This is a genomic window from Pseudomonas syringae (genome assembly GCF_000737245.1).
GTDB lineage: Bacteria > Pseudomonadota > Gammaproteobacteria > Pseudomonadales > Pseudomonadaceae > Aquipseudomonas > Aquipseudomonas syringae_J.
The window spans coordinates 1-56848 of record NZ_JPQU01000019.1 but is presented as its reverse complement, the minus strand read 5'-3'; the positions used below and the strand labels follow the sequence as shown (position 1 = coordinate 56848).

Sequence of the window (56848 nt, the reverse complement as noted above, 5' to 3'; positions counted from 1 at the left end):
GTTTAGCGTAAAGACGCGCATATTTCCTGTAGACGCTCACCAAAGTGACGAGGCCAGCGATTGCTGTTTGTCTGATACACCAGCCATCGCTCGCCTCGTCACCTCGTCACCTCGTCACCTCGTCACCTCGTCACCTCGTCACCTCGTCACCTCGGTGAGCTCGTAAAGAATCTTGTCATGTAATCCAGCAGTCACAAAAAAAGGGCGCTCAATGAGCGCCTTTCTTTTTTATGCTTTCAACGATCAGCCAATCAACACCAACCGCTCATTGATCGCCGCTTCAATCCCGGCTTCGTCCAGACCACACTCAGCCAGCATCTGCGCAGGTTTGGCGTGTTCGACGTAAGCATCTGGCAAGCCCAGGTGCAGCACGGATTTAAGGATGTTTACCCGTGCGAGGAACTCACTGACGGCCGCACCGGCACCGCCCATGATGGCGTTCTCTTCCAGGGTCACCAGCAGCTCGTAATTGGCAGCTGCGTCGCGGATCAGCTCTTCATCAATCGGTTTGACGAAGCGCATGTCGATCACGGTGGCGTCGAGTTTCTCGGCGACTTTCAGTGCGTCGGCCAGTTGCACACCGAACACCAGAATGGCAACGCCTTGGCCGGTGCGACGGACCACACCCTTGCCGATCTCGACAGGCGCAAGGCCGCTGTCGATCACTGCATTGGGCCCGGTACCTCGTGGGTAGCGCACAGCGGCTGGCCCCGGGTGCTGATAGCCGGTGCTGAGCATCATGCGCAGTTCGTTTTCGTCACTCGGCGTCATCACCACAATGCCGGGGATGCAGCGCAGGTAAGACAGGTCGAAGCTGCCCGCGTGGGTCGGGCCGTCTTCGCCCACCAGACCGGCACGGTCGATGGCGAACAGGACATCAAGGTTCTGCACCGCGACGTCATGAATCAGTTGGTCGTAGCCGCGTTGCAGGAAGGTGGAGTAGATCGCCACCACCGGCTTGGCGCCTTCACAGGCCATGCCAGCCGCCAGCGTGACAGCGTGCTGCTCGGCAATGGCGACGTCGAAGTATCGCTCCGGGAAGCGCTCGCTGAACTCGACCAGATCCGAGCCTTCTTTCATCGCCGGTGTAATGCCCACCAGGCGCGAGTCAGCCTCGGCCATGTCACAAATCCACTGGCCGAAAACGCCGGAGTATTTAGGACCGCTGACTTTTTTCGGCGCGTTGGCCGGAGCATCGATAGGATCGAGTTTGGTGATGGCGTGATAGCCAATCGGATCGACTTCCGCAGGCGCGAAGCCTTTACCTTTTTTGGTCACCACGTGCAGGAACTGCGGGCCTTTGAGGTCCCGCATATTGCGCAGCGTCGCGATCAGGGTCGGCAGGTCGTGACCGTCGATAGGCCCGATGTAATTCCAGCCAAGTTCTTCGAACAACGTGCCAGGGACCAGCATGCCCTTGGCATATTCCTCGGTACGGCGGGCAATTTCCCAGGCGCCCGGCAGGCGTGACAGGACTTTTTTACTGCCCTCGCGCATGCTCGTGTAAGTGCGGCTGGAAAGAATCTTCGCCAGGTAGTTCGACAACCCGCCGACGTTGCGCGAGATCGACATGTCATTGTCGTTGAGGATCACCAGCATGTCGGCGGCAACTTCCGGCGCATGGTTCAGCGCTTCGAAAGCCATGCCCGCAGTCAACGCACCGTCACCGATCACCGCGATGGACTTGCGATCACTGCCTTGCAGACGGGCGGCAATCGCCATCCCCAGCGCAGCGCTGATCGAAGTGCTGGAGTGGCCGACGCCAAAAGTGTCGTACTCACTCTCGCTGCGACGCGGGAAGGCGGCCACACCGTCTTTCTGGCGCAGGGTGTTCATGCGCTGGCGACGGCCGGTGAGAATCTTGTGCGGATACGCCTGATGGCCCACGTCCCAGACCAAGCGGTCGTCCGGGGTATCGAAGACATAATGCAGAGCGATCGTCAGCTCGATGACACCAAGGCCGGCACCGAAATGCCCGCCGGTCTGGCCAACGGAATAGAGCAGCTCCAGGCGCAGTTCATCGGCCAGTGCTTCCAGCTCGGCTTCACCCAGGCGACGCAGGCCGTCCGGCGTTTCAGCGCGGTCGAGCAGCGGCGTGGTCGGGCGCACGCGGGGGATCTCTTTAAACGTCGTGGGCATCAGGCGAATCGTTATAAGTAAAAGAGGCGGCAGTTTACCTGATGCAACGCAGGCTGCCCATGAAGTGCAGTGGCTGATGCGCAGGCAAACCTGTCAAACACAAGTCTGTGACCCGATGAAACGAGCCCGGTTCGGGGTATTTCAGGTGTGCAGCGGTTTAGTTGCGCCGTTCAACGATATACCGCGCCAGGTCACGCAGCGGATCAGCGGATGCGTCGAAAGGCCGCAGCGTTTCTATCGCCTGATCTCGCAACTGCAAGGCATATTGCCGCGCAGGCTCCAGCCCCAGCAGCGCCGGGTAGGTCGGCTTGTCACGGGCGATGTCGGCACCCTGGCGCTTGCCGAGAGTTTCGGTATCGCTTTCTACGTCGAGAATGTCGTCCTGCACCTGAAACGCCAGACCAATGGCCCGGGCATAGGATTGCAGGGCATCAAGCCGGGCTTGATCCGCATGACCGCTGGCCAGTGCGCCAAGTTTGACGCTGGCTTCGATCAACGCGCCGGTCTTGTGCCGGTGCATGAATTCCAGTGCCGCCTGATCCAGCTTGAGGCCCACTGAACCCAGGTCGATGGCCTGGCCGCCCACCATGCCGGCAGGACCTGCCGCCGACGCCAGCGCGCCGACCATCAGCAGGCGCGTACCGGCGTCTTGCGAGGTCAGGTGTGGGTCGAGCAGGGCGGTGAATGCCAGGCTTTGCAGGCCGTCACCGGCCAGAATCGCACAGGCTTCATCAAAGGCTTTATGAGTGGTCGGCTGGCCGCGACGCAAATCGTCGTCGTCCATGGCTGGCAAATCATCGTGCACCAGCGAGTAAGCGTGAATCAGCTCCACCGCGCAGGCTGCGCCGTTGGCGTCCTCGGCTTTACCGCCCAGCGCCTCACAGGCCGCATAGGCGAGCAGCGGACGCACGCGCTTGCCGCCATTCATCACGCTGTAGCGCATCGCGGCATAAAGGCGGGCCAGTTCGGGGGCGGGTGCTGCAAACAGACCTTCCAGCGCCGCATTGACGCGGCTCTGACTCAACGCCTGATAGTTCGCGATCATTCAGGTTGTTCCGCGTCGAATGGCTCTTCAGCCAGCTCGCCGTCGCGCTCCAGCAACACTTGTACCTTCTGCTCAGCCTGCGCCAGTGCGCCCTGGCAGTCGCGGGTCAGGCGAATACCTTGCTCGAAGGCGGTCAACGAGTCTTCCAACGACAACTCGCCATTCTCCAGACGCTCTACCAGCGTTTGCAGATCAGCGAGGGATTGTTCGAAATCCAGTGCAGCTTTCTTGCGGGCCATGAGCGCTATTCCGGTAGAGGTTAAACCGCCGCGACACTAGCAGAGCGTGGGCTCCGGGGCAAATGACCAAGGCTTGAAATGGGCTTCTGGTGTCTATAAAAGCGGCGTTTTTCTTTCCGTTCGTCCGCCCGGCACAGCCTCGTCGTTGAATGGCTCGTAGGAAATATCCTTCAGCCGTTTGCGTAATCAGCTACCCATCCGATAAACGCTCCTGAGAACCGGTCCGATGGCTGACGGATAACTTGCTTTCGGCAATTGCACGATGCTCCGGTCGCCTGTCTGCGCAGGCCGCCCCCGGCATTTGTTGCGTCTTAGATAAGTTTGATTGTTGGAGTTATAGATGCAGCGACTAAAAGAATTACGCACCATTTTGGGAATATCGCTGGCCGAACTGGCCAGGGAATTGAACATGCCTGAGCAGCTTGTCCATTCTTGGGAGCAGGGCAGCAGCGAGCCTGACACCCAGTCAATGCGCGACATCGCCACGCTGCTGGGGACCAGCGTAGATGATTTGATTGATTTCGAAGCCAGCGGCCGAAAAATGTCCTCCCGACACTGGTTTGCCGACGAACATCCGATCCTCGACGGTTTTTGGGGGCATCTTGGGTTGCTGTTACCCGGTAAAAGCAATTGCAACTGGTATCCCATCACCCTGGGCGAGTACTCCAGCATCAGAGAAGCGCTGGCCACCGAACGCGATGAGCCGCAATGGCTGGTGGTCAGCACCTTGAATAATCGGAAACTGCTCATCAATCCTGAGCTGGTCCAGCGCATCAGGCTGGTGGACGACGCCGCCGGCCCTCCAGAAGACGACACGTGGGAGCTGGGCTGGGATTACGAAGCCGCCATGGTGCCCGAGCTGTATCGGGCGTTGGCCGAATACCACTGGGACGGCTTCAGCTTTGAACACTGCAATTCCCTCTCAACCCAGGAACTCATCCAGAAAGTGGTGGAAAAGTTTCAGCTCAAAGACGACCACACCATGGATTTCATGTCCTGCTGCTTAATCTATTCTCGCAGCGGCACCGTGAACAAAATCCGTGCCGCCAACGCCGACCTCTACAACCTCGTCCTCGACGCCCACGCCGGCATGCCCATGGGGATCTGCCTGAGCACCACCGACACCGAAGAAGAAAACCACTACTGGCCGATGCAGGTTGCGCTGTTGGAGATCCCGCTGTTGCAGTATCGGGAGGCTGAGGTGGAGGCTTCGGCGATGATGGGGGTCAATTGATTTGCGGCTGACGCTACCCTCATGGCAGGACGCTTGAGCTCAAAACATCCACATTAATAAGTGCAGGCGAGTTTGCTCGCGAATGTTGGGATACAGCTGCAGGCTGCTGTGCCGATTGTTTGCGAGCAAATTCCCAGGTGAGCGTGATCAATCCACGTATAAGATTGATATGACGGCCAATTGCAGTGCAATAAATGACCTTGTCGCAAATCAGGTCATCCTCCCGCTCGCTCTTGCTGCGGTCACCCCATCGAAAGCTCCGGTGCATAACACTGGATTATCAGGTGAAGTTTTATGGAATAACTGGTTTTTATAGTTCTTGAGACTGCGTGGGATGCAACGATTCGTCCGGTAGCCGGGCGCAATTGTGTGATCTGTGGATTTTTCCTACATAAGCTGAGGAATTGACTGATAGGTTTTTCTCATGAAAAGGAGACATGATTGGGGTTGAGTTCGATGCATACCTCTAGGAACACCATGTTGTCTGTTACGAAGATCAGTAGGGTCGAGCAGGTTGAAATGTTTGCAGCGCCCCAGCTGACAGCTCGAATACAAACTGAATCGACGCGCTCAACTATATGAGTGTACGGATTTAAGGATTTTTAGGTAGAAAATGAAAAACGGCGTTCTGGAAATACTGGCTCTAGGTGACCGCTTTAGTGCGTCCTATAGAAGCATTGAAGAAACCTTGCGCGATATAGGTGATCTTTCCTTTCGCGAAGAGCACTCTTTTGATAACGCCGAAGATGTGATCGATTATGTCAGGAACTCATCTTTCGATTTAGTCGTCATGCCCAACCCCTACGGGAATGAACGTCGACGCTGGATCTATGTTCATCTTAAGAGCCTTGATTTTCCTGTGCTGGTTTTCGACCGTGGTGCACTGCCCGGCTCATGGTTTTTTGATCTTGGTTTTAATGCAGATAGTTTGAGCTATCATCCTTTGGCATGGGATAACGCCCTGCGCGAAGATGAGAATCATGCTGTCGAAGACTATATTCAGAATGCCAAGAAGCAATTGCCGCTCGAGCATCAAGGAGATCGCTTGGGAGGCGAGCAGCTGAAGCAAAAACTGGGGCTTTCTGGAAAGAAAGTTTTATTTATACCGTTTCAACGCCCTTCCGATACCACGGTTAAATTTTTTTGTGGTGGTATTAAAACATTCGACAACTTTATCTGTCTTGTCAATCAGTCAAAGAAATTGTTGGAGCAGCATGCCTCCGAATGGGTGGTCGTTGCAAAGCGTCATCCTTTGGAGCAAGTCCGACCTCATGCAAATGTGTTGTTTGTAGACGACGACACCCATGTTCACGATCTGATCGAGATGTCCGAAGCTGTATTGCTAATCAACAGTGGAGTCGGTGTCATAGCGTCTCTGTTTGATAAGCCGGTATTACATGCTGGCGATGCATTTTACTCCCACCCAGGGATGAACCGTAGTGTGAAAAATCCTGAAGATGTCGTCTATTGGCTGCTGAGGGGCTTTGAAGTATCTAAAAACGCTCGAAACCGCTTTATCCATCATTTGGTCAATAAGGTGTATTCTTTTGGCACGTTCGAAACTGAGCGTGTTCTACACAAAGATGGCGCCTACCGGAACATTACTAGAAAAATCAATTTCGATACTGTAAAAATCCCGGAGGGCCTCGTAAAAAAAAAGCTTTTATTTGTAACGCCTGTCATACCTATTCCCATTAATAGAGGCAGTGCTCACCGCACGGATCAGATGATCCGTGCGCTGCTTGATGCAGGTCTAAAGATCAAATTGCTTGTGTTAAACCAAAGCGAGGAGAAAACGACGTCGGTAGCGTTGAAAAATCGCTTGGAAGCCCATTACGCCAACGCAAATCTTACCGTCGAGGTTCGTCGACACCCGAACTATGGAAAAGCAATATCATCTCTCGGCAGCGTTTCAAAAAAACTGTCGTTTATAAGAAGAAAGTTTGATCGTCTCACCTATAGAGACGCCTTGATCAATAATGTGACAGCCCTTCCAGGAAATTTTGAAAAACTTATCTGCAGTAACTTAGCGTCGTGTCGCTATGATTTCGCATGGTTCAACTACATGAAGGTGCTTCCTCGGGCGCTGCCAAAAACCAGAAGCAAAATAATTGTCGATATGCACGATATGCAATCTACTCGAATAAAGAGTGATATATTGCCTACCCTAGAGGCGAAACGTCGGGCTAAGTATCTTGATATATTTATGAGAAGTGAGAAAGCAGGGCTTGATGCATGTGATGTCGCAATTTCTATTTCGTCAGTGGAAACGGATGCTATCCGGGCGACTTATAACCCCAAGTCTCAAGTGGTTACACTCAATGCCAGTGATGATGCCAAGCTCTTTTGTACTGGGAATTTCGAGCATGACATTGCATTTATAGGGTCTAACTCTGCCCCCAATGTAGATGGCTTGGTGTGGTTCATCAATGAGGTATTTCCGTTGATCGCACAGGCTCATCCTACTGTGAGCTTTCTGATCCAGGGTAATGTAAATAGAAATAAGTTAATAAAATCCGCCGTCCACGAATCTATGTTCAAGAGCAATATCAAACAGCAAGGGTTTGTCGAGAACATCGACGACGTCTATAAGGCTTCCAAGGTAATTGTTTGTCCCATTCGGTACGGCACGGGCATGAAAATTAAAGTCGTCGAAGCTTTAGCCTATGGCAAGGCACTTGTAGGAACACCTGCCGCCCTCGAAGGTATTGATACTTCCTATGGCTTAGCCTGTGAGATGAGTGCCGAAAAATTCGCCAATGCTTCGACAGTTTTGATCAAGCAAAATGCGGCACGACTTGAGGCTGAAGAATGTTCCCGAAATACATTTGAGGCTGGTCACTCGTACTCAGCCTTGAAAGACGGAATCATCAATAAAATTCTGCTGCCTGCATGAATTTTTCGCAGCGCTAAAAAGCAACCCATCAGGCTCGTTGGCTTCAACCAGCCATCGGGACGCACAGTTGAGCTCTCGAATGGCCCCCTAAAACCTGCGTGTGTGTTCTATCGCAGTGGGTGAACACGTCTAGCCGCCTGGCTCTGAGCTGACTTCCTGAATAGCGCATGATTATTTCAGACATTAAAAAGCCGGCTTGTGGCCGGCTTCTCAAGGACGAGCTTGGTTTGTTTTTGGCAAACCGTGCTCGCCTTAACAGGTGCGCTCAGCGAGTGGCGCTAATGAGGATGGCGACGCGATTGCAGCTTCGCGTAACCGTCGACTTCAAGGCGGGGTGTGCCTTGGGTCGGGATGGCGGTGAGGATACTGATGTTCGGCGTGATTGCCCAGTGCTGAAATGTTTTGTCACTAAGCCTGCGGTCAACAGATGCGAACCCTGTGGGAGCGAATTCATTCGCGAAGAGGCCGGTAGATTCCATGCATGTTCATCGGCCGTGCCACCGCCTTCGCGAATAAATTCGCTCCCACAGGGTAGTGCAAACCCCAGCCGCCCCATCACCGAAATGGCAACACTGGCCGCTGAATATTGAGCGTTGACCACCAGAACACCCAGCCCAGGACACGAATGCCTTGTTCCTCGATCTGTTCGGCAGTGAACAGTTCGTCGGGGTATTCGGCGCTGTTGTGGCTGCGCAGTCGCAGGCCATTGCCGGGTAGGCGGTAGAGGTATTTCACGCGCAGCATGCCGCTGTGTTCCAGAGCGTACATTTCCCCATCGATAATGCGGGTCAGGCCGCGGTCGAGGCCGATGAGTGAGCCTGCCTGTATTTTGTCGGCCATGCTATTGCCGATCATGGCCACGCAAATGGCGTTATCAACGCTGATGTTCATGCTCTGCAGGACCTGCAAAGGCAGGCGGATTTTCTTGCCGGGGGCCTCGGCGATGAGTGTCTGACCGGTGTCGGATTCGGTTTCTTTATAGATCGGGACTTCCACGTCGCCCCGGGAAAAGCTTCTTCCGCTCTGCATCTGAATGGAGTCGCCGCCACTGTTTTCGTTGGCAGATTCGCTGGGGTGTTTCGGGCCTTCGCCCGAGCGCAGCCAGCGTGCGTTGACACTCAATAATTCAGCCACCTCTTCCAGACGAGCCATGGGGATACCGCGCTTGAACCAGTTGTTCACGTGCTGAGGCGTGACTTTCCGGTTAGCGGCAAAATCCGTGGCTGAGAGGTGGCACTCCCGAAGGAGGGCGCGTAGTCGATCACCTGATGTATTCATGGCAACAAGTTTACGGCGGTCGTGAGCTTGTTTAAATAAACGAGGTGTTCAATTGAGTGGTAGGTCTGATTGTCTTTTGCCCCATGGATTACGGGGGGTTGGCGGATTTGTAGGCTTATTCTGTAATACGTAATGCGCGTGTAAACGCGACTATTATGTTTAACCCTATATCAACTGCGTAACGGCTTGTTTAGTCAGTTTTTATGGCAGGGCGGATCATTCAACTTGTGTTTAATAAAAAATATTATTGTTGCCTCGTAAGCTTCAATAAAAACGCCGGACAGCGACAATAAAAAGGGGTATCTGCTGGCAGATACCCCTTTTCGAGACAGCGATCGATCAGCCTTTGTAGGCGGCAACCGATTTGGTGATCTCGGCGCGGGCAGCTTCAGCATCACCCCAACCTTCGATCTTCACCCATTTGCCTTTCTCGAGGTCTTTGTAGTTCTCGAAGAAGTGCTTGATCTGCTCCAGCAGCAGGGGAGGCAGATCGGTGTATTCCTTCACGTCGACGTACAGCTGGGACAGCTTGTCGTGTGGGACTGCGATTACTTTGGCATCGCCACCGCCGTCGTCGGTCATGTGCAGAATGCCGACTGGACGAGCGCGGATCACCGAACCTGGGGACACCGGGTAAGGGGTCACAACCAGCACGTCGAGGGGGTCACCGTCGTCTGCCAGGGTGTTAGGGATGAAACCGTAGTTGGCCGGGTAAAACATCGGCGTAGCCATGAAGCGGTCAACGAACAGGCAATCGGAATCTTTGTCGATTTCGTATTTGATCGGCGCGTGGTTGGCCGGAATTTCGATCGCGACGTAGATGTCGTTCGGCAGGTCTTTACCAGCCGGAATCTTGCTGTAGCTCATTGGGCATTGCCCCCCTTGATTGACCAGACGGCTTTGGCTGGTTACGCCAAAAAGTGGCCGGATTATAGGCATATTCTGTTGCTGTTGCCATGCGTGGCAGCCTGCTGGCATTAGTCCCGGTTTTGGTAGGAAGGTTCATCACGCTGCAGGGTTCGCAGGCGGGTGAGCGGGTCCTGACGGTAGAACGCTTTAAGCTGTTCGTACACCGCAGGATAGACCTGATCCAGTAAATCGGGGGCGCAGAAGAAATACTCGCTGGTCACGGCGAAAAACTCGGCGGGGTCTTCGGCAGCGTAAGGGTCGATGACGGTTTCAACGTGGGGGTGTTCATCCAGCTGGCGGTTCATGTGGTCGTAGGCGTGCTGCATGACGCTGGCCCAGTCACTGACCCGCATATCGCTGTGCAGCGGCGGCAGACCGTTGGCATCGCCGTTGAGCATGTCCAGCTTGTGCGCCAACTCGTGGATTACCAGGTTGTAGGCGTCCCAGTCGCCGCTGGAGAGCACGCCGGGCAGTGCGAGGATCACCGGGCCGCGCTCCCAGGCTTCGCCGCTGTGCTCGCCATCCCATTCGTGCTCTACCCCACTGGGATCGCGGTGGCGCTGGGGGCTGACGAAGTCGTCGGGGTAGATCACCAGTTCGTGAAAGCCCTGATACCAGTTCAGATCGCCAAGATTGAGCAGCGGCAATTGCGCCTGGGCGGCCAGATGCAGCCGCTTTTCATCGTCCAACTCCACGCCGGGCAAGCAGGTGATGTGTTTGTCTTGCAAGAACAGCACGCTGTTTTCCCGCAGCAGCGCATCCTGCTCGACGCTCAGGCCATCAATGATCGGCAGGCTGACCCGCACCCGTTGCCAAAGCTCGGGGGCGACCGGGTTCTTCGCGAGTCTGCGTTGCCGACGCCATTGGCTGAACGACCACATCCTTTAGCGCGCGCTTACCGAGCGGGCCATGCGTCCGCGGACCACGCTGATGATCATGGGTAGCAGGGAAATCAGAATGATCGCCAGCACCAGCACCGAGAGGTTCTTCTTGATGAAGGGTACGTTGCCGAAGAAGTAGCCCAAGGTAACCAGACTGCCAACCCACAACACCGAGCCCAGCACGCTGAAGCCCAGGAAGCGTGGGTAATTCATCCGCCCGATGCCGGCGACAAACGGGGCGAAAGTGCGAATGATCGGCAGGAAGCGCGCCAGAGTGACAGTCTTGCCACCATGGCGATCGTAGAACTCGTGAGTCCGCATCAGGTAATCGCGGCGGAAGATTTTCGAGTCCGGATTGCGGAACAGTTTTTCGCCGGCAGTACGGCCGATGATGTAGTTGGTGCTGTCGCCGATGATAGCGGCAGCCATCAATAGACCAGCGAGCAGTACCGGGTCCATGGCGCCGCCAGCCGCGACTGCACCAGCAATAAAGAGTAGCGAGTCGCCCGGCAGGAACGGCATGACCACCAGGCCGGTTTCACAAAAAATGACCAGAAACAGGATCGCGTAAACCCAGGTTCCGTAGTTGGTAACCAGCAAGTCGAGGTAGACATCCAGGTGCAGAATAAGGTCGAGCGGGTTGAAATCCATGTAAGGCACCAATAGCGGCGACCCAGAACCGGGTCGCGTGCGGAATTAACTACTTGAGAGGTTGCGGCGGGATTATAGAAGCAGAATGGCCGGGTGGGGGAATGCTGAACCGGTAGGAGCCACGTGTTGGCGAAGCATCTCGCGAACACGTTCGCTCCTTTCGGTTTGTGAAATTCAGGTCTTCCAAGCCGGACGCACAACCTGTGGGAGCGAATTCATTCGCGAAGAGGCCGGTACATCCGATACAAATTTGTCGCTCACGCTACCGCCTTCGCGAATGAATTCGCTCCCACAAGTGGACGGGCCAAACGTCAGGATTGAGCGGTCGTATTAGTCCTCGTTAATCGGCAAAACATAGTTCTTGAACTGGGTATCTTCCCGGAACCCAATGGATTCATAGACCTTCTGCGCCACTTGGTTGTTGGCGCTGGTGGACACCCGCATGCGCACGGCCTGGGTGTCTTTGGCCATCTTTTTTGCCGCGCGCATCAGGCGGTCGGCTACCAGTTGGCGGCGGGCATCTTCGGCGACATAGATGTCGTTGAGGATCCACACTCGCTTGAGCGACAGCGAGGAATAGCTGGGGTAAAGCTGACAGAAACCCAGCACCTTTTTGTCATCATCAATCGGCATCGCGAGATAGATGACCGATTCGTCCCGGGTCAGGCGTTTTTCCAGAAACTCCCGAGAAGAATCGGGGTAGGGCAGCTCCCCGTAAAACTCCCGGTATTTGATAAACAGCGGTGCCAGCAGGTCCAGGTGTTCCAGTGTGGCTTTGATGATCCGCATGGTTGGGCCTCAACTTCACGATGGCTAGCGACGAACGATACGAGCGGCATTCAAGCGTGCGACCCGATGCTCCCGAATGAGTTTAGAAAGCGCAATCTAATGATCAGTCCGATGGGCCAGCGAGCAGGAAATTACCCTTGGTGTTCAATGGCTCGTCGGTTTCCAGGCTATGCAATTGTGCTTCGTCCTTGAGGTTGACTCCCGACAACTGTCGTTTGCAGGCCTCTCGCATCAAGTAAAGCAGACGATGAGCGGCCATCGCATAACTTAGGCCTTCAAGTCTTACGTTGGAGATACAGTTGCGGTGCGCGTCATTCAGGCCAACTTTTGGCGCGTACGTGAAATACAGCCCGAGGCTATCCGGAGAGCTCAAGCCTGGGCGTTCGCCGATCAGGATCACGGACATTTTTGCGCCCAGCAGCTCACCGATTTCGTCGCCAATCGCGACCCGTCCCTGTTCAACAAGTATCACCGGTGACAGCGTCCAACCCTCAGCCCGGGCCAGTTCTTCCATGCGGTCCAGAAACGGCAGGGTGTGGCGATGCACCGCCAGCGAAGACAAACCGTCGGCTACGATCACGGCAACATCGACGCCGCCGTGATGCGCTGCGGCATAGTCACGCAAGGCTTGAGCCGAAGTATCGTCCAGGCGCCGGCCCTTGTCCGGGCGTTGCAGATAGCTATCACGATCGGGTGCCGCGCTGTGTAGCAGCAGGTTTTCCCGGCCCTTGCTATTGAGTTGCGCGCTCAATGCGGCGTGATCGAACGGCAAGTGCACCGCGTCCCGGGCCTGAGCGTGGGCGAGCTGAAAATCCAGTTGGGCGGCGGTAGGCATGCTGGTGCCGGTACGGCCCAAGGCAATCCGCGCCGGGGTCAGGCGGCGCAATTCCAGCCAGGGATTGGGCGTGTTGTCAGATGCAGGTTGGGCGGTGTCGAGCACCAGCTCGCTCATGGCGTCGTCCTTCATATCAGCTCCGTCATGACAAGTGCGCCAGGGCGTGACGAAAGGCAGGTGGCAGGCTGTCGCCAAAGCGCACATGGCCATCGGCCTGGGTAAAGATGCCCATTTTCTCCAGCCACGCTTCGTACTCCGGTGCCGCCCGCAGACCTAGGGTTTGCCGGGCGTAAAGTGCGTCGTGGAACGAAGTGGTCTGGTAATTGAGCATGATGTCGTCGGAGCCGGGGATGCCCATGATGAAGTTGATCCCCGCCACGCCCAGCAGCGTCAGTAGGGTGTCCATGTCGTCCTGATCGGCTTCGGCGTGGTTGGTGTAGCAAATGTCGCAACCCATGGGCACCCCCAGCAGCTTGCCGCAGAAGTGATCTTCCAGGCCGGCACGGATGATCTGCTTGCCGTTGTACAGGTATTCCGGGCCGATGAAGCCGACCACGGTATTGACCAGAAACGGCTTGAAATGCCGGGCCACGGCGTAAGCACGGGTTTCGCAGGTCTGTTGATCGAGGCCGTGATGGGCGTTGGCCGACAGCGCGCTGCCCTGGCCGGTCTCGAAATACATCAGGTTCTGGCCCAGCGTGCCGCGATTCAGGCTCAAGCCCGCCTCGTAACCTTCCTGCAACAGGTTCAGGTTGATGCCGAAGCTTGAGTTGGCCGCTTCGGTACCGGTGATCGATTGAAACACCAGGTCCACCGGTACGCCGCGGTTGATCACTTCAATCGAGGTGGTGACGTGGGTCAGCACGCAGGCTTGAGTCGGGATGTCGTAGCGCTGAATGATGGCATCGACCATTTCCAGCAACGCGACAATGGACGACGTGCTGTCGGTGGCCGGGTTGATGCCGATCATGGCATCGCCGTTGCCATACAGCAGGCCGTCGAGAATGCTCGCGGCAATGCCGGACGGGTCGTCGGTGGGATGGTTGGGTTGCAGGCGGGTCGACAGACGACCGCGCAGGCCCAGAGTGCCGCGAAATTTAGTCACGACGCGGATTTTCTGCGCCACTAGCACCAGATCCTGCACACGCATGATTTTCGACACGGCGGCGGCCATTTCCGGGGTCAGACCTGGGGCGAGGGCGCGCAGGCTGGTTTCGTCGGCTTTGTCGCTGAGCAACCAGTCACGAAACCCGCCGACGGTCAGGTGGCTGACCGGCGCAAAGGCCAGCTTGTCGTGGGTATCGATAATCAGGCGGGTGACTTCGTCGGCTTCATAGGGGATCAGCGCTTCCTCAAGGAAGTGCTTGAGCGGGATATTGGCCAGCGCCATCTGCGCGGCGACCCGTTCACCATCGTTTTGCGCGGCAACGCCTGCGAGAAAATCCCCGGAGCGTGCCGGACTGGCTTTGGCCATGACGTCCTTGAGGCTGTCAAAGCGGTAAGTCTGTGCGCCGACAGAATGGGAAAAGCTTGCCATACGAAATCTCCATGACGTCCCGAACCAGCTACGGGGCGAGGAAAGTAAAGTAAGCAATTAATACTCCATCATGGCTGAAGTCGCCAATTACGGGGGGGGGTGTGTCGTGAATGCAGTGAGGTGAGGCGTTTTGTGAACTGTTTCGGTGCAAATAACTGTAGGAGCGCGCTTGCCCGCGATTGCGGTGTGTCAGATGGGAAAGATATAGCTGACACGACGCCATCGCGGGCAAGCGCGCTCCTACGGGGATGGTGTTGATCAGATCACCAATGGCATCCGATGAGGCCATTGGTGATTAGCAATAGGGCTTAGAAAAACCCCAACGGATGAGTGTCGTAGCTCACCAGCAGGTTTTTGGTCTGTTGGTAATGTTCCAGCGCGACTTTGTGGGTTTCGCGGCCGACCCCGGATTTTTTGTAGCCCCCGAACGCGGCGTGGGCCGGGTACAGGTGATAGCAGTTGGTCCAGACACGGCCGGCCTTGATCGCCCGGCCAACGCGATAAGCGCGGTTGATATCGCGGGTCCAGACGCCTGCGCCCAGCCCGAACTCGGTGTCGTTGGCGATGGCTACCGCTTCCGCCTCGTCCTTGAACGTGGTGACGCTCACCACGGGGCCGAAGATTTCTTCCTGGAACACCCGCATCTTGTTGTTGCCTTTGAGCAGCGTCGGCTGGATGTAATAACCGGTCGCCATATCGCCCTGCATTTTTTCCACTTTGCCGCCGGTCAGCAGCTCGGCCCCTTCGCTCTGAGCGATTTCCAGATACGAGAGGATTTTGTCGAACTGCTGCTGCGAGGCCTGGGCGCCGATCATGGTGTCAGTGTCCAGCGGGTCGCCGCGTTTGATCTTCAGGACTTTGGCCATCACCGCTTCCATGAACTGCGGATAGATCGATTCCTGTACCAGCGCGCGGGATGGGCAGGTGCAGACTTCGCCCTGATTGAAGAACGCCAGTACAACGCCTTCAGCGGCTTTTTCGATGAACTCCGGTTCGGCGCTCATGATGTCTTCGAAGAAAATGTTCGGCGACTTGCCGCCCAGCTCCACGGTGGACGGGATGATGTTGTCGGCGGCCAGTTTCATGATGTGCGAGCCAACGGGGGTCGAGCCTGTGAAGGCGATCTTGGCAATGCGCTTGCTGCTGGCCAAGGCTTCACCGGCTTCACGACCATAACCTTGCACGACGTTCAGCACGCCAGGCGGCAGCAGGTCGCCAATCAATTCCATTAATACGCTGATGCCCAGCGGTGTTTGCTCGGCGGGTTTGAGTACGACGCAGTTACCGGCAGCCAGCGCCGGGGCGAGTTTCCAGGCCGCCATCAGGATCGGGAAGTTCCACGGGATGATCTGCCCGACCACGCCCAGCGGTTCATGGATGTGATACGCCACGGTGTTGCCGTCGATCTCGGCAGCGCTGCCTTCCTGGGCGCGCAATACACCGGCGAAGTAACGGAAGTGATCCACCGCCAAAGGAATATCGGCATTCAGGGTTTCGCGGATTGCCTTGCCGTTGTCCCAGGTTTCAGTGATCGCCAGAATTTCGAGATTCTGTTCGATACGGTCGGCGATTTTCAGCAGGGTCAGCGAACGGTTTTGTACTGAGGTGGTACCCCAGGCTTCAGCCGCAGCGTGGGCTGCGTCCAGTGCTTTTTCGATGTCTTCGGCAGTGGAGCGCGGAAAGTCAGCAATGGGCTTGCCGGTGATCGGCGAAGTATTGGTGAAGTATTGGCCTTTGACCGGCTCAACGAACTGGCCGCCAATGTAGTTGCCATAGCGCTCTTTGAAATTGACCAGAGCGCCTTCGGTACCGGGATGTGCGTAACGCATGGTGATTTCTCCTGATTTTTGTTGTTGGGAGAGCTGACGTGAACATCGCTCTGGAATAGTGCGCTTGTTCAAGCGTAGAGCAAAGGGGGCGAATTCGCCTTTGTAGGAGCGCGCTTGCCCGCGATGCGATTTCGACAACGACAAATGTGTAGGCTGACCCAACGCCATCGCGGGCAAGGTGGAGCGCCACCCCGGTCGTCCCACAGGTTCAGGCCTGGCGTGCTGGCCAACAAACACTAAGTGCCATTTCACCCTCTGTGAGCTAACCTGCGCGGACGTTTTAAGAGGTGGTCATGCATATTCATATCCTTGGTATTTGCGGCACTTTCATGGGTTCGCTGGCGGTGCTCGCCAAAGAGTTGGGCCATCGGGTGACCGGTTCCGACGCCAACGTCTATCCGCCGATGAGCACTCAATTGCAGGCCCAGGGCATTGAACTGACGCAGGGTTACGACCCGGCGCAGTTGGACCCGGCCCCTGATCTGGTGGTGATAGGCAACGCACTGTCGCGTGGCAATCCGGCTGTGGAATATGTGCTCAACAAGGGCCTGCCGTATGTGTCCGGCCCACAATGGCTGGCTGATCACGTGCTGCAAGGCCGCTGGGTGCTGGCGGTTGCGGGTACTCACGGCAAAACCACCACCAGCAGCATGCTGGCTTGGGTGTTGGAACACGCGGGCATGAGCCCCGGCTTTCTGATCGGTGGCGTGCCGCAGAACTTCGCGGTGTCCGCTCGGCTGGGCGATACACCGTTTTTTGTGGTCGAGGCGGACGAATACGATAGCGCCTTCTTCGACAAGCGCTCCAAGTTCGTCCACTACCGTCCGCGCACTGCGATCCTGAATAATCTTGAGTTCGATCACGCCGACATCTTCCCTGATCTGCCTGCGATCGAGCGGCAGTTCCATCATTTGGTGCGGACTATCCCGAGTGAAGGGCTGGTGATCCATCCGACCACCGAGCCTGCGCTGGCCCGTGTCATTCAGATGGGCTGCTGGACGCCGGTGCAAACCACAGGGCAGGGCGGCCAGTGGCAAGCGCGTTTGCTGAGCGAAGACGGCTCGCAGTTTGAAGTGATTTTCGAAGGCGAAGTCCAAGGCACCGTGGATTGGGACATGACCGGTCAGCACAACGTGGCCAACGCTCTGGCGACCCTGGCCGCTGCGCGTCATGTGGGCGTCGTGCCTGCTTTGGGCGTTGAAGCCTTGAGCGCTTTCAAAAGCGTTAAACGGCGCATGGAGAAAGTCGCGGAAGTCCGTGGCATCACTATTTACGACGACTTCGCTCACCACCCAACGGCTATCGCCACCACGCTTGATGGCTTGCGCAAGAAAATCGGCGACGCTCCGCTGATCGCCATCATCGAACCGCGCTCCAACTCCATGAAGCTCGGCGCTCACCGCGATGGGCTTCCGGAAAGCGTGCAACAGGCTGATCAGGTGGTCTGGTACGCCCCGGCAAATCTGGGCTGGGATCTGGCCGCGACCGCTGCGCTGTGTTCAGTGCCGGCGGTAGTCAGCGATTCGCTGGAAGGAATCATTGCCCGGGTCAAAAGCCAGGCGCAGCCGGGGACTCATGTGGTGATCATGAGCAACGGCGGTTTTGGTGGCCTGCATGGCAAGCTCGCCGAGGCCTTGCAATGAGCGGCCCGGAACGCGTCACAGTCGCGATGACTGGAGCGTCCGGCGCGCAGTATGGTTTGCGTCTGCTCGATTGCCTGGTGCGTGAAGATCGCGAAGTGCACTTCCTGATTTCCAAAGCGGCGCAGTTGGTATTGGCCACCGAGACTGACGTTACGCTGCCGCCCAAGCCGACCATGATGCAGGCGTTTCTGACTGAATATACCGGCGCTGCCGCCGGGCAGATTCGGGTTTACGGCAAGGAAGACTGGATGTCGCCGGTAGCCTCGGGTTCGGGTTCGCCCAGTGCGATGGTGGTGGTGCCGTGTTCGACCGGGACCTTGTCGGCGATTGCCACCGGCGCCTGCAACAACCTGATCGAACGCGCCGCTGATGTGACCCTCAAGGAGCGTCGCCAGTTGATTCTGGTCCCTCGTGAAGCACCTTTTTCCAGCATCCATCTGGAAAACATGCTCAAGCTGTCCAACATGGGGGCTGTGATTCTGCCTGCCTCGCCGGGCTTTTATCATCAGCCGCAAACCATCGACGACTTGATTGATTTCGTCGTGGCGCGGATTCTGAATCTGCTGAACATTCCACAAGACATGCTGCCGCGCTGGGGTGAGCATCATTTGAGTGCTGATGAATAAGCTGCTGCTGGTCGCGCTGGCGCTGATCCTCACGGGCTGCGCCACAGCTCGTACTCTCAATGCCGCAAAACCCGGCGCACCGCTGGTCTATGCCGGGACGCGGCTGGATTTGTATGCGATGCAGGGCGGCTGTTGTGCGATGGATCGGTTTGGCGCGCAGGCACCGAGTTATCCGGGGCTGGATCTGCCCGCGAGTGCATTGCTCGATACCTTGTTACTGCCGTTGTCGTTGATCGCCGCGATGGGCGGATATGTTCAGGCTACAGGTGGGTTGTAGGGATGCTGCAATTAACTGTAGGAGCGAGCTTGCTCGCGATGGCGTTCTGATAGGCAAACATTCTTCTGTCTGGCATATCGTCATCGCGAGCAAGCTCGCTCCTACAGATGTGTGAGGCTTACTTCCCCAACCTTCTCAACTCATCCGACTCGACAATCCGCACGCCATCTTGCTCTTCCAGCGCCAGACGCCACAGCGCCCAACCCAGGGTGCAGGCTTCGATGGCGCCGTATTTGCCGGGAATCAGCTTGGCCAGCGGCGCAGCCAGTTGTTCTGCCAGTCGCTGTTCGGAGCGGTTGCCCACCAGTAGCGAAGGGCGGGCGATGGTCAGTTGTGGCCAGTCCTGAGCAATCAGAGCCTGCTCCATCTCGCCTTTGATGCGGGTATAAAACACGCTGGATGTCGGGTCGGCGTTAATTGCGCTGATCACCAGCAAATGCCGAGCGCCCATTTCCCGGGCGCGTTTGCCGAAGGCCACCACCAGATCCAGATCAATGGCCTTGAAGGCTTCCTGGGAACCAGCTTGCTTGATGGTGGTGCCCAGGCAGCAGAAGGCGATGTCCACCTGGCCGCTCAGGGACGGCAGCAGCGCGTTCAATTCGCCAACCGGGTTTTCCAGGCGTGGATGCTCAGCCAGAGGGCGTCGAGTCGGGGCCAGCACGCGGCTGACCGTAGGTTCATTGAGCAGGCGATCCAGCAAATGTTCGCCCGTGAGACCGGTCGCTCCGGCAAGCAAGATGTGTTGTGGCGTCAAGTACATACAGTTCTCCCTTGATACCGACAGCTTAGTGGCTGGCGGACGACTTCGCTTCCTTGCGTGTCAATGTGGTGTTGAGTGCCCGCTCTGCCTGCTGCTTGCGCAACAGTTGCCAGTGGGTGATGACGCCTTTGGGTGCCCATATCTGCGGCTCGGACGCTTCATAGTTCTCGGCGACTTCACGCTCGGCGACGTAATTTTTTGCATCGTTGAAGGCCTGTTGCAGGTCGTCGGTTTCCACCAGTGCCTTGGCGAAAAGCGCGTCGCCGAAATACGTGAAGTCGGCCTCTTCGGAACAGCCGAAGGACACCCGATCACCTCGCGAGGCGGTCATGATCAGCGTCCTTTCATCCTTGAGCGCAGGGATGAAGCCGCCTGAGTAGCAAGCAGAAATCACCACCACCTTGTCGCGGTTTTTCAGCGGCGCCAACGCCGTCGCCAGTTCATCGGCTGGGAGATCGGCCAATTCCAGGCGAGGTTGGTCCAGGACCAGCTCATGTTCTTGGGTGCCGTGGCTGGTCAGGTAAATGAACACCAGATCTTCCGGGCCAGTGCGTTGCGCCAGGGTTTGCACGGCGCGGGTGATGGTCTCGCGGGTTGCCATCGGACGGTCGATCAGGTGATCGCGATGGTTGACCAGGGTGATCTGCCCAAACGCCCCGAAGCGCGAGGCCAGCAGGTTGCTGACGTAATCGGCTTCACGCAGGAAGACGCTCTGCTTGCCATCACCGCCGACCACCAGGCTGAACAGTTCTACTGCTGGCGTGGAGACCGGCACGCCCGCCAAGGCCTTCTCCAGCAGTGAACCCTGGGCGAGGATGCCGGTTTCCAGCGAGTCAGGCAGCAACTTGCCCTTGGCGTCACGGATCAGTTGGCCGTTGGCCCAGGTGCCGCTCTGCACGGCGCCTTGCGCCGGGGTCAGTGTGCCTTGTCCTTGATAGGTGTCATCGTTGAACTGCCCTACATAGACGCTGCCATCCACCAGGCGCAAACGGCCTTGGCCAGAAAAGCGCCAATTGCTGAACAACCCCTGATAATGGCTGCCGTCGGCGCCGATCAATTCGCCTTTGCCGTTGAGGGCACCGTCCTTGAACTCGCCGACCCAGACGTCGCCATCGCTGTTTTCGTAGCGGCCGCGGCCATTGAGCTGATTGTTGCGAAAGCCGCCCACGTACTGATCGCCGTCCGCGCTGTTGAAGCTGCCATTGCCTTCCAGTTTGCCGTTGACGAATTTACCGCTGAACTGGTTGCCGCTGGCATCGCTGCGCTGGCCTTCTCCGTTGGGTTTGCCTTGGGCGAACTGGCCTTGATACTGGCTACCGTCGTCGAGTTCAATGCGCCCAAGCCCGTCGTATTGGTCGGCCTTGAAGCCGCCCCGGTAGGTCAGCCCTTTCTCTTTGAGTGTGCCTTCGCCGTCCCGGCGGCCCAGCTTGAAGCCGCCGACGTACACGCCGCCGTGGGTGGTCAATATCCCCTGACCCTCGAATAGCCCGTTGGCGAAGCCGCCTTTATAGGTGTCGCCATTGCTGGCGTGCCATTCGCCCAGACCGTGCCACAGGCCGTCGTGAAATTCGCCGGCGTACCAGCTGCCGTTGGGATAATCGATGCGTCCCTGACCCTGCAGCAAGCCATTGACCACGTCTCCGCGATAGCGTCCGCCATCCGGCAGGCGTGCGTCCGGAGGCGACAGCGGTTCGCCGTCACCGCAAGCAGCGAGGAGGAGTGTCAGAGCCAGTGGTACAAGCGCGCGCATGGTCTATCCCGAGAAATATGGTTCCAGGCGTGAGCAGCCGACGTCTGTGAAAGCACGGGTGCGCAGCCGAGGGGAGTATGCCGCAGCGAGTAAGACAGACGAAACAGTCTGTTACGACTGTTTCGTGTTTTAACGGTGTTTTGCGGACGTTACACGAAACACATCGACAGCGGTTCAGCGATGAAGGCCGGTTTTTCCTGGCCATCGATCTCCAGTGTGGCCGTGGCTTTGAGTAGCCATTGTCCGGGCTTTTTCTCGGTCACTTCGGTCAGCTCGACTTTAAGACGAACGCGAGAGTCGACTTTCACGGGTTGAATGAAGCGCACGCTGTCGAGCCCGTAATTCACCACCATCTTCAAGCCTTCTGGCAGTACCAGCAGGTCTTCCATCAGCTTGGGGATCAACGACAGCGACAGAAAGCCGTGGGCAATGGTGCTGCCGAATGGGGTTTGAGCGGCCTTGACCGGGTCGACGTGAATGAACTGATAGTCGCCGGTCGCTTCGGCGAACAGGTTAATGCGTTCCTGATCGATGGTCAGCCATTCGGAACGTCCCAGTTCCTTGCCGACGTAACTCTGGAGCTCTGTAACAGGTACAAATGGCATGTCTACTCTCCTTGTTTTTGACTGGTTGTCTCTTTTTGGTTTTTTTTGCGTAGGATTTTGCCTGCGCAGGAAACCAGATCAGCAGAGAGTGTCGGATTGGTCAAGCAAGCCCAAGTCTACGAATGACGGGTTATAGCCCTTGCCCCAGCGTGCTTATAATGTCGCCGCCAACTTGCTGGAGCTTTTTATGTTGCTACGAGGCCTGACGTGGCTGGTGCTGTTCCAATTGCTCGGCACTGCACTCAACCACCTGTTTTTGTCGATTTTGCCCGGTCCGATCATCGGCCTTATGCTGCTGCTGGCCTTTCTCATGATTCGCGGCGAAGTCAGTGAGCCCATCAGCCTGGCAGCCAGCAGTCTGCTGCGTTACCTGCCACTGTTGCTGGTACCACCTGCGGTTGGCGTGATGGTGTATGCCGCGGCGATTGCTGCCGATTTCTGGGCCATCGTCGGCGCGCTGGTGCTGTCGCTCATCATCAGCCTGACCTTCGCTGGCTGGTTGATGCAAAAGCTGATCGATCGTCAGGCCCGCGGCAGGAGTCACCATGAATCTTGATTGGCATGGTGCCTGGGTCTCTGTGATCCATCATCCACTTTTTGGCATCGCCATTACCTTGGGGGCGTACCAACTGGCTTTGGCTGCCTATGAGAAAACCCGTCTGGTGTTCCTGCAGCCGGTGCTGGTTTCCATGCTGGTGCTGATCGTGGTGTTGCTCAGCAGTGGTGTGGATTACGCGGAGTACCGCAAAAGCACCGAGATCCTCAGCATTCTGCTCGGCCCGGCAACGGTTGCGCTGGCCGTGCCGCTTTATTTGAATCTGCGCCGAATTCGTCTGCTGCTTTGGCCGACGTTAACTACGCTGGTATTGGGCGGCGTGTTCGCAACCGGCTTGTGCCTGACGCTGGGTTGGCTGTTTGGTGCCGAGCACATGATTCTGATGACCATGGCGCCGAAGTCCGTGACATCACCCATTGCCATGTTGGTGGCTGAACAGCTCGGTGGCGTAGCGGCTTTGGCGGCAGTGTTTGTGCTGATTACCGGTGTCCTGGGGGCGATACTCGGGCCGGGTCTATTGAGTCTGGCCAGGGTTGAAAATCCGGCCGCGCGCGGGATGGCGTTGGGGCTGACGGCTCATGCCGTGGGTACCGCGCTAGCCTTGCAGGAAGGTGAAGAGTGCGGCGCTTTTGCGGCGCTGGGCATGAGTTTGATGGGTGTCGCAACGGCGTTGTTCCTGCCGTTGGCGGTGTCGTTGGTCGTTTGAGGGTGATGGGTATGACGTTGCCGTTGTTGCCGTTGTTTCCGCTGAACGCTGTGCTGTTTCCCGGCTGCATTCTTGACTTGCAGCTGTTCGAGGCGCGCTACCTGGACATGATCGGCCGCTGCATGAAGCTGGGCGAAGGTTTCGGGGTGGTCTGCATTACTGAGGGCAGTGAAGTGGGTGATGCGCCGGCCGGCTATTCGTTGATCGGCTGCGAAGCGCTGGTGCGGGATTTTCAGAGTCAGGACAACGGCCTGCTGGGCATACGCGTGGAAGGCGGACGGCGTTTTCGGGTTATCAGCGCCGAGGCTCAGCGTGATCAGTTACTGGTGGCGCAGGTGCAATGGCTCGACGAAGCGCCGGAGCGTCCCCTTCAGGAGGAGGATGCTGATCTTGTTGCCCTGCTGGTTGCGTTGGCCGAGCATCCCATGGTCGCCGCGCTCAACATGGGCCTGACTGCCAACGGCCAGCAATCACTGGGTAATCAACTGGCCTACCTGTTGCCGTTTGCCGACCAGGACAAGATCGGCCTGCTGGAAATCGACGACCCGGAAGACCGCCTGGACGCTATCCAGGATCTGCTCGATGAAATGCAGGGTGATATGCAGGTTTGAGTGGCATATCGCTGTTTTTGCAGGAGCTCACGAGCAACGCGGAGGCAGCGATCGCGTTTTGCCTGATACACCGCTATCGCTGCCTCGCGTTGCTCGTGAGCTCCTACAGACTCTCCATTCTTTCTCATACATCACGGCCCGTCCCAGTAGGAGCGCGCTTGCCCGCGATAGCGTCAGTCCAGTCAATAAATATGTCGTCTGGAAGGCCCAATCGCGGGCAAGCGCGCTCCTACAAGGCTGGGGCGTCAATACTGATATCGCAACACCGCATGGGGCAATGAATGCAGGGCCGAGATGCTGAACAGCGCCACCAGCGACGGCAGTACCAGCCACCAGATGCGCACCGGCAGCGCGGTCAGCGACGACTTCCGCTGGATGATTGACAGGCTGATGGCGCAGAACGTGAATGCCAGAAGCATCCCCGCCAACACGTCGGTCGGCCAGTGCACCCCCAGATAAACCCGTGACATGGCGATGGATATTGCCGGCATGCCGCCCAGCATCAGCCAGGTCAGGCGCAACCGCACCGGCTGCCCGCGTCCGGCCAGCACCGCCAGGGTGATGAAAAATGCAAAGGCTGCCGAGCTATGGCCGCTGGGCATGCTGTAAGTGGTCAGCGGCTCCAGCAACACCTCTGGGCGCGCGCGGGCGAACACCCACTTCATGCTGCCATTGGCCAGAGCGGTGCCCAGTGTCGCGATACAGGCGAAGGCCGCATGTCGCCATTGGCGAGTGGCAAGCAATAACACCAATAGCAACGCTGCAGCGTAGAGCTGAGTGCGGAAATCCCCCATGCCGGTAACCACGATCACGAACTGGTCCAGTACCGGGCTGCGATGCTCCTGAATCAGGGTCATGATGCCGTTGTCGAGTTGGGTCAGGTGCGGCCAGCCGAAAAAGATCGCCGCCAACAGGATCGCGCTGGTCGCCGCCATGACTTGGGTAGCGTGCTTTTTGCTGCGCAGACTGGTCTGGATGCTTATCCCCACCAGCAGCGCCAACCCGCCGCCTACCACAGCGGCCTGAGGCCAGAAACCTTCGGGAAGCGGCAATCGTACTGCGGCGCCCGCCGCCCAGCCTGGCAGAAGGTAGGCAATCGACCAGCCCGCTGCGGCCAGCAGGCTTACAGCGGCGAAGCGCGGGAAGGGCATATCGAACATGCCCGCCACCATGGGCAGCATCGGCCGTAGCGGGCCGATAAAACGCCCGACCAGCAAACTGGCAATTCCGTAACGCTGGAAATAGGTTTCAGCGCCGCCAATCCACTCCGGGTGGCTGCGAAGACCCGGCAAGCGACGGATGTTCTGATGGAATCGGCGCCCGATGAAGTAGGAAACCGCATCACCCAGAATCCCGCCGAGAAAGCCCAGCAGCAAAACTTCGCTGAGCGGCAGAATCCCGCTCCCCGCCAAAGCAGCAACGGCGAACAGCACCACGGTACCCGGCACGATGATCCCGGCAATCGCCAGGCACTCGATAAATGCGATCAGGAAAATCGCCGCGCTCAGCCAAGAGGGATTTACCGCCAGCCAGCCGGTGATGCTGTCGAGCCATGAGCCCATGGTTCAGGTTCCTTGATCGAGAAAAAAGTAGTCGCGGGCTTCGACCTGACCGCGTCGCAACGGGTTCCGTGTGCAGAACCGGGCGTAATCGGCATCGACGAAGCGGTAAAGCAGGTGTTCATCACGGCCCAAAGGGATGCCCAGCCGCGTGGTCTGGATGATACGGGTTGGCGTTTGGCCGACATCTTCGACCCGCAACAAATTTGCATCGAAACGTTTCGCGTCCCACATCGGTACTTTCAGACCCAAGGCTTTGCACAGCAGCGTCTGGCCAGCGCATAAACGCTCCGTGCTGCGCAGCGCGCCGCTGGCGTTGGGGTTGTTGAGCTGCATCTGCGCCAGGCTGTTGGCATCAGATAGTTCGTCGACCCAGGGGTAGGCTGATTTGATCAGTACGGCGTTGCCCGGGCCTTCGGCGCTGAAATTGAGCGAGTCCCCACCTCGTGCGTAGTACATATAGATATGGCCGCCATCAAGAAACAGCGCTTTGCGTTTCTCGGTGTAGCCCAGCGATGCGTGACTGCCTTTTTCGGCGCAGTAGTAGGCTTCGGTTTCGATGATCCGCGCCGCCAACCAAAGCTCGCCGACTTTATGCCGGATGACCTTGCCCAGCAGGGCGCGGGCCAGAACCTGGGGGTCGCGGTTGAAGAAACTGTCGGGCAGGGCGATGGGCATGACGGGATATTTGGAGTGATGGGGCGCTGATCATAGCAATGCGGGGCTTAATTGGAGCTGAATGTGATGTTTGGGCTTGGAGATGATTTCCTGTGGGAGCGGTGCTTGCCCGCGATAAGGCTGGATGCGATAGGCCTGATATCTGTGGCACCCCGATCGCGGGCAAGCACCGCTCCCTCAGAGTCGAATTCCATCCGTAGGAGCGCGCTTGCCCGCGATTGAACGATGACTCGGTTTACCCGATGCACCTCAGCGCCTGTATCGCGGGCAAGCACCGCTCCTACAGGATTGCGGACGTCCATATCCACCTATTTCACTCAGTTATCGACCATCCGCCTGTCACCGCTGTCGTTAGCGTCGCCCGACGGCTATAATCGGCCGCTTTCCTCTCTGCCAAGACCTCTGAGACCATGACTGAGTCCGTTCTTGACTACATGACCCGCCTGGGTCGCGCCGCCCGCGAAGCTTCGCGCGTGATCGGCCGTGCCAGCACTGCGCAGAAAAACCGCGCACTGCTCGCCACTGCCGCCGCGCTGGATGAGGCTCGTGCCGAGTTGTCCGCCGCCAATGACATGGACCTGGCCGCTGGTCGTGCCAACGGCCTTGAGCCGGCCATGCTTGAGCGGCTGGCCCTGACCCCCGCACGTATCGACAGCATGATCGTCGGGTTGCGTCAGGTGGCTAATCTGCCCGACCCGATTGGCGCGATCCGCGATATGAGCTTTCGTCCGTCAGGTATTCAGGTCGGCAAGATGCGTGTGCCGCTGGGCGTGGTGGGCATCATCTATGAGTCGCGTCCCAACGTGACCATCGATGCCGCCAGTCTGTGTCTGAAGTCCGGCAATGCGACGATTCTGCGTGGTGGCTCTGAGGCAATCAATTCCAATCGTGCCATCGCCGCCTGCGTGCAGCGCGGTCTGGCCGAGGCCGATCTGCCCGCCGCTGTGGTGCAGGTGGTGGAAACCACTGACCGTGCCGCCGTCGGCGCGCTGATCACCATGCCTGAATACGTGGACGTGATCGTGCCTCGTGGCGGCAAGGGGCTGATCGAGCGCGTCAGTCGTGATGCCCGCGTGCCGGTGATCAAGCATCTGGACGGTATCTGCCACGTCTACGTCAGTGCTCACGCCGACCTGCCTAAGGCCCAGCGCATTGCCTTCAACGCCAAGACTTATCGTTATGGCATCTGTGGCGCCATGGAAACCCTGCTGGTGGATCAGACCATCGCCGCAGACTTCCTGCCGTTGATGGCTGGCCAGTTCCGTGAAAAGGGCGTCGAGCTGCGTGGTTGCGAGCGTACTCGCGATCTGATCGAGGCGATCCCGGCCACTGAAGAAGACTGGAACACTGAATATCTGGCGCCGATCCTGTCCATTCGGATCGTCACCGGCCTGGATCAGGCAATCGAACATATCAACCACTATGGCTCGCATCACAGCGACGCCATCGTCTCCGATCATCAGGGGCAGATCCGCCGTTTCATGGCTGAAGTCGACTCCAGTTCGGTGATGGTCAACGCGCCAACCAGCTTCGCCGATGGCTTCGAATACGGATTGGGTGCGGAGATCGGCATTTCTACTGATAAGCTGCACGCCCGCGGTCCGGTCGGTCTGGAAGGGCTGACCTGCGAGAAGTACATCGTGATCGGCGACGGCCAGTTGCGCGGACAGGAGCCAGCCTGACTTGAGCGAACCTTTACAGCACGCGGGAACGCCTGCGGATGCTGTAGTCGAGGCCACTGCGGTCTCGCCAATGCGGATCGGCATTCTGGGCGGCACATTTGATCCGGTGCATATCGGTCACTTGCGTGGCGCGCTGGAAGTCGCGGCGCTGCTGGAACTCGATGAGTTGCGCCTGACGCCCAGCGCTCGGCCACCGCATCGCGATACACCGAGCGTCAGCGCAGAGGACCGTCTGGCGATGGTTGAATGCGCAGTCGTCGGTGTAGCGCCCTTGACGGTGGATGACCGAGAGCTGAAGCGGGACAAACCGTCTTACACAATTGACACGCTGGAATCGATGCGCGCCGAACTGGCTGCAGAGGACCAGTTATTCCTGTTGCTGGGTTGGGACGCCTTTTGTGGCCTTCCAACCTGGCATCGATGGGAAGAGTTGCTGGAACACTGCCATATCGTGGTGTTGCAGCGCCCGGACGCAGACAGTGAATCGCCGGATGCCATGCGCAATCTGCTGGCGGCACGCGCGGTCAGCGATCCGAAGGCCCTCAAAGGGCCGGGCGGACAAATTACATTCGTCTGGCAGACGCCGTTAGCGGTGTCTGCCACCCAGATCCGCCAACTGCTGGCCAGCGGGAAGTCGGTACGTTTTCTGGTGCCAGACGCAGTACTGGCCTATATCGATGCGCACGGGCTGTACCATGCGCCGAGAAACTGAGGGAGCGCCCCTGAACTGCTTTGATAGATAAGCGTTTGGACGTTCCCATACACACGAGTTGAAGAGTTTTATATGACAAAGCAAAAAATGAGCAGCGAAGAAGTCATCAAGGTTGCGATCGCAGCCCTGGAAGACGTGAAAGGCACCGACATCCTGACCATCGACGTGCGCGACAAAACCAGCATCGCCGATTACATGTTGATCTGCACCGGTACGTCCAACCGTCAGTTGAACGCACTGGTCGACAGTGTTCGTGACAAGGTCAAGGCTGCTGGCCTGAAATCCCTGAGCGAAGAAGGCAAGGGCGACAGCGACTGGGTTCTGTTGGACCTGGGTGACGTAATCGTTCACGTGATGACTGCAGCCGCTCGTCAATTCTATGACCTGGAGCGGTTGTGGAAGGGCGCTGAGCTGAGCCGTTCGGGCGATGGCAAACACCACAACCCAGAAAACACTCATGAGCATTTCCTCAAGCTCAACAAAGACCAGCAGTAAGAGGTCGCTGTGCGTCTGCGTCTGATCGCGGTCGGCTCGCGCATGCCCAAGTGGGTGGAAGAAGGCTGGCATGAGTATGCCAAGCGTCTGCCATCCGAACTGGCGCTCGATCTGGTGGAAATCCCGCTCAATACCCGTGGCAAGAACGCCGACGTGGCACGCTTTATCCGTCAGGAAGGCGAGGCCATGCTGGCGAAAGTGCAGCCGGGCGAGCGGATCGTCACCCTCGAAGTGCATGGCAAACCCTGGAGCACCGAGCAGTTGGCGGTGGAACTGGAGCGCTGGCGTCTTGATTCGCGCACGGTGAATTTCATGGTGGGCGGGCCGGAAGGTCTGGCGCCTGAGGTCTGCGCACGCGCCGATCAGCGCTGGTCGCTCTCGCCACTGACTTTGCCGCATCCATTGGTGCGCATTCTCATCGGTGAGCAGATTTATCGCGCCTGGACGGTTCTGTCCGGGCACCCTTATCACAAATAGCAATGCGCCCTGAATGTCTCAGCCAATCCGCCTGAAAGACCATGAGAAAGACGCACGTCTGGTGCGCGGCAGGGTCGTGGTCGGGGCTGTGGCCGTTGTGTTGCTGGTTTGTGTGCTCATCGCAAGGCTGTATTTCCTGCAGGTCATTCAGTACGACTACCACTCGACGCTGTCGGAAAACAACCGCGTCCACGTGCAGCCGATCCCGCCAAGCCGCGGCCTGATCTTTGATCGCAATGGCGTGGTGATTGCTGACAACCGGCCCAGTTTCAGCCTGAGCATGACCCGCGAGCGTTCGGGCGACTGGTCCCAGGTGCTCGACACCATTGTCGAAGTGCTTGAACTGACCCCGGACGACCGGATCATCTTCGAGAAACGCATGAAGCAGGGCCGCCGTCCTTTCGAGCCGGTGCCGATCCTGTTTGAGTTGACCGAAGAGCAAATCGCTCGAGTAGCGGTCAATCAGTTCCGCTTGCCGGGTGTCGAGGTCGTGGCGCAGTTGGTGCGGCATTACCCTCAGGGCGCGCATTTTGCGCATTCCGTGGGTTACATGGGGCGGATCAACGAGAAAGAGCTGAAAACCCTCGATCCGGTTAATTACAGCGGCACCCATCATATTGGCAAGACAGGTATCGAGCGTTTCTACGAAGACGATCTGCATGGTCAGGTCGGCTACGAAGAAGTCGAGACCAACGCTCGCGGGCGCGTCTTGCGGGTGCTCAAGCGCACGGACCCGGTGCCCGGCAAGGACATCGTACTTAGCCTGGACATCAAACTGCAGGAAGCCGCCGAAGCCGCACTGGGTGGCCGTCGTGGCGCAGTAGTAGCCATGGACCCACGCAACGGCGAAGTGCTGGCGATGGTCAGTGCGCCCAGCTTTGACCCGAACCTGTTCGTGACCGGCATCAGCTTCAAGGCCTATGCCGAGTTGCGCGATTCCATTGACCGGCCGCTGTTCAACCGCATTCTGCGGGGCCTGTATCCGCCCGGTTCGACCATCAAGCCTGCGGTTGCCATCGCCGGGCTGGATGCCGGTGTGGTGAATGCGTCGAGCCGAGTGTTCGACCCCGGCTTTTATCAGTTGCCCAACTACGACCACAAATACCGTAACTGGAATCGAACCGGTGACGGCTGGGTGGACCTGGATACCGCGATCATGCGCTCCAACGACACTTACTTCTACGATCTGGCCCACAAGCTGGGCATTGACCGGCTCTCGAGCTACATGAACAAATTCGGTATCGGCCAGAAGGTCTCGCTGGACATGTTCGAAGAGTCTCCAGGCCTGATGCCGTCCCGGGACTGGAAACGCGCGACCCGGCGTCAGGCGTGGTTCCCCGGCGAGACGCTGATTCTCGGGATTGGCCAGGGTTACATGCAGGCAACACCGCTGCAGTTGGCTCAAGCCACGGCGCTGGTGGCGAACAAGGGGGTCTGGAATCGCCCGCATCTGGCCAAGACCATCGAAGGCCAGCCGCCGGTTGATGAGAACCCGATGCCGAACATCATCCTGCGTAACCCCTCGGACTGGGACAAGGTCAACCACGGCATGCAGCAGGTTATGCATGGCGCACGAGGTACGGCGCGCAAAGCTGCGGTGGGCGCTCAGTACCTGATCGCCGGTAAGAGCGGCACGGCGCAGGTCGTGGCGATCAAGCAGGGTGAAAAATATGATCGCTCCAAGGTTCAGGAACGACACCTCGACCACGCACTTTTCGTCGGCTTTGCCCCGGCCAACGACCCTAAAATCGTCGTGTCGGTCATGGTGGAAAACGGCGAGTCCGGCTCCGGGGTCGCGGCCCCCGTGGTTCGCCAGATCATGGATGCCTGGCTGCTCAACCCTGACGGAACTCTAAAACCTGAATATGGCGGCGTTCATGCCGTGGAGGCTGCGGCCAGTGCCAGTCAAGAGTAATTTCGACCGCATTCTTTCCAGCGAAGACGTGATGCGCCGGCGCGCCACGTTCTTGCAGCGCATTCATATCGACGGGCCGTTGCTGATCCTCCTTCTGACGTTAGCGGCGGGCAGTCTGTTCGTACTGTATTCGGCCAGCGGCAAGAACTGGGATTTGCTGATCAAGCAGGCCAGCTCCTTCGGCATCGGTCTGGTGGCAATGGTCATCATTGCTCAGCTTGAGCCCAGATTCATGGCTCGCTGGGTGCCGGTGCTGTACGTGACCGGCGTGCTGTTGCTGGTAGTGGTAGATGTCATGGGCCACAACGCCATGGGCGCCACGCGGTGGATCAATATTCCCGGTGTTATCCGCTTTCAACCCTCTGAGTTCCTCAAGATCATCATGCCGGCGACCATCGCCTGGTACTTGTCCAAGCGCACGCTGCCGCCGCATCTGAAACACGTAGTGGTGAGCCTGGCGTTGATCGGCGTTCCGTTTGCCCTCATCGTGCGCCAGCCTGATCTGGGTACCTCGTTGCTGATTCTGGCGTCCGGCACCTTCGTGCTGTTCATGGCCGGTCTTCGCTGGCGCTGGATCATCAGTGTGCTGGCCGCAGCAGTGCCGGTCGCCGTCGCGATGTGGTTTTTCATCATGCACGACTACCAGAAGCAGCGGATCCTGACGTTCCTTGACCCTGAGAGTGATCCTCTGGGTACCGGCTGGAACATCATCCAGTCCAAGGCCGCCATCGGTTCTGGTGGTGTCTTCGGCAAAGGTTGGCTGCTGGGTACCCAGTCGCACCTGGACTTCCTGCCGGAGAGTCATACCGACTTCATCATCGCGGTGATGGGGGAAGAGTTCGGGCTGGTGGGCATTTGCGCCTTGCTGCTGATCTACTTGCTGCTCATCGGTCGCGGCCTGGTCATTACCGCCCAGGCGCAGACGTTATTCGGCAAGTTGCTCGCCGGTGCACTCACGATGACGTTTTTTGTTTACGTTTTCGTCAACATCGGTATGGTCAGTGGCCTGCTGCCGGTGGTTGGCGTCCCGTTGCCCTTCATTAGTTATGGAGGAACTTCGCTGGTGACGCTGCTGTCAGCGTTTGGAGTTTTGATGTCGATTCATACACATCGTAAATGGATCGCGCAGGTTTGATTAAGGTGAAGAATTCAATGCAAGTTGTGCGTAGCTGGGCTCGATACGCTCCGATGGTCGGCCTGGTTGGCATTCTTGGGTCTGTGCAGGAAGCATTTGCCGGAGATTACGAAGGTTCGCCGCAGGTTGCTGAGTTCGTCGGCCAGATGACCCGCGATTACGGCTTTGCGGGCGAACAGTTGATGGACGTGTTCCGCGAAGTGGAGCGCAAACAAGCGATTCTGGACGCCATTGCCCGGCCAGCCGAGCGTGTGAAGCAGTGGAAAGAATATCGTCCGATGTTCATTACCGACGCGCGGATTGCGCGAGGTGTGGACTTCTGGCGTCAGCATGAAGCAACGCTGGCCCGAGCTGAGCAGGAATATGGTGTTCCAGCCCAGGTGATTGTCTCGATCATCGGCGTGGAAACCTTCTTCGGTCGCAATACGGGCAACTACCGGGTGATCGACGCGCTTTCGACCCTTGGGTTCGACTACCCGCCGCGTGCCGACTTCTTCCGCAAGGAGTTGCGTGAATTCTTGTTGTTGGCCCGTGAGCAGCAAGTCGACCCACTGACGCTGAAAGGCTCATATGCCGGCGCCATGGGCTTGCCGCAGTTCATGCCGAGCAGTTTCAGGGCTTACGCGGTGGATTTCGACGGTGACGGCCACATCAATATCTGGAATGACCCTGATGATGCGATTGGCAGCGTGGCGAGCTACTTTCAGCGTCATGGCTGGGTTGCCGGCGAGCCGGTGGTGAGTCTGGCCAGTGTGCGCGGTGACCGTGTCGATGAGGGGCTGACAGCCGGAATCGAGCCAGTAAAAACCGTTGGGGAGTTGCGAGCCTTGGGGTGGGCGAGTCATGATGCGCTTCGCGACGACTTGCCGGTCACTGCCTTTAAGCTGGAAGGCGAGAACGGCCCTGAATACTGGATGGGTTTGAAGAATTTTTATGCAATCACTCGTTATAACCGCAGCGTGATGTATGCCATGACTGTGCATCAACTCTCTGAACGTCTGGTTCAAGCCCGGGGTGCCAAATAATGCGGGCACTGCCGATCGTCACCTCTCTGAAGCTGATGGCCTGCGCGGCGTTGTCGTTGCTGGTGGTCAGCTGTTCGTCACCGAGCCGTCCCGTGCAGAAAGGCACTGCGGGCATCTCCTCGCCACCTGGCCTGGATATCAACCGTGCCCACAAGGACGGAGCGCCATGGTGGGATGTGGATATCTCGCGCATCCCGGATGCCACGCCGACCATCCACACCGGTCCTTATAAAGCCAACCCGTACACGGTGCTGGGCAAGTCGTATTTTCCGCTCAGCGACTCCAAGCGCTACGTAGCTTCAGGCACGGCGTCCTGGTATGGCACCAAATTTCATGGGCAGAACACCGCCAATGGCGAGGTTTACGACCTTTATGGCATGAGCGCGGCGCACAAAACGTTGCCGCTGCCCAGCTATGTGCGCGTGACCAACCTGGACAACAACCGCACGGTAATCCTGCGGGTCAATGATCGCGGGCCGTTCTACTCCGACCGGATCATCGATCTGTCCTACGCAGCGGCGAAGAAGCTCGGTTACGCTGAAATCGGCACCGCGCGGGTCAAGGTTGAAGGTATCGATCCTCAGGAGTGGCTGGCGCAGAATGGTCGTCCGACCCCACTGCTGCCGAATCAGCCACAGGTCATGCCGCAAGCCACGCCACCTGCATTGGTAGCGTCTGCCGGGACCATTGAGCAATACACGCCGCCGCCCCAACAGCATGCAGCCCCTTCGGTACCGATGCAGTTTGACGCAAAAAAAAACGGTTCCGCACCAGCATCTGGGCTGTATCTCCAGGTGGGCGCCTTCGCCAACCCGGACGCTGCGGAACTCCTGAGGTCGAAACTGAGCGGGATGGTTCGGGCTCCGGTGTTCGTGAGCTCAATCGCTCGCAACCAGCAGACACTCTATCGAGTGCGCATGGGACCGATCGGGACGCAGGGTGAAGCCCAGCAAATGCAAAACAGCGTAAGGTCAGCCAACCTTGGCCAGCCTAGCGTCGTTACACTTGATTGATTGAAGTACAGAATCAAAGCCCCTCACGACCCGGATGCGTCCGGGACGGAAGGGTTTACGGTTGTCTGTCAGCGGATTTGCCATCAGAGCAAAGTGCAGGCAACTGTCCATGGGGTTGTTTGTCGAACAGGCAGCCTCGTGAGTCAGGACTCAAGCCTGGCACCGCCGGTCGTTGGGAGCGCTACCGCTACCACAGGCCCGTTCAGCTTTGCCCGTGAGGGCATGTTTGCCCATTAGCAATTTCGAGAGACGGATGAACATCACCACCTTTGCAAAACGCTTGTGCCTGCTTGTACCGCTGATCATCACTCCGGCTGCCTGGGCGGCCGAGCAGATGACACCTTCCGCACCGCAACTGGCCGCCAAGGCCTACGTGCTGATGGACGCCAGCAGCGGTAACGTCCTGGTCGAGAACAACGGCGACCAGCGCCTTGCGCCTGCAAGCCTGACCAAACTGATGACCGCCTACATCGCCACTCTGGAAATCCGTCGTGGCCAGATCGGCGAAAACGACCCGGTAACTGTCAGCGAAAACGCCTGGCGCACGGGCGGCTCGCGGATGTTCATCAAGGTCGGCAGCCAGGTGACCGTCAGCGACTTGCTGCACGGCATCATCATTCAGTCGGGTAACGACGCCAGCGTTGCGCTTTCCGAGCACATCGCCGGTAGCGAAGATGCTTTCGCAGACATGATGAACAAGACTGCCGCCGATCTGGGCATGACCAACAGCCACTTCATGAACCCGACCGGTCTGCCAAACCCTGAGCACTATTCGTCGGCTCACGACATGGCGATCCTGGCGCGCGCGATCATCCACGAAGATCCGGCTCACTACGCGATCTACTCGCAGAAAGAGTTCTTCTGGAACAACATCAAGCAGCCTAACCGCAACCTGTTGCTGTGGCGCGACAAGACCGTCGATGGCCTGAAAACCGGTCACACCGAGGAGGCCGGCTTCTGCATGGTTTCTTCTGCTGTACGCGACGGCATGCGCTTGATCGCCGTGGTCTTCGGTACCAACAGCGAGCAGGCCCGTGCTGCTGAAACCCAGAAATTGCTGACCTACGGTTTCCGTTTCTTCGAAACCCAGAACTTCTATCAGAAAGGCACCGAGCTGGCTCAAGCTCCAGTCTGGAAAGGCGCTGACCGTCAGGTCAAGGCTGGCCTGGCTGAAGACCTGAGCATGACCATGCCGAAGGGTGAGATGAAGAAACTCACCGCCAGCATGACCATGAATCCGCAGCTGGTTGCACCTATTGCTAAAGGCGACGTGATCGGTAAGGTTGAAGTGAAAATGGACGACAAGGTCGTGCGCACTTCCAACCTCGTGGCGCTGGACGCTGTCGAGGAAGGTGGCTTCTTGCGCCGCGTGTGGGATAGCATTCGCCTGTTCTTCTACGGCCTGTTCAACTGATAACAGCTACAGCGCCCACCTAAGTGCGCCCGCTCATATCCTGAGTGGGCGCTTTTGCATCTTCACGGCTTGTGAGAATTTTACTGCCATGACAGATTCCGACGTCAAGTCGCACAAAATCGAATTCCCTTGCGTGGACTATCCGATCAAAGTGATCGGGGACACCGGTGTAGGGTTCAAAGACAGCGTGATCGAGATTCTGGCCAAACATGCCAGGATTGACATCACCACCCTTGCCGAGCGTCAAAGCAGCAACGGCAAGTACACCACGATCCAGTTGCACATCGTTGCCACCGGTGAAGACCAGTTGCGCGACATCAATAGCGCACTGCGCGCCACGGGCCTTGTGCACATGGTGCTCTGATGGGCGCAAGCCTTAACGTTCGTGACCTGGGCGAGGTCGACTACGAGCTGGCCTGGCATGCCATGCAGCGCTTCACCGATGAGCGCAGCAAGGACACGCAGGATGAAATCTGGCTGCTGCAACACGCGCCGGTATTCACCCAGGGGCAGTCCGGCAAGCCCGAGCATTTGCTGCTGCCGGGCAATATTCCGGTGGTACAGGTCGATCGTGGCGGTCAAGTGACCTATCATGGGCCCGGCCAACTGGTCGTCTATCTGATGCTGGATGTGAAACGCCTGGGCTTCGGCGTGCGAGAGTTGGTGACCCGCATCGAAAACAGCCTGATTGCCTTGCTGGCCAGTTACGGCGTCAACGCCGCTGCCAAGCCTGATGCGCCAGGTGTGTATGTCGATGGAGCGAAGATCGCGTCCCTTGGTCTGCGAATTCGTAGTGGCCGTTCATTCCATGGTCTGGCGCTTAACGTCGACATGGACCTTGAACCGTTTCGAAGGATAAATCCCTGTGGGTACGCAGGGCTGGCAATGACCCAGCTATGCGATCATGCAGGCCCGATTGAATTTGCCGAGGTAAGTGTCCGGCTGCGCGCGCAGCTCGTCAAACACCTCGACTATGCTGAGCAGACGACCCTAACGGGCGGAATCGACTGATTATGACTACTGCGACTGATACTGCCGTGCAAACCTTGATCCCCGCCGTCGATGTTTCCGAGCGCGTGGCCCGTCCGAAAGTCGAAGCGGGCGTGAAGCTGCGCGGTGCGGAAAAAGTTGCGCGTATCCCTGTAAAGATCATCCCGACCGTCGACCTGCCGAAGAAGCCTGACTGGATTCGCGTGCGCATCCCGGTTTCCCCGGAGGTGGATCGCGTCAAGCAACTGCTGCGCAAGCACAAACTGCACAGCGTCTGCGAAGAGGCGTCCTGCCCTAACTTGGGCGAATGTTTTTCCGGCGGCACCGCGACCTTCATGATCATGGGTGACATCTGCACCCGTCGCTGCCCGTTCTGCGACGTGGGCCACGGGCGTCCGAAGGCACTGGATGCTGACGAGCCAGTGAACCTCGCGGTCGCCATCGCCGACCTGCGCCTCAAGTACGTGGTGATCACCTCGGTTGACCGCGACGACCTGCGTGACGGCGGTGCCCAGCACTTCGCTGACTGCATCCGCGAAATCCGTAAGCTGTCGCCAAACGTACAGCTGGAGACACTGGTTCCGGATTACCGTGGTCGTATGGACGTCGCCCTTGAAATCACTGCAGCCGAGCCGCCAGATGTGTTCAACCACAACCTGGAAACCGTGCCGCGCCTGTACAAGGCTGCGCGTCCGGGTTCGGATTACCAGTGGTCGCTGACCCTGCTGCAACGCTTCAAGGAAATGGTCCCGCACGTCCCGACCAAATCCGGCTTGATGCTGGGCTTGGGCGAGACCGACGAAGAAGTGATCGAAGTCATGCAGCGCATGCGTGAACACAATATCGACATGTTGACCCTCGGCCAGTACCTGCAACCTTCGCGCAGCCACTTGCCGGTTCAGCGCTTCGTGCATCCGGACACCTTCGCCTGGTTCGCCGAGGAAGGTTACAAGATGGGCTTCAAGAACGTCGCGTCAGGCCCATTGGTGCGGTCTTCGTACCACGCTGACGAACAGGCCAAGATCGCCGTTGAAGCGATGGTCTGACGTTCGAATCGCAGCTGAAAGCAAAAAGGGCCGGATATCACTATCCGGCCCTTTTTTTGTGCGTCGGTCTGAAACACTTGCGGTGATGATGACCTGTGATCTCGATATTGCCGCGACGATGTGGGACCGGCTTCAGCCGGGAAGTCGGCATTTCAGGCGATAAGTATCGGGGGGATGCACTGGCCTCTTTCCGGCTGAAGCCGGTCCCACGTCGTGCGAGCACACATAGAATCTCCCACAGGTTCAGCAGGGTGTCAGGGACACCCAAACAATTAGAAGCTAGGGTTTGCGCAGATTCTGCAGCAACTCCTGAGTCGGGTAGCCATCTGCTGGCCAGCCATAGGCCTGCTGCGCACTGCGGATCGCTTTACGTGTGTTGGCGCCGATGATGCCATCTGGGTTGCCTGCGTCATAACGTTTGGCCGAGAGCAGGGTTTGCAGTTCGATGCGCTCTGAGCGGCTTAGCGGGACGTCGCCGCGTGGCCATTCACCCACGACGTAACCGCCGCCTTGAATCCGCCCCGCCAGCAGACCGATAGCCAGCGCGTAGGAAGACGAGTTGTTGTACTTGAGGATCGCCCGGAAGTTATCCATCACCAGAAACGCCGGGCCTTTATAGCCAGCGGGCAGCAGCAGGGCGGCTTGTTGTTGCAGGGCGGTGGCAGGAAGAGGCGAGCCATTGGGCAGGGTCAGGCCCAGGCGTTGCCATTCAGCGAGGCTTTTACGGGTCGACGCATCAGCCAGTGCATAGTCGAAGGACGGTGCCAAGGTGACTTCATAGCCCCACGGCTGGCCGGTCTGCCAGCCGGAGCTTTGCAGGTAGTGCGCGGTAGATGCCAGAGCGTCAGTCGGGCTGTTCCAGATGTCACGACGACCATCACCGTCGAAATCCACCGCGTGGGTGTTGTAGGTGGTCGGTATGAACTGAGTTTGCCCCATGGCGCCGCCCCACGAGCCGATCATGTTCTCGGGTGCAACGTCGCCATGTTGCAGGATTTGCAGCGCGGCCAGCAGTTGGTCCTGAGCGAAGCCACGACGGCGACCTTCGTAGGCCAGTGTGGCCAGAGAGCGAATCACTGACTTGGAACCCTGAAATTGCCCGAAATTACTTTCCATGCCCCACACCGCGACCAGCGCATTGCGATCAACACCGTAACGCTGTTCGATGCTTTGCAGCGCGTCGGCATACTGGTTCGTCAATGCCTGAGCCTTGCGCACCCGTGCTTCGGAGATCGCACCGTCGAGGTATTCCCACACCGGCCGCGTGAACTCAGGCTGGCTGCGGTCGGCTTTGACGACGCTCATGTCCGGCGTCACGCCCATGAAGGCACGATCAAAGATATCCGGCCGGATGCCTGCCCGCAGTGCTTGCTCGCGAAAGCCCGCCTGCCATTCAGCGAAACTCATGGTCGGTTGAATATCGAGATTGCCATCGACGCTGATGACCGGCGCAGGCGCCGCGACGGGTGTGACCTGAACGTTCTTGGTTACAGGAAGAGGCATGGCGTCGGCTGCGGTGGGTTTCTCGGCGCAGGCAACTAACAGGACGAGACTGGAGGCAGCGATTAGTTGGCGTAACTGCCAACGTCGGGAAAAACAAGAGGGCATGCTGGGGTCCAAGGTATTACCGTTAGATGCAGACCTTATCATGCCTGCCGACGGAAAGGGCCCTGAGTAAAAGTTGCCATGTTTCAGGCGGCCAGAAAGTAAGAAGCCTCCCAGCTTTTAGACTGGAAGGCTTCGCGGCGGTAGCTGCCTTTGCCTTTGCCGGGTTGTTCCTGACGGCTGCGGAACAATGGCTGGGCAATGATGGATTTGGCCTTGTTGGGCCGCTTTGCGTTTTTTATAGCAGGCTTCATGGCTAGCGCTCTCTGGGTGGTAAGGAACGGCGCAGATAATCGGCTTTGAGAGGGGCGGTGTCTAATTGATCTGTGCTATCGCACTCAGCTCTGTTGGAGCGAGGCTTGCCCGCGATGCTGCTATGCCTCTCGATAATTTATGGTCTGACCGGACGCTATCGCGAGCAGGCTCACTCCTTGAAAGCAGTCTCTTTGGCCTGCATCAGCAATCATCTGTGGGAGCGAGCTTGCTCGCGAAGGCGATGGTTCAGCTGGAGGAGACATGTTGGATATACCGGCCTCTTCGCGAGCAAGCTCGCTCCCACGGTACTTATGGTGCGCTTGTTCACTCCGCAGGCAACGCCAGTCTCTGGCCCGCCATCAATAATGACAATCGGCTGAGGCTGCTCCATGGCGAACCCACCGCCTGGCCTTTGATCTGTGCATCGATGCGTTGTGCATCCATTAGAAGTTCGGCCCAGCGTTTGGCTGAATAGCGTTGCAGCGCCTTGCTCATCAGCGGTTTGCGTTTGTCCCAGATCGGCGGGCGGGCCGAACTGAAGGCTTTGTCCAATGGCATGCCCTGACTGAATTGCAACGCCAGGTTCGCCAGCACCCGCAGCTCACGGGACAGTGCCCAGAGAATCACTGGCGGCTCGACCCCTTCGCCGCGCAGGCCTTCGAGCATGCGCAAAGCGTGGGCGGCGTCGCCGTTGAGAATTGCGTCCGTGAGCCCGAAAACATCGAAGCGCGCACTGTCAGCTACCGCCGCCTGCACGGTTTCAACCGTGATCTGGCCTTCTTCGGCCATCAGTTTGAGCTTTTCGATTTCCTGAGCGGCAGCCAGCAGATTGCCTTCTACACGTGCAGCAATCAGTTCTATCGCGTCTTGAGTGGCCGCCAGCCCGGACTGGGACAAGCGTTGGCGAATCCATTGCGGCAGTTGGCCTGCATCTACGGGCCAGATCTGCACGAACTGGGTTTGCGCCCCTTCGACCAGTGCTTTGCCCCACTTGGTTTTCTGCGCGCTGCCGTCAAGCTTGGGCAGGCTGATGAGCAGCAAGGTGTCTTCGGCCGGGCGGGAGCAATATTCCATCAGCGCTGCAGCGCCCTTGTCTCCCGGCTTGCCCGACGGCAGACGCAACTCTAGGAGCCGGCGTTCTGCAAACAGGGACATGCTCGCACCGGCTTGCAGCAGTGTGCCCCAGTCGAAACTGGAATCTGCGCTGAATACCTGGCGTTCATCGAAACCTTGCTGGCGTGCAGCGGCGCGAATGGCATCAGCCGCTTCCTGGCACAGCAACGGGTCGTCACCGCTGACGATGTAGACCGGCGCAAGCGTGCCTTGCAGGTGTTTGGCGAGTTGGGCGGGAGCGAGTTTCATAGGAGGTTTCCCGGTGTCCCTGACACCGCGCTGCCTGACGGCAAACACGGAACATCTGTAAGAGCGAGCTTGCTCGCGATTCGGTCTATTAGCCGCTTGATTGTCGACTGGAACAACGCTATCGCGAGCAAGCTCGCTCCTACAGGGAAATGCATTTCAGATGGGGAGTGCGGGGCCAGGTTTTCGCTGACCCTAACAATCTTATCGGGACGGAATTTCGATCGGCGACTGTTGTGGCGTCTCGTCGCGGATTTTCTGTGCCGCTTCAAGCGCGTCTGCTTCGGCCTTGGCAACGGCGTCGGCTTTGGCCTGCAATTCGTCCAGACGCTGTGGAGTCAGCTGTTGCAACTGGGCAACCAGCTTCTGCACCATGTCGCTGCGCATTTCGGTACGCACCTGGCCCGCTTCGAGGTCGGAGCCGATCAGGTTGTTGCCGTCGTGCACGTAGATCTTGTCGACTGTGACCTTGTTGTAGGTCAACTGACGATCCTTGCTGCCATTGATCTGGTATTCCAGTGTGTTGGTCAGTGCGTATTCGGTCGAACGGCCCGACCCGCTGGAGCTCGCCGCTCGCTGGGTTTCCTGTTCATTAAGGATCACCAGCTTGTAAGGCGCGCCCTTGTAGACCTTCACGCCGTTACCTTCAAGGGTCTGCACCAGCTGCTTGACGGTTTTACCGTAAGCATCACGTGCGCTGACGTCGAGTTCTTTAACGGACAGTTCGGAACTGCCGGTGCCACGCAGCTGGAAGCCACAGGCGCTCAACAGTACGGCGAGGCCCATCACCAGCAAATTGCGTTTGATCATCTTGATGCTCCCGTTGAATCCGTTTGGGCCGACACTGCGTCCCCTGGAAATATGTTCGGCGCCCTGGTGCTCACCAGGGCGCCTGATCCACTCAGCTTGCGACGATGTTGACCAGCTTGCCAGGTACGACGATCACTTTGCGGATCGTCAGCCCATCAATGAAGCGCAGCACGTTTTCATTGATGCGGGCAGCGGCCTCGACTTCTTCGCGTGTGGCGCTGGCTGGCATTTCAATGTGTCCGCGCAGCTTGCCGTTAACCTGAATGACCAGCTGCAGTGTGTCCTGGATCAGTGCGGTTTGATCCAGCACTGGCCAACCCGCATCGATTACTGGTGTAGCGTGGCCCAGCTGGTTCCACAGCTCGTGGCTGATGTGCGGTGTGATCGGTGCCAGCAGCAGGGCGACGGTTTCGAGCCCTTCCTGCAACAGAGCGCGATCCTGAGCCGAAGCCTGAGGGGCTTTTTCCAGCACGTTCATCAGCGTCATGACCTGAGCAATGGCGGTGTTGAATTTGTGGTGCTGACCGACATCCTGGCTGGCCTGCTTGATAGCCTGGTGGATGGCGCGGCGGATGACTTTCTGTTCGTCATTCAGGGTCGCGATATCCAGTGCCCCGGGCAGGCCTTGCGTCACGTGGCTCTGAGCCAGACGCCATACGCGGCGCAGGAAACGGTGCGAGCCTTCAACGCCCGAGTCGGACCATTCCAGGCTCATGTCAGGTGGCGAAGCGAACATCATGAACAGACGGCAGGTGTCTGCGCCGTACTGATCAATCATCGACTGAGGGTCGACGCCGTTGTTCTTGGACTTGGCCATCTTCTCGGTGCCGCCGATCTCGACCGGCAAGCCGTCGCTGATCAGTTTGGCGCCGACAATCTTGGCTTTGCTGTCGCGTTCAAGCTCGACGTCAGCCGGGTTGAACCAGGTCTTGCTGCCGTTGGCTTCAAGACGGTAATAGGTTTCAGCGATGACCATGCCCTGGGTCAGCAGGTTCTTGAACGGTTCGTTCGAGGTCACCAGGCCTTCATCACGCATCAGCTTGTGGAAGAAGCGCGCGTAGAGCAGGTGCAGGATCGCGTGTTCGATGCCGCCGATGTATTGATCGACCGGCAGCCAGTGGTTGGCCGCTTTCGGATCAACCATGCCGCCCTCATAGTGAGGCGAGGCATAGCGTGCGAAATACCAGGACGATTCCACGAAGGTGTCCATGGTGTCGGTCTCACGCTTGGCCGGTGCGCCGCATTTAGGGCAGCTGCACTCGTAGAATTCAGGCATGCGCGCCAATGGCGAGCCCGCGCCGTCCGGCACGACGTCTTCTGGCAGCACGACCGGCAATTGATCTTCCGGAACCGGCACATCACCGCAGGTATCGCAATGCACGATCGGGATCGGGCAGCCCCAGTAGCGCTGACGGCTGATGCCCCAGTCGCGCAGGCGGAACTGGGTGCGTGACTGGCCAAGGTTCTTCTTGGTCAGGGCCGCTTCCATGGCGTCGAATGCGCCTGCGAAGTCCAGGCCGTCGAACTCGCCGGAATTGATCAGCGTGCCATATTCGTTGTACGCGGCTTGCCATGGCGCCGGTGTCTCATCGCCAGCGCTGGTGCGTACGACCGGTTTGATCGGCAGGTTGTACTTAACCGCAAATTCGAAGTCACGCTCGTCGTGTGCCGGTACCGCCATTACCGCGCCATCGCCGTAATGCATCAGTACGTAGTTAGCGACCCAGACCGGCAGCTTTTCGCCGGTCAGCGGGTGCTCGACGAACAGCGAAGTCGGCAGGCCTTTTTTCTCTTGGGTGGCGACGTCCGCTTCCGCGACGCTGCCGCTTTTGCAGGCGTCGATGAAGGCTTGCAGCTCAGGATCCTTCTGTGCGGCCAGGGTTGCCAACGGGTGTTCGGCAGCCACGGCAACGTAAGTCGCGCCCATCAGGGTGTCGGCCCGGGTGGTGAAGACTTTCAGTGCACCAGCTTCACCAATGGAAGCCTGGTCGTACGGGAACTGCACTTCCATGCCGCGGGATTTGCCAATCCAGTTGCGCTGCATGGTTTTGACCTGCTCGGGCCAGCCCGGCAGTTCGTCGAGACTCTCCAGCAGTTCATCCGCGTAGGCGGTGATCTTGAAGTAGTACATCGGAATTTCGCGTTTCTCGATGACTGCGCCGGAACGCCAGCCGCGGCCATCGATCACTTGCTCGTTGGCCAGAACGGTCTGGTCGACCGGGTCCCAGTTCACGGTGCCGTTCTTGCGGTAAATCACGCCTTTTTCGAACAGGCGCGTGAACAGCCACTGTTCCCAGCGATAGTAATCAGGCTTGCAGGTGGTGACTTCCCGTGACCAATCGACCGCGAGACCCAGGCTGCGCAGCTGGGTCTTCATGTAGGCGATGTTTTCGTAAGTCCACTTGGCTGGCGCGACGTTGTTTTTCATCGCGGCGTTTTCCGCAGGCATGCCGAATGCGTCCCAGCCCATTGGCTGCAGCACGTTCTTGCCTTGCATACGCTGGTAGCGGGCGATCACGTCACCAATGGTGTAGTTGCGCACGTGACCCATGTGCAGCTTGCCGCTAGGGTAAGGAAACATCGACAGGCAATAGTAAGTCTCCTTGCCTGGCTGTTCACTGACTTCAAAAGACTTTTGCTCGTCCCAAAAGGTTTGGGCGGCGGCTTCGATTTCGCGGGGCTGATAGAGTTCGTGCATGGCTACTTTTTACTAAAGATTGGTGACCCTTGACCCCTTCGTGGCATCGCCGAGTCAGGTCGGCACCGCTTGCCGGACAATGAGACTGCCTGTGCGGTGCGTTCCAGCTCAAGGGAGCGGAAGTGGAATTACAGGAAGCGCCGTAGCATACATGAGCGCTGACTATCGAGGGAAACGCTGATTGCTGGGCTGATCACTGCAAAGAGCCTGCTCAGCGGCTCGCGGCCGCCGTTTGTCGCTGCAATGCACCGGTTTTGACAGCAGCGCTAAGCTCATTGGAGAGGGTATGTTTATCTTCGATGAGGTGAGCGGATGACAGAGCTGCAGCACACAGCAACAAATCCTGAGGTGTATGAACGTTTGATAAATCGTCTGGGGCTTGCCCTGGAAACCGCAAGCGTAGCAATCAGGTTGCGTGACGAGTTGCCTGAGGAGCTGGAATTGCGCGGCTTGAGCCGAGCCGAGTTCGATTTTATTGAGGCTTATCTGAACAAGGGTGCCGTCGTGGCCGATGGCGATCTTAACCGTGCCGAGCCAAAGGGCAGTTCCAATGTGTCGCGAGAGTCCGCCGAGGCGGTGCCAATGTTGTCGCGTTCAGCCAAGGTTATCTGGCTGAAGGATCGAAAACGCTGCGCTACGTCGGCAAAGTTGAGTCGCCACAGCTCAAGTAATCTTTTCAAGCGATAACCGCCACAGGCTCCGTGCCTGTTTCATAAGCATTGTTGCTTAGCATCAAACATTTTAGGCTTCGGGCATCCTTGGAGATGCCTGATGCCTATTCGCTACTTCCTCAAGACCCTGTTACTGCCTCCCGGTATTTTTTTCGTGCTCCTGCTGCTGGCGTTTTCCGTGCGCCGCGCGCGGCCTCGGCTCGCGGTGGCTTGCTTCGCGCTGGGGTTGGGCGGGCTTTGGCTAATGAGTCTGCCCGTGGTGGTCGAGTCAGCGGCCCGGGGCATTGAAACGATTCCGCCGCTGCCCCGGAGTGAGTGGGTAACCCTTTCTCAGCGAGCCGACGCTATCGTAATCCTGGGGTCCGGACGTGAGCGCAATGACCCGAGCTGGGGTGCTGATATCCCCACCGGTGTCGCCCTTGAGCGAATGCGCTATGCGGCACGGCTGGCAAAGGCATCAGGCCTGCCGATTCTGACCACGGGTGGGCTGCATTACGGCGAGCCACCCAGCGAGGCGGCGATCATGGCGGAGTCGTTGCAAAACGATTTTGGCGTTGAAGTCCGCTGGCAGGAAGGTCTGAGCCGCACCACTTGGGAAAACGCCACGATGACTGCCGCGATACTTCAGCCGCTGGGTATCAAGCGGGTGGTGCTGGTGACTCAGGGCTGGCACATGCCGCGCTCGAGATGGAGTTTTGAAAAGGCGGGCTTCAGCGTGGTCAGCGCCCCGGTGGGCTTTCTCGGCGTAGACAACGCCCGCGTGTTCGGCGGCTGGCTGCCGGAGAGTCGGGCGATGTGGCAGAGCGGGCAGTTGCTCAATGAAGCGGCGGGGTTGCTGGTTTATCCGTGGGTTTATCCCTAGGAAGCGCTGAAATACATCCCTGTGGGAGCGGTGCTTGCCCGCGATAAGGGCGCTGCGATTCTGCAGGAAAATCACCTAAACCTTATCGCGGGCAAGCACCGCTCCCACGGGGGGCATGCGTAACCCTAAACCGTCTTGGATATCCGGCTCGCCACCAGCGCCCAGCCGATCAGCAGTACGCAGACAAACACCATCGGCCAGGAGCGCCAGCGCAGGTAAGGGGTCAGTTCGTGCATGGGCACTACCTCGCCATACATCACGCCGCGTTCGAATTGCGGGATGCGGGTGGTGATTTTGCCGAAGGGGTCGATCAGTGCAGTGACACCGTTGTTGGTGGCACGGATCATCCAGCGGCCGGCTTCGAGGGCACGCATCTGGGCCATTTGCAGATGCTGCAACGGGCCGATCGAGGTGCCAAACCAGGTGTCGTTGCTGACTGTCAGCAACAGCTCACTTTGCGCCGACAACCCGGCAGCGAACTCCGGATAAACCACTTCATAGCAAATGAACGGTGCAATCTGGTAGCCCTTGGCTTGTAGCATCGCCTGATCGCTTGGACCGCGAGCGAAATCAGACATCGGCAAGTCGAAGAAGGCGATCAGGCCGCGCAGCAGATCTTGCAACGGCACGTATTCGCCGAATGGCACCAGCTTCTGCTTCATGTAGGTGCCATCGCCTTCGCCCACCACGGTGATGGCGTTGTAATAACGGTATTCACCGCGCCCACTCAACTCACGCAACGGCACACCGGTAATCAGCGCCGATCCCCGCTCGGCAGCGAACTGGCTCATCATTTTCAGATAGCCCTCAGCGGACTCCTTGAGCACCGGCACGGCGGTTTCCGGCCAGATGATCAGGTCCGCCTGCTGTGAGCGGAAGGTCATGTCGCGGTACAGCGCCAGTTGTGCGTTGAGCTGCTGCGGGTCCCACTTCATCTGCTGCTCGATGTTGCCTTGAATCGCAGCGACCTTCAGGGGGGCGCCAGCGGGGGATGTCCAGGCGTAGCTTTTTAGCGTCAGGCTGAAGATCCAGGGCGCGAACAGCAGCACCACGCCAATCGCCAGAAACGATTTGCGTGCCCGCAGCTTTGGCAGGTTGCACAACAGTGCAGCAGTCAGCGCCAGGGTGAAGGAGATCAGCCACATCCCACCGATGGGGGCGAGGGCGGAAAGCGGGCCGTCGAGCTGGCTATAGCCGGAGTACAGCCACGGGAAGCCGGTGAGGAACCAGCCCCGAAACGCTTCCTGAACCAGCCACAGCGCAGCGAACGCCAAGGCATCTGCCAGCGGGGCTTCATTGCGGCGAATCCAGCGGGCCCACAACCAGGCGGGCAGGGCGAAGAACCAGGCGATGCACGCGATGAACAGCAGCATGAGAAAGCCTGCCAGGAATACCGATGCGCCACCGAAATTGTGAATGCTGACGTAGATCCAGCTGGTACCGGCGCCGAACAGGCCGAAACCGAAGCACCAGCCCCGACCCAGTGCCTGACGGGGACTGAGGTCGCGCAAGCCAAGATAGAACAGCCCCAGGGCCACCAGCGCCAGCGGCCAGATGTCGAATGGGGCGAGGGCGAAGGTGGTCAGCGCGCCAGCCACCACGGCCAGCAAGTTACCGGGCCAGCCGGGGGTGGTGATCCAGCGCATCTACATTCCTTAAAGCTGGGCTACGTTAGGTGCTTGAGTCAGGTGCTTGGTTATGCGCGTGAGACAGGGCTCAGACGCAGCAGGTGAATCCGGCGGCTGTCCGCGTTGAGAATCCGGAAACGATACTCACCGATTACGGTGATTTCGTTACGCTTGGGCAGATGCCCGAACGCACTCATCACCAGCCCGCCAACGGTATCGAACTCGTCATCGGAGAACTCGCTGTCGAAAAACTCGTTGAAGCTGTCGATGGGCGTCAGCGCCTTGACCAGGAAGTCACCGCTGGGCAGCGGTTTGATGTAGCTGTCTTCCTCGACATCATGCTCGTCTTCGATGTCGCCGACGATTTGCTCCAGTACGTCTTCAATGGTTACCAGGCCCGCAACACCACCGTATTCGTCGATGACGATGGCCATGTGGTTATGGTTGGCGCGGAACTCGCGCAGCAGCACGTTCAAGCGCTTGGATTCAGGCACGAACGTGGCGGGGCGCAGAAGGTTCTTGATATCGCCGTCACCGCCGTCTTCCTTGAGAATCAAGGGCAGCAGATCCTTGGCCAGCAGCACGCCGAGCACGTCATCGTGGCTTTCGCCGATCACCGGATAGCGCGAGTGGGCCGCGTCGATCACTGCGGGGAGGAACTCCCGTGGGGTTTGCGAGGCCTTGATGCTGATCATCTGCGAGCGCGGGACCATGATGTCCCGGACTTGCAGGTCAGCCACCTGAATGGCGCCTTCGACGATGGCCAGCGCTTCGCTGTCCAGTAGCTTGTTCTGATGGGCTTCGCGCAGCAGCTCAAGCAGCTCCTGGCGGTTTTTCGGCTCATGGGCAAAAGCCTGGGTGAGCTTACCCAGCCATGACTTTTGCCCGTTGCTCGATCGATCTTCGCTCATAGCCCTTACTCGTTGTCCTTGCTGGGTGTTTCTGAATGTGGATGTTCTTCGCTATCGTCGTCTGCATAGGGATCGGGATAGCCCAACTCCCCAAGCAACGTTCGTTCCAGCGCTTCCATTTCTTCGGCTTCTTCATCGTCGATATGGTCGAAACCCAACAGATGAAGGCAGCCATGAATAACCATGTGCGCCCAATGGGCGTCGAGTGCCTTGCCTTGTTCCTGTGCTTCGCGGGCGATGACTGGAGCGCAGATCACCAGATCGCCGAGCAGCGGGATGTCCAACATATCGTCGGGAACATCCGCAGGGAACGACAGCACATTGGTTGCGTAATCTTTGTGTCGCCAAGTGTGATTCAGCTCGCGGCCTTCGGTTTCATCCACCAGCCGGATGGTCAGCTCCGAATCGGCACTGCGCATGCGCAAGCCCATTTCGCACCAGAGGCGGAACTGGGCTTCGCTGGGTACGCTTGCTTCACTCGCCAGTTGCAAGTCCAGCTCAAGCATCGCGGCGGTATTCCCGTGACGAGTTGGCGGAAGCTGGCGGGTCGTCGCTGAAGCGATCTTCGAAACGCTCGTAGGCCTCGACAATGCGCTGCACCAACGGGTGGCGAACCACATCCTTGGGCTTGAAGTGCGTAAAGCTGATGCCCGGCACGTCCTTGAGCACATCGATGACATGAGTCAGGCCAGACTTGGTGCCTTTAGGCAGGTCGACCTGGGTGATGTCACCGGTGATCACGGCGGTGGAGCCGAAGCCGATCCGGGTCAGGAACATCTTCATTTGCTCAACGGTTGTGTTCTGGCTTTCGTCGAGAATGATGAAGCTGTTGTTCAGTGTGCGACCGCGCATGTAGGCAAGCGGCGCCACTTCGATGACCTGTTTTTCGATCAGTTTGGCGACGTATTCGAAGCCGAGCATTTCGTACAGGGCGTCGTACAGCGGGCGCAGGTACGGGTCGATCTTCTGGGCCAGATCGCCTGGCAGGAAGCCGAGTTTTTCACCCGCTTCGACCGCCGGACGCACCAACAAGATGCGGCGGATCTGTTCACGCTCCAGCGCGTCAACTGCGCAAGCCACTGCAAGATAGGTCTTGCCGGTGCCCGCAGGGCCGATGCCGAAGTTGATGTCGTTGCCGAGAATCTCTTTGACATAGCGCTGCTGATTCAGGCCGCGAGGGCGAATCATGCCTTTTTTGGTGCGCAGTGCCACGCCAGGATCGGCGGCAGGATGATTGTCCAGCTCTTCAACGCCTGATTCCTGAAGGAACAGGTGGACCATATCCGGCGACAGCTCCGTACTCTTGGTTTCCCGGTACAGGCGGCGCAGCAGATTTTCGGCCGAAGTGGTTTGTTTGGGATCGCCAATCAGCTCGAACTGGTTTCCGCGATTGCGGATTTCGATGTTCAGGCGCTGTTCGATGAGGCGCAGATTCTCATCCAGCTGCCCGCACAGATTTGCGAAGCGATAGGCCTCGAAGGGTTCGAGGGTAAAACGAAGTGGTTCGACTTGTACGTTCAAGGTCGTTTTTAGCCGCCCTGGGGCAATTAAGGTAAACGAAGGATAAACCCTGTGACCAGTGTGCGAAAGCTTTGACTTGATAAAGGTTGCTGAGCGTTCGGGCATCTAACTATGTGGGAGCGGTGCTTGCCCGCGATAAGGCTGGACGCGACTGGCCGGATATCCGCGTCGACCTTATCGCGGGCAAGCACCGCTCCCACATCAAATCGCATCCATTCACCGATTTATTTTTTGTTCGAGAAGGTCCGTTTTACTGCAACAACGACCCACGCAACGAGTGCGGCTGGGCATCATCGATGTGCACATCGGCGAATTGGCCGATCAGCTTGGGGTTGTCGCAGCGGAAATTGACGATCCGGTTGTTCTCGGTGCGACCCTGCAACTCGCCTGGGTCTTTCTTGGAATAATCGGTCACCAGAATTCGCTGGGTGCTGCCGACCATTTGTCGGCTGATCTCGAAACCCTGCTGATTCAGACGATGTTGCAGCGCTGCCAGGCGTTCTTTCTTCAGCGCTTCCGGAGTTTCGTCTTTGAGATCGGCGGCTGGCGTGCCAGGACGCGGGCTGTAGACGAACGAGAAGGAGAAGTCGAAACCCACGTCCTCAATCAGCTTCATGGTGTTTTCGAAATCTTTTTCGGTTTCGCCGGGGAAACCGACGATGAAGTCCGAACTGATGCTGATCCCCGGTACCGCGGCTTTCAGCTTGCGCAGCCGGGACTTGTACTCGAGGGTGGTGTGATTACGCTTCATCGCCGCGAGAATTCGGTCCGAACCCGATTGCACCGGCAAGTGAAGGTGTTTGACCAGTTCCGGCACTTCGGCGTGGGCCTGGATCAGGCTATCGGAAAACTCCAGCGGGTGCGAAGTGGTGTAGCGGATCCGGTCGATACCGTCCACGGCGGCCACAACGCGGATCAGGTCGGCAAGATCAGCAGGGCGGCCGTCGGAAGTCGTGGCGCGGTATCCATTGACGTTCTGGCCCAGCAGCGTCACTTCCCGCACGCCGTTTTCGGCCAGGTGGATGACTTCGGCGACCACATCGTCGAACGGCCGGCTGACTTCTTCGCCACGGGTATAAGGCACCACGCAGAAGGTGCAATATTTGCTGCAGCCTTCCATCACCGACACATAAGCGCTCGGACCATCGACGCGAGGCTCAGGCAGGTGGTCGAATTTTTCGATTTCCGGGAACGATACATCGACCTGCGGCAGACGGGTTATGCGTGCGGCGTCGATCATTTCCGGCAGGCGGTGCAGGGTCTGCGGGCCGAAGACCACGTCGACGTAAGGGGCGCGATCACGAATCGCAGCGCCTTCTTGACTGGCCACGCAACCCCCGACCGCAATCACCATTTCCGGATTGGCCAGTTTCAGTTCGCGCCAGCGGCCGAGTTGGGAATAGACCCGATCCTGAGCGCGCTCGCGGATCGAGCAGGTGTTGAGCAGGATGACGTCGGCATCTTCCGCACGAGCGGTGACTTCCAGGGCTTGATGTTCGCCCAGCAGATCGACCATGCGCGAGCTGTCGTACTCGTTCATCTGGCAACCGTGGGTTTCGATATAAAGCTTCTTGGCCATGCGTCCGTCATCAGGTGGTTCAAAGAACCGCGCATTATAGTGGCGTGGGTCGCTGGTTCCTAGCGTCGTCTATCGAACGGGCATGCTATAGTTCGCGCCCTCTTTTAAGCCCCCGATTCTTACCCGCCCTTTATGACCAAACGCGAAGCTCCAATCTACAAGGTGATTTTCCTCAACCAGGGCCAGGTGTTCGAGATGTACGCCAAGCAGATCTATCAGAGCGATCTGTGGGGTTTCCTGGAAGTGGAAGAATTCGTGTTCGGTGAGCGCACGACAGTCGTCGTAGATCCAAGTGAGGAAAAACTCAAGGCGCAGTTCGAAGGCGTGGTGCGCAGTTTCGTGCCGATGCATTCGATCGTGCGCATCGACGAAGTCGAGCGGGTCGGTACACCGAAAATCAGCGAAGCCCGTGGCACCAGCAACGTGATGCCGTTTCCGATGCCGATGACGGATAAGTAATTCTCCCGCCATCCGCGATTAGACTCACCAGCTTTTAGTCACTGCTGGTCCAGCTGCTGCACCTCGGCAAACCGTGACGCCAGGTTCTGACTGGGTCGTTTCCCGCGCAAGTTTTTCACGGCTTGGCTCAGCCGTACCAATTCAGCGCTGGGTTTGGCCCATTGCTCGGGCGGTAGCGGTTCCGACCAGCGTTGCATGGCGTCCGGTATCACTGCGCGGCCAATGCTTTTGATCCGGCGGATCTCCCATTCGGTTAGGTAGTTGGGCAGGGTCCATAGAGTCAGCACGTGGTACAGGTACCACCAGAACGGATAGAAGAAACCCACTTCACGATTCTTGCGTCGCCTGCGCATGCGCTCTCGGGCGTTGTAGAACGTATGCAGTCCTTCATGAGGCGGGTCGCAGGGGTTTTGCAGCTCCAGTGGGTCCTGGATTTCCTTGAGGCTGTGCACCTCATATTCCATGTACGCGCGAATCGCCTCCCAATTGCACACCGCCAAATCAAATCCGGCGCAGAAAAACTCCAGGCTGTAATGCTCATCATGAGGCGGGTGGTAAAACCCCACGCCCATGGCGTAGCGGATATCCAGGCCGTACTGGGTCACGCTTCTGGCCTCTATCACCCAGGCGGATAGCGACTCCCATGGCACGAAGATAGGCTCGGTATGGCCACGGGGGACGAAGCAGACCTCACGGCGCTGGCGATTGAAGCGGGTGGGGACGACTTCTTTGTATTTGAGGAGGTGGTGGAAGGTTACACCAAGGAAAATGGTGAGGGCTGCTGCTGCGGCCCAGCTTCCTATCTCGAGCCCCTGAGGAACAAGCTCTAGGAAGTAGGTGGAGGCGAGGTTTAATCCGCCCCCGTCTATAGCGGTAAGAAACCATACGAACAAAGGGGCGACCAATCCAAAGTGCCAAATTGCCCAGAAAGGTCCTCCTAGCGTCATCTGCCATCCAAATACTGCGGGCAGACCTACGCCGAAATCCAGATATGTGTCGGTTACTTCTCCGACAGCATGTCCATAATCCTGAGCAGGTAAGTCGGTGGGGAGCGGTAATGGGGCAAGATAAGTAACCTGACCCGTAGGAAAAACCTCCTGCATCCCAGCATAAGGGGCGTGGTTTATAGGCGGCGGTCCTGCCATCTCTGTTGTCATATTATTTTTTCACCTCGGGCATGAGGTCTGGATTGATTTTGAAGTACTCGCATTGCTCTCCCGGCTGACGCTGTGCCGGTAGGAGCGAACTTGTTCGCGAGGCGGTATTGCGAACGACGTGGTGCTGGCGCTTTGCCGACACGATTGCGTCCACCGGATGGACGTTTCTCAGGTTCATTTGGCGATACCTGGATCCGCCTGCTGCACCTCGGCAAAGCGTGACGCAAGATTCAGACTGGGCCGTTTCTCACACAAGGTTTTCACGGCTTGGCTCAGCCGTACCAGTTCAGCGCTGGGTTTGGCCCATTGCTCGGGCGGTAGCGGTTCTGACCAGTTTTGCATGGCGTCCGGTATTACCGCGCGACCGATGCTTTTAATGCGGCGGATCTCCCATTCGGTGAGGTAGTTGGGCAGGGTCCACAGGGTCAGCACGTGGTACAGGTACCACCAGAACGGATAGAAGAATCCCACCTCGCGATTTTCGCGTCGCCTGCGCATGCGCTCTCGGGCGTTGTAGAACGTATGCAGTCCTTCATGAGGCGGGTCGCCGGGGTTTTGCAGCTCCAGCGGGTCCTGGATTTCCTTGAGGCTGTGCACCTCGTATTCCATGTACGCGCGAATCGCCTCCCAGTTGCACACCGCCAGATCAAACCCCGCGCAGAAAAACTCCAGACTGTAATGCTCGTCGTGGGGCGGATGATAAAAACCCACGCCCATGGCGTAGCGGATATCCAGGCCGTACTGCGTCACGCTTCTGGCCTCTACGACCCAGGCGGATAGCGACTCCCAAGGTACGAAGATGGGCTCGGTGTGACCGCGCGGGACGAAGCAGACCTCACGGCGCTGGCGATTGAAGCGGGTGGGGACGACTTCTTTGTATTTGAGGAGGTGGTGGAAGGTGATGCCGAGGTACATGGTGAGAGTGACGGCGGCGGCCCAAGCTCCCATTTCCAAGGTGTAAGGCATTAGTTGAAGCGCGAATTCAACAGCCTCACCTATCGTGCTTCCAAATGTCATTGCCAGGAACCACATAAGAGCAGGCGCAAAAAAACCGAAAAACCAGATAGCCCAGAATGGCCCGCCCAGCGTCATCTGCCAGCCAAAAACGGCAGGCATGCCGACCCCGAAGTCCATGTAGGTTTCGTTCAGTTCTCCGACAGCATGCCCATAATCCTGCGCCGGTAAACCGGTGGGTAAGGGGACGGGGGCCAGATACGTAACCTGACCGGTCGGGAAAGTCTCCTGCATGCCAGCATGAGGGGCGTGATTGATCGGCGGCGGGCCTGCAATCTCCTTGGTCATGTTATTTCTTCACCGCAGGCATGAGGTCTGGACTGATCTTGAAGTACTCGCATTGTTCTCCCGGTGGATCGAGGTCCACAGCCGGGAAGTCGCCGCTTTCGCCCAACACCGGAAAGCGCACCTCATACACATTGGCTTCGTGTTGCCCTGTCGAAATGATGGGGCCCAGCTGAATTGAGAGCACGATGTCGGTATGACTGATGTGGTCCGCTCTGATAAGCCCGCGCACGTCGTCCAACTCCACAATCAGAGGATTGAGCTGTTTGATGTACAAACGGTCCTCCAGCGCTTCGTCCAAAGGCCTCCAGCGCTCCGGCGTTCGGTCCCGCCCCGTTTGCTCACGAACGACCTGATAGCCACCGATATTGAGCACGGCAGCGCTGGCATGACTTCCGACAGGTTTGGTCAGCTCGGCAGCGTACAGCGTTGGGAAATGCAGCATGAACTGCCGAGGTGCGTTATCGCCGCCCATTATGATTTGCATCCGAGGGGCCTGGTAATGCGCGCGGAGTTCTTTGAGGAAATGCTCAAGAGGTAATGAAGCACATAGGTCAGAATCCTGCCCTTGGCCCCATGGCGTGCTCAACAACCACCGATCATGGCGGCTGAGATTATTGCGGTTGTAGTACCAACTACCGGACAGCTCCAAGGCAGTCAGCAAAATCCCTGCGACGTTGAAGCGAAAAAATACCGTGGACAGGCGTGTACCGGCTGCAGCCCATGCAGCAAATCGGGCGGGAGAATTACGTGTAGTAGCCAATACGTTTTTGAAGGCGATACCTGTTTGAAACGCGCCGTAGCTGTTGCTTGCCAAGAAACCGCTATTGCCCACCATGCTGAGTGCGGCTCCAATCTGCGCATCGCTGTTACCGTTGCGAACTGAGTCTTGCCAACTTTTATGGGAGTTTTTAAGGCCCATAGCGGCAGCGATCATGCCCGCAACGTAGCCACCAATCCCAAGGCCAATATGTAACTTCCCCATTTGCACATGGACACCCAGTAGCTCAGCTTTCTTCAGGTTTTTCGCCAGCTCTGCTGCATGGGCACCGAGTGCGGTATCCGCTATACCCTGTGCCGCGCCAAATCCTGCTGCTATGGTCGCGGCAATCGGGGTAAGCAAGGGTTTCAGATCTCTAGATGCCTTCGGCTGCGATAAAACCTCCCCGCTCACCACCACCAAATTCACCACCTGCGCCGCAAACACCAACAATCCAGCCCCATCCCCCAACAATCCGGCCTTGGGCGCCACCGTTACACCCTTGCGATAACTCTCCAGCACCGACCGAATCTCACGATGCTGTTGTTCCGGAAACACCAGCGCCAAACCCGGCTTACCGGATGAAGCCGTTTGCAAGTGCGTTGAATCACTGGGCAGATCAGCCACCGGGCTCATGGCCCTGGCCAGTTGTTGTTCCAGTTCGGTCAATGCCTGCTGGGTCGTTTGGCGTTGTTCCTTGATGAAATTTGCATCGGCGGTCCGGTGCCAGGTCGGGTCCTTTGCTTTGTGGCGGCGGGCGTAGTGAGTCAGGGAGAGCAGGTAGTCACGTTTTTCCTGCACCCCCAGGACGGTCTTGCCAAGGTGTTGCAGGTCTTCGGCGCTGGCGACCTGGAACGTCACGTTCTCTCGCCGAGCCGCATCAAGGATCGCCACGCCCGCGGCGTTGGGCAGACTGCGAAACAGCGCCTCCATGTCCGGCAACTGACCTTTTTCCATCTGCTGCAAAAAGCCCTGCACCGCTTGTTGGATGCCTGTCTGCAACGCGGGAGCCAGAGTGCCCCACGCGGCGTTGACATTGACTTGGGTGGACGGCGACAAGCGTCCGATGTCGAGCACCAGGCCAGCACCCCATTGTTTAAGGCGCCCCATCCACTCGGAGGCATTCTTGATCAATAACCAGCCCGCATTGACGAAGACGGCGAACTGCACGCTCAGTTCGGTCTGCGCACTCAGCGGCGCGGCGTAGAACATCGGCCTGGACATGGCCGGGTTGTGGTTGAGCCAGCTCAGCACGAAATCAACGGCTCTGTCGCTGCGGCATATGTCTTTCAGGCAGGCGTATTCGGTGAGCAGGGCGTGGTCGACTTGCTCGCTGT

Annotated in this window: 52 protein-coding genes and 1 pseudogene (1 of these 53 cut by a window edge); 24 read left to right on the top strand and 29 right to left on the bottom strand. The window is 58.2% G+C overall.

The window, feature by feature from the left end:
• A protein-coding gene (locus tag IV01_RS20400; RefSeq protein WP_032626448.1) for a Vat family streptogramin A O-acetyltransferase crosses the window boundary here: on the top strand, positions 1-6 show its 3' portion. 627 nt of this gene lie to the left of the window's left edge; the window shows 6 of its 633 coding nt (coding positions 628-633); its start codon lies off the left edge, out of view; it ends in the stop codon at positions 4-6.
• 237 nt (positions 7-243) lie between these two features.
• Here the strand turns inward: IV01_RS20400 and dxs are convergent, their stop codons facing one another.
• The 3 genes from dxs to IV01_RS20415 form a co-directional block, all read right to left on the bottom strand.
• Complete coding sequence (gene dxs, locus IV01_RS20405; RefSeq protein ID WP_032626446.1) at positions 244-2139, bottom strand: 1-deoxy-D-xylulose-5-phosphate synthase; 1896 nt, start codon at positions 2137-2139, stop codon at positions 244-246.
• Between the two features lie 157 nt (positions 2140-2296).
• Positions 2297-3184: a polyprenyl synthetase family protein gene (locus IV01_RS20410; protein ID WP_032626445.1), complete on the bottom strand. Its 888-nt coding sequence runs from the start codon at positions 3182-3184 to the stop codon at positions 2297-2299.
• Positions 3181-3423 (bottom strand): exodeoxyribonuclease VII small subunit, encoded by a 243-nt coding sequence (locus IV01_RS20415; RefSeq protein ID WP_020289635.1) that lies wholly within the window; start codon positions 3421-3423, stop codon positions 3181-3183. The genes IV01_RS20410 and IV01_RS20415 overlap by 4 nt, the downstream gene beginning before the upstream one ends.
• A 340-nt stretch (positions 3424-3763) precedes the next feature.
• On the opposite strand from IV01_RS20415, the gene IV01_RS25850 reads away from it, so the two are divergent.
• Both IV01_RS25850 and IV01_RS25845 read left to right on the top strand, forming a co-directional pair.
• On the top strand, positions 3764-4657 hold the full coding sequence (locus IV01_RS25850) for a helix-turn-helix transcriptional regulator (protein ID WP_050507295.1): 894 nt from the start codon (positions 3764-3766) through the stop codon (positions 4655-4657).
• 613 nt (positions 4658-5270) lie between these two features.
• Positions 5271-7553 carry a glycosyltransferase gene (locus IV01_RS25845; RefSeq protein ID WP_050507294.1) on the top strand — a complete coding sequence of 761 codons (2283 nt, stop codon included), beginning with the start codon at positions 5271-5273 and terminating at the stop codon, positions 7551-7553.
• A 555-nt stretch (positions 7554-8108) separates the two neighbouring features.
• Here the strand turns inward: IV01_RS25845 and IV01_RS20420 are convergent.
• From IV01_RS20420 to IV01_RS20455, 8 genes are all read right to left on the bottom strand, one after another.
• Positions 8109-8831 (bottom strand): LexA family transcriptional regulator, encoded by a 723-nt coding sequence (locus tag IV01_RS20420; RefSeq protein WP_032626440.1) that lies wholly within the window; start codon positions 8829-8831, stop codon positions 8109-8111.
• Positions 8832-9170: 339 nt separating this feature from the next.
• Complete coding sequence (gene ppa / locus IV01_RS20425) at positions 9171-9698, bottom strand: inorganic diphosphatase (RefSeq protein WP_032626439.1); 528 nt, start codon at positions 9696-9698, stop codon at positions 9171-9173.
• 110 nt (positions 9699-9808) lie between these two features.
• A complete protein-coding gene (locus IV01_RS20430) occupies positions 9809-10621 on the bottom strand; it encodes a zinc-dependent peptidase (protein WP_032626436.1) in 813 nt (270 codons plus the stop codon).
• A gap of 3 nt (positions 10622-10624) precedes the next feature.
• Complete coding sequence (locus IV01_RS20435; RefSeq protein ID WP_032626433.1) at positions 10625-11272, bottom strand: DedA family protein; 648 nt, start codon at positions 11270-11272, stop codon at positions 10625-10627.
• A 330-nt stretch (positions 11273-11602) separates the two neighbouring features.
• A complete protein-coding gene (locus IV01_RS20440; RefSeq protein ID WP_032626430.1) occupies positions 11603-12061 on the bottom strand; it encodes a GNAT family N-acetyltransferase in 459 nt (152 codons plus the stop codon).
• A 103-nt stretch (positions 12062-12164) separates the two neighbouring features.
• A complete protein-coding gene (gene eutC, locus IV01_RS20445; protein WP_229636089.1) occupies positions 12165-13013 on the bottom strand; it encodes an ethanolamine ammonia-lyase subunit EutC in 849 nt (282 codons plus the stop codon).
• A 25-nt stretch (positions 13014-13038) separates the two neighbouring features.
• A complete protein-coding gene (locus IV01_RS20450) occupies positions 13039-14433 on the bottom strand; it encodes an ethanolamine ammonia-lyase subunit EutB (RefSeq protein ID WP_032626424.1) in 1395 nt (464 codons plus the stop codon).
• A 308-nt stretch (positions 14434-14741) separates the two neighbouring features.
• The gene (locus IV01_RS20455; protein ID WP_032626422.1) at positions 14742-16262 is read right to left on the bottom strand and encodes an aldehyde dehydrogenase family protein; all 1521 of its coding nucleotides are present in this window, start codon (positions 16260-16262) and stop codon (positions 14742-14744) included.
• Positions 16263-16555: 293 nt separating this feature from the next.
• Here IV01_RS20455 and mpl point away from each other — a divergent pair, with 293 nt between their 5' ends.
• From mpl to IV01_RS20470, 3 genes are read left to right on the top strand one after another with little or no spacing between them, the layout of a single operon-like run.
• The gene (mpl, locus tag IV01_RS20460) at positions 16556-17905 is read left to right on the top strand and encodes a UDP-N-acetylmuramate:L-alanyl-gamma-D-glutamyl-meso-diaminopimelate ligase (protein WP_032626420.1); all 1350 of its coding nucleotides are present in this window, start codon (positions 16556-16558) and stop codon (positions 17903-17905) included.
• On the top strand, positions 17902-18531 hold the full coding sequence (ubiX, locus tag IV01_RS20465; protein ID WP_032626418.1) for a flavin prenyltransferase UbiX: 630 nt from the start codon (positions 17902-17904) through the stop codon (positions 18529-18531). Before mpl ends, ubiX begins: the two co-directional genes overlap by 4 nt.
• The gene (locus IV01_RS20470) at positions 18524-18808 is read left to right on the top strand and encodes a YceK/YidQ family lipoprotein (RefSeq protein WP_032626415.1); all 285 of its coding nucleotides are present in this window, start codon (positions 18524-18526) and stop codon (positions 18806-18808) included. The genes ubiX and IV01_RS20470 overlap by 8 nt, the downstream gene beginning before the upstream one ends.
• A 118-nt stretch (positions 18809-18926) precedes the next feature.
• Here the strand turns inward: IV01_RS20470 and IV01_RS20475 are convergent, their stop codons facing one another.
• The 3 genes from IV01_RS20475 to IV01_RS20485 form a co-directional block, all read right to left on the bottom strand.
• The gene (locus IV01_RS20475) at positions 18927-19568 is read right to left on the bottom strand and encodes an oxidoreductase (protein WP_032626413.1); all 642 of its coding nucleotides are present in this window, start codon (positions 19566-19568) and stop codon (positions 18927-18929) included.
• 25 nt (positions 19569-19593) lie between these two features.
• On the bottom strand, positions 19594-21318 hold the full coding sequence (locus IV01_RS20480) for a C13 family peptidase (RefSeq protein WP_032626411.1): 1725 nt from the start codon (positions 21316-21318) through the stop codon (positions 19594-19596).
• 149 nt (positions 21319-21467) lie between these two features.
• Positions 21468-21923 carry a MaoC family dehydratase gene (locus tag IV01_RS20485; protein ID WP_032626409.1) on the bottom strand — a complete coding sequence of 152 codons (456 nt, stop codon included), beginning with the start codon at positions 21921-21923 and terminating at the stop codon, positions 21468-21470.
• 187 nt (positions 21924-22110) lie between these two features.
• On the opposite strand from IV01_RS20485, the gene IV01_RS20490 reads away from it, so the two are divergent.
• The 3 genes from IV01_RS20490 to IV01_RS20500 are packed head-to-tail and all read left to right on the top strand — an operon-like array spanning position 22111 to position 23796.
• A complete protein-coding gene (locus tag IV01_RS20490; protein WP_032626407.1) occupies positions 22111-22479 on the top strand; it encodes a CidA/LrgA family protein in 369 nt (122 codons plus the stop codon).
• Positions 22469-23185 (top strand): LrgB family protein, encoded by a 717-nt coding sequence (locus IV01_RS20495; RefSeq protein ID WP_032626406.1) that lies wholly within the window; start codon positions 22469-22471, stop codon positions 23183-23185. The genes IV01_RS20490 and IV01_RS20495 overlap by 11 nt, the downstream gene beginning before the upstream one ends.
• 11 nt (positions 23186-23196) lie before the next feature.
• A complete protein-coding gene (locus tag IV01_RS20500) occupies positions 23197-23796 on the top strand; it encodes an LON peptidase substrate-binding domain-containing protein (protein WP_032626404.1) in 600 nt (199 codons plus the stop codon).
• 245 nt (positions 23797-24041) lie between these two features.
• Here the strand turns inward: IV01_RS20500 and IV01_RS20505 are convergent, their stop codons facing one another.
• Together IV01_RS20505 and IV01_RS20510 are read right to left on the bottom strand one after the other, a co-directional pair.
• Positions 24042-25358, bottom strand: coding sequence for a bifunctional DedA family/phosphatase PAP2 family protein (locus IV01_RS20505; protein WP_032626402.1), 1317 nt, complete (start codon positions 25356-25358; stop codon positions 24042-24044).
• A gap of 3 nt (positions 25359-25361) precedes the next feature.
• Entirely contained in the window at positions 25362-26033 is a 672-nt protein-coding gene (locus tag IV01_RS20510; protein WP_032626400.1) for a DNA-3-methyladenine glycosylase, read from the bottom strand.
• Positions 26034-26443: 410 nt separating this feature from the next.
• On the opposite strand from IV01_RS20510, the gene IV01_RS20515 reads away from it, so the two are divergent.
• The 12 genes from IV01_RS20515 (at position 26444) to lipA (ending at position 37937) form a co-directional block, all read left to right on the top strand.
• On the top strand, positions 26444-27715 hold the full coding sequence (locus tag IV01_RS20515; protein WP_032626398.1) for a glutamate-5-semialdehyde dehydrogenase: 1272 nt from the start codon (positions 26444-26446) through the stop codon (positions 27713-27715).
• A 70-nt stretch (positions 27716-27785) separates the two neighbouring features.
• Positions 27786-28427, top strand: a complete 642-nt coding sequence (nadD, locus tag IV01_RS20520) for a nicotinate-nucleotide adenylyltransferase (protein WP_050507299.1) — start codon at positions 27786-27788, stop codon at positions 28425-28427.
• Positions 28428-28499: 72 nt separating this feature from the next.
• Positions 28500-28922, top strand: coding sequence for a ribosome silencing factor (gene rsfS / locus IV01_RS20525; protein ID WP_032626395.1), 423 nt, complete (start codon positions 28500-28502; stop codon positions 28920-28922).
• A 9-nt stretch (positions 28923-28931) separates the two neighbouring features.
• Positions 28932-29399, top strand: a complete 468-nt coding sequence (rlmH, locus tag IV01_RS20530) for a 23S rRNA (pseudouridine(1915)-N(3))-methyltransferase RlmH (RefSeq protein WP_032626393.1) — start codon at positions 28932-28934, stop codon at positions 29397-29399.
• A gap of 13 nt (positions 29400-29412) precedes the next feature.
• A complete protein-coding gene (gene mrdA / locus IV01_RS20535; RefSeq protein ID WP_032626391.1) occupies positions 29413-31314 on the top strand; it encodes a penicillin-binding protein 2 in 1902 nt (633 codons plus the stop codon).
• Positions 31315-31345: 31 nt separating this feature from the next.
• Positions 31346-32449, top strand: coding sequence for a rod shape-determining protein RodA (gene rodA / locus IV01_RS20540; protein ID WP_050507298.1), 1104 nt, complete (start codon positions 31346-31348; stop codon positions 32447-32449).
• A 17-nt stretch (positions 32450-32466) separates the two neighbouring features.
• On the top strand, positions 32467-33474 hold the full coding sequence (mltB, locus tag IV01_RS20545; RefSeq protein WP_032626539.1) for a lytic murein transglycosylase B: 1008 nt from the start codon (positions 32467-32469) through the stop codon (positions 33472-33474).
• Complete coding sequence (locus tag IV01_RS20550) at positions 33474-34487, top strand: septal ring lytic transglycosylase RlpA family protein (protein WP_032626389.1); 1014 nt, start codon at positions 33474-33476, stop codon at positions 34485-34487. The genes mltB and IV01_RS20550 overlap by 1 nt, the downstream gene beginning before the upstream one ends.
• 253 nt (positions 34488-34740) lie before the next feature.
• Positions 34741-35901, top strand: coding sequence for a D-alanyl-D-alanine carboxypeptidase family protein (locus tag IV01_RS20555; protein ID WP_032626387.1), 1161 nt, complete (start codon positions 34741-34743; stop codon positions 35899-35901).
• Between the two features lie 88 nt (positions 35902-35989).
• Entirely contained in the window at positions 35990-36265 is a 276-nt protein-coding gene (locus tag IV01_RS20560) for a DUF493 domain-containing protein (protein ID WP_032626384.1), read from the top strand.
• The gene (lipB, locus tag IV01_RS20565; protein ID WP_032626382.1) at positions 36265-36912 is read left to right on the top strand and encodes a lipoyl(octanoyl) transferase LipB; all 648 of its coding nucleotides are present in this window, start codon (positions 36265-36267) and stop codon (positions 36910-36912) included. The genes IV01_RS20560 and lipB overlap by 1 nt, the downstream gene beginning before the upstream one ends.
• Positions 36913-36914: 2 nt before the next feature.
• Positions 36915-37937, top strand: a complete 1023-nt coding sequence (gene lipA, locus IV01_RS20570) for a lipoyl synthase (protein WP_032626379.1) — start codon at positions 36915-36917, stop codon at positions 37935-37937.
• A gap of 279 nt (positions 37938-38216) precedes the next feature.
• Here lipA and IV01_RS20575 read toward each other — a convergent pair whose 3' ends face one another.
• From IV01_RS20575 to leuS, 5 genes are all read right to left on the bottom strand, one after another.
• Positions 38217-39545, bottom strand: coding sequence for a lytic murein transglycosylase (locus IV01_RS20575; protein WP_032626377.1), 1329 nt, complete (start codon positions 39543-39545; stop codon positions 38217-38219).
• 83 nt (positions 39546-39628) lie between these two features.
• Positions 39629-39796, bottom strand: coding sequence for an alternative ribosome rescue factor ArfA (arfA, locus tag IV01_RS20580; protein ID WP_032626376.1), 168 nt, complete (start codon positions 39794-39796; stop codon positions 39629-39631).
• A gap of 325 nt (positions 39797-40121) precedes the next feature.
• Entirely contained in the window at positions 40122-41159 is a 1038-nt protein-coding gene (gene holA, locus IV01_RS20585; protein WP_032626374.1) for a DNA polymerase III subunit delta, read from the bottom strand.
• Between the two features lie 201 nt (positions 41160-41360).
• Positions 41361-41966, bottom strand: a complete 606-nt coding sequence (lptE, locus tag IV01_RS20590) for an LPS assembly lipoprotein LptE (RefSeq protein ID WP_032626372.1) — start codon at positions 41964-41966, stop codon at positions 41361-41363.
• Between the two features lie 91 nt (positions 41967-42057).
• Positions 42058-44664: a leucine--tRNA ligase gene (gene leuS, locus IV01_RS20595; protein WP_032626370.1), complete on the bottom strand. Its 2607-nt coding sequence runs from the start codon at positions 44662-44664 to the stop codon at positions 42058-42060.
• Between the two features lie 312 nt (positions 44665-44976).
• On the opposite strand from leuS, the gene IV01_RS20600 reads away from it, so the two are divergent.
• Positions 44977-45351, top strand: coding sequence for a hypothetical protein (locus tag IV01_RS20600; RefSeq protein ID WP_032626369.1), 375 nt, complete (start codon positions 44977-44979; stop codon positions 45349-45351).
• 84 nt (positions 45352-45435) lie between these two features.
• Complete coding sequence (locus IV01_RS20605; protein ID WP_032626367.1) at positions 45436-46197, top strand: YdcF family protein; 762 nt, start codon at positions 45436-45438, stop codon at positions 46195-46197.
• Between the two features lie 125 nt (positions 46198-46322).
• On the opposite strand, the gene lnt is transcribed toward IV01_RS20605, so the two are convergent.
• The 5 genes from lnt to miaB form a co-directional block, all read right to left on the bottom strand.
• On the bottom strand, positions 46323-47843 hold the full coding sequence (lnt, locus tag IV01_RS20610; protein ID WP_032626365.1) for an apolipoprotein N-acyltransferase: 1521 nt from the start codon (positions 47841-47843) through the stop codon (positions 46323-46325).
• A gap of 50 nt (positions 47844-47893) precedes the next feature.
• Positions 47894-48736, bottom strand: a complete 843-nt coding sequence (locus tag IV01_RS20615) for an HlyC/CorC family transporter (RefSeq protein ID WP_032626363.1) — start codon at positions 48734-48736, stop codon at positions 47894-47896.
• Between the two features lie 5 nt (positions 48737-48741).
• Entirely contained in the window at positions 48742-49242 is a 501-nt protein-coding gene (gene ybeY, locus IV01_RS20620) for an rRNA maturation RNase YbeY (protein ID WP_032626361.1), read from the bottom strand.
• Positions 49235-50257 (bottom strand): PhoH family protein, encoded by a 1023-nt coding sequence (locus IV01_RS20625; RefSeq protein WP_032626359.1) that lies wholly within the window; start codon positions 50255-50257, stop codon positions 49235-49237. The genes ybeY and IV01_RS20625 overlap by 8 nt, the downstream gene beginning before the upstream one ends.
• Before the next feature lie 250 nt (positions 50258-50507).
• On the bottom strand, positions 50508-51836 hold the full coding sequence (gene miaB, locus IV01_RS20630; RefSeq protein ID WP_032626357.1) for a tRNA (N6-isopentenyl adenosine(37)-C2)-methylthiotransferase MiaB: 1329 nt from the start codon (positions 51834-51836) through the stop codon (positions 50508-50510).
• 132 nt (positions 51837-51968) lie between these two features.
• Here miaB and IV01_RS20635 point away from each other — a divergent pair, with 132 nt between their 5' ends.
• On the top strand, positions 51969-52295 hold the full coding sequence (locus IV01_RS20635; protein ID WP_032626355.1) for a DUF1820 family protein: 327 nt from the start codon (positions 51969-51971) through the stop codon (positions 52293-52295).
• A 38-nt stretch (positions 52296-52333) separates the two neighbouring features.
• Here IV01_RS20635 and IV01_RS26990 read toward each other — a convergent pair whose 3' ends face one another.
• The 3 genes and pseudogenes from IV01_RS26990 to IV01_RS26830 all read right to left on the bottom strand — a co-directional run.
• Complete coding sequence (locus IV01_RS26990; RefSeq protein WP_229636088.1) at positions 52334-52900, bottom strand: hypothetical protein; 567 nt, start codon at positions 52898-52900, stop codon at positions 52334-52336.
• Between the two features lie 726 nt (positions 52901-53626).
• Positions 53627-54754: a hypothetical protein gene (locus tag IV01_RS20645; RefSeq protein ID WP_032626353.1), complete on the bottom strand. Its 1128-nt coding sequence runs from the start codon at positions 54752-54754 to the stop codon at positions 53627-53629.
• 1 nt (position 54755) lies between these two features.
• Positions 54756-56848: pseudogene (locus IV01_RS26830) on the bottom strand (hypothetical protein); the annotation flags it as partial.

Bases quoted from the DNA above. Each gene is read 5' to 3' on its own strand.
- dxs (WP_032626446.1), bottom strand. From the start codon at position 2,139: ATGCCCACGACGTTTAAAGAGATCCCCCGCGTGCGCCCGACCACGCCG.
- IV01_RS20410 (WP_032626445.1), bottom strand. From the start codon at position 3,184: ATGATCGCGAACTATCAGGCGTTGAGTCAGAGCCGCGTCAATGCGGCG.
- IV01_RS20415 (WP_020289635.1), bottom strand. From the start codon at position 3,423: ATGGCCCGCAAGAAAGCTGCACTGGATTTCGAACAATCCCTCGCTGAT.
- IV01_RS25850 (WP_050507295.1), top strand. From the start codon at position 3,764: ATGCAGCGACTAAAAGAATTACGCACCATTTTGGGAATATCGCTGGCC.
- IV01_RS25845 (WP_050507294.1), top strand. From the start codon at position 5,271: ATGAAAAACGGCGTTCTGGAAATACTGGCTCTAGGTGACCGCTTTAGT.
- IV01_RS20420 (WP_032626440.1), bottom strand. From the start codon at position 8,831: ATGAATACATCAGGTGATCGACTACGCGCCCTCCTTCGGGAGTGCCAC.
- ppa (WP_032626439.1), bottom strand. From the start codon at position 9,698: ATGAGCTACAGCAAGATTCCGGCTGGTAAAGACCTGCCGAACGACATC.
- IV01_RS20430 (WP_032626436.1), bottom strand. From the start codon at position 10,621: ATGTGGTCGTTCAGCCAATGGCGTCGGCAACGCAGACTCGCGAAGAAC.
- IV01_RS20435 (WP_032626433.1), bottom strand. From the start codon at position 11,272: ATGGATTTCAACCCGCTCGACCTTATTCTGCACCTGGATGTCTACCTC.
- IV01_RS20440 (WP_032626430.1), bottom strand. From the start codon at position 12,061: ATGCGGATCATCAAAGCCACACTGGAACACCTGGACCTGCTGGCACCG.
- eutC (WP_229636089.1), bottom strand. From the start codon at position 13,013: ATGAGCGAGCTGGTGCTCGACACCGCCCAACCTGCATCTGACAACACG.
- IV01_RS20450 (WP_032626424.1), bottom strand. From the start codon at position 14,433: ATGGCAAGCTTTTCCCATTCTGTCGGCGCACAGACTTACCGCTTTGAC.
- IV01_RS20455 (WP_032626422.1), bottom strand. From the start codon at position 16,262: ATGCGTTACGCACATCCCGGTACCGAAGGCGCTCTGGTCAATTTCAAA.
- mpl (WP_032626420.1), top strand. From the start codon at position 16,556: ATGCATATTCATATCCTTGGTATTTGCGGCACTTTCATGGGTTCGCTG.
- ubiX (WP_032626418.1), top strand. From the start codon at position 17,902: ATGAGCGGCCCGGAACGCGTCACAGTCGCGATGACTGGAGCGTCCGGC.
- IV01_RS20470 (WP_032626415.1), top strand. From the start codon at position 18,524: ATGAATAAGCTGCTGCTGGTCGCGCTGGCGCTGATCCTCACGGGCTGC.
- IV01_RS20475 (WP_032626413.1), bottom strand. From the start codon at position 19,568: ATGTACTTGACGCCACAACACATCTTGCTTGCCGGAGCGACCGGTCTC.
- IV01_RS20480 (WP_032626411.1), bottom strand. From the start codon at position 21,318: ATGCGCGCGCTTGTACCACTGGCTCTGACACTCCTCCTCGCTGCTTGC.
- IV01_RS20485 (WP_032626409.1), bottom strand. From the start codon at position 21,923: ATGCCATTTGTACCTGTTACAGAGCTCCAGAGTTACGTCGGCAAGGAA.
- IV01_RS20490 (WP_032626407.1), top strand. From the start codon at position 22,111: ATGTTGCTACGAGGCCTGACGTGGCTGGTGCTGTTCCAATTGCTCGGC.
- IV01_RS20495 (WP_032626406.1), top strand. From the start codon at position 22,469: ATGAATCTTGATTGGCATGGTGCCTGGGTCTCTGTGATCCATCATCCA.
- IV01_RS20500 (WP_032626404.1), top strand. From the start codon at position 23,197: ATGACGTTGCCGTTGTTGCCGTTGTTTCCGCTGAACGCTGTGCTGTTT.
- IV01_RS20505 (WP_032626402.1), bottom strand. From the start codon at position 25,358: ATGGGCTCATGGCTCGACAGCATCACCGGCTGGCTGGCGGTAAATCCC.
- IV01_RS20510 (WP_032626400.1), bottom strand. From the start codon at position 26,033: ATGCCCATCGCCCTGCCCGACAGTTTCTTCAACCGCGACCCCCAGGTT.
- IV01_RS20515 (WP_032626398.1), top strand. From the start codon at position 26,444: ATGACTGAGTCCGTTCTTGACTACATGACCCGCCTGGGTCGCGCCGCC.
- nadD (WP_050507299.1), top strand. From the start codon at position 27,786: ATGCGGATCGGCATTCTGGGCGGCACATTTGATCCGGTGCATATCGGT.
- rsfS (WP_032626395.1), top strand. From the start codon at position 28,500: ATGACAAAGCAAAAAATGAGCAGCGAAGAAGTCATCAAGGTTGCGATC.
- mrdA (WP_032626391.1), top strand. From the start codon at position 29,413: ATGTCTCAGCCAATCCGCCTGAAAGACCATGAGAAAGACGCACGTCTG.
- rodA (WP_050507298.1), top strand. From the start codon at position 31,346: ATGCGCCGGCGCGCCACGTTCTTGCAGCGCATTCATATCGACGGGCCG.
- mltB (WP_032626539.1), top strand. From the start codon at position 32,467: ATGCAAGTTGTGCGTAGCTGGGCTCGATACGCTCCGATGGTCGGCCTG.
- IV01_RS20550 (WP_032626389.1), top strand. From the start codon at position 33,474: ATGCGGGCACTGCCGATCGTCACCTCTCTGAAGCTGATGGCCTGCGCG.
- IV01_RS20555 (WP_032626387.1), top strand. From the start codon at position 34,741: ATGAACATCACCACCTTTGCAAAACGCTTGTGCCTGCTTGTACCGCTG.
- IV01_RS20560 (WP_032626384.1), top strand. From the start codon at position 35,990: ATGACAGATTCCGACGTCAAGTCGCACAAAATCGAATTCCCTTGCGTG.
- lipB (WP_032626382.1), top strand. From the start codon at position 36,265: ATGGGCGCAAGCCTTAACGTTCGTGACCTGGGCGAGGTCGACTACGAG.
- lipA (WP_032626379.1), top strand. From the start codon at position 36,915: ATGACTACTGCGACTGATACTGCCGTGCAAACCTTGATCCCCGCCGTC.
- IV01_RS20575 (WP_032626377.1), bottom strand. From the start codon at position 39,545: ATGCCCTCTTGTTTTTCCCGACGTTGGCAGTTACGCCAACTAATCGCT.
- arfA (WP_032626376.1), bottom strand. From the start codon at position 39,796: ATGAAGCCTGCTATAAAAAACGCAAAGCGGCCCAACAAGGCCAAATCC.
- holA (WP_032626374.1), bottom strand. From the start codon at position 41,159: ATGAAACTCGCTCCCGCCCAACTCGCCAAACACCTGCAAGGCACGCTT.
- lptE (WP_032626372.1), bottom strand. From the start codon at position 41,966: ATGATCAAACGCAATTTGCTGGTGATGGGCCTCGCCGTACTGTTGAGC.
- leuS (WP_032626370.1), bottom strand. From the start codon at position 44,664: ATGCACGAACTCTATCAGCCCCGCGAAATCGAAGCCGCCGCCCAAACC.
- IV01_RS20600 (WP_032626369.1), top strand. From the start codon at position 44,977: ATGACAGAGCTGCAGCACACAGCAACAAATCCTGAGGTGTATGAACGT.
- IV01_RS20605 (WP_032626367.1), top strand. From the start codon at position 45,436: ATGCCTATTCGCTACTTCCTCAAGACCCTGTTACTGCCTCCCGGTATT.
- lnt (WP_032626365.1), bottom strand. From the start codon at position 47,843: ATGCGCTGGATCACCACCCCCGGCTGGCCCGGTAACTTGCTGGCCGTG.
- IV01_RS20615 (WP_032626363.1), bottom strand. From the start codon at position 48,736: ATGAGCGAAGATCGATCGAGCAACGGGCAAAAGTCATGGCTGGGTAAG.
- ybeY (WP_032626361.1), bottom strand. From the start codon at position 49,242: ATGCTTGAGCTGGACTTGCAACTGGCGAGTGAAGCAAGCGTACCCAGC.
- miaB (WP_032626357.1), bottom strand. From the start codon at position 51,836: ATGGCCAAGAAGCTTTATATCGAAACCCACGGTTGCCAGATGAACGAG.
- IV01_RS20635 (WP_032626355.1), top strand. From the start codon at position 51,969: ATGACCAAACGCGAAGCTCCAATCTACAAGGTGATTTTCCTCAACCAG.
- IV01_RS20645 (WP_032626353.1), bottom strand. From the start codon at position 54,754: ATGACCAAGGAGATTGCAGGCCCGCCGCCGATCAATCACGCCCCTCAT.